Source organism: Kluyvera genomosp. 2 (genome assembly GCF_036759865.1).
GTDB lineage: Bacteria > Pseudomonadota > Gammaproteobacteria > Enterobacterales > Enterobacteriaceae > Kluyvera > Kluyvera ascorbata_B.
This window is the reverse complement of record NZ_JAPKIA010000006.1, coordinates 57,672-115,342: the sequence shown is the minus strand read 5'-3', so window position 1 is coordinate 115,342 and position 57,671 is coordinate 57,672. Positions and strand designations below refer to the sequence as shown.

Annotated in this window: 53 protein-coding genes and 1 pseudogene (2 of these 54 cut by a window edge); 23 read left to right on the top strand and 31 right to left on the bottom strand. The window is 56.1% G+C overall.

Annotation, left to right across the window (positions count from 1 at the left end; genetic code table 11):
• The 7 genes from V6942_RS08145 to V6942_RS08115 all read right to left on the bottom strand — a co-directional run.
• Positions 1-167, bottom strand: partial view of an ABC-F family ATP-binding cassette domain-containing protein gene (locus V6942_RS08145; protein ID WP_333501081.1) — the start only. Its footprint begins 1,453 nt before the window's first position; only the first 167 of its 1,620 coding nucleotides appear in the window; the start codon lies at positions 165-167; the stop codon falls past the left edge of the window.
• A gap of 290 nt (positions 168-457) precedes the next feature.
• Positions 458-886: a glutaredoxin-dependent arsenate reductase gene (arsC, locus tag V6942_RS08140; RefSeq protein ID WP_182929842.1), complete on the bottom strand. Its 429-nt coding sequence runs from the start codon at positions 884-886 to the stop codon at positions 458-460.
• A gap of 11 nt (positions 887-897) precedes the next feature.
• Positions 898-2,187, bottom strand: a complete 1,290-nt coding sequence (locus V6942_RS08135; RefSeq protein WP_333501080.1) for an arsenic transporter — start codon at positions 2,185-2,187, stop codon at positions 898-900.
• Positions 2,188-2,234: 47 nt separating this feature from the next.
• Positions 2,235-2,555: a metalloregulator ArsR/SmtB family transcription factor gene (locus V6942_RS08130; protein WP_182929840.1), complete on the bottom strand. Its 321-nt coding sequence runs from the start codon at positions 2,553-2,555 to the stop codon at positions 2,235-2,237.
• Positions 2,556-2,708: 153 nt separating this feature from the next.
• A complete protein-coding gene (gene glyS / locus V6942_RS08125; RefSeq protein ID WP_333501079.1) occupies positions 2,709-4,778 on the bottom strand; it encodes a glycine--tRNA ligase subunit beta in 2,070 nt (689 codons plus the stop codon).
• Between the two features lie 9 nt (positions 4,779-4,787).
• Entirely contained in the window at positions 4,788-5,699 is a 912-nt protein-coding gene (glyQ, locus tag V6942_RS08120; RefSeq protein ID WP_004126458.1) for a glycine--tRNA ligase subunit alpha, read from the bottom strand.
• A 138-nt stretch (positions 5,700-5,837) separates the two neighbouring features.
• Complete coding sequence (locus tag V6942_RS08115) at positions 5,838-6,143, bottom strand: YsaB family lipoprotein (RefSeq protein ID WP_106925185.1); 306 nt, start codon at positions 6,141-6,143, stop codon at positions 5,838-5,840.
• Between the two features lie 170 nt (positions 6,144-6,313).
• Here V6942_RS08115 and V6942_RS08110 point away from each other — a divergent pair, with 170 nt between their 5' ends.
• A complete protein-coding gene (locus V6942_RS08110) occupies positions 6,314-7,309 on the top strand; it encodes an acyltransferase (RefSeq protein ID WP_182929832.1) in 996 nt (331 codons plus the stop codon).
• Here V6942_RS08110 and V6942_RS08105 read toward each other — a convergent pair.
• The 3 genes from V6942_RS08105 to xylA all read right to left on the bottom strand — a co-directional run bounded on the left by V6942_RS08105 (position 7,302) and on the right by xylA (position 10,639).
• Positions 7,302-7,643, bottom strand: a complete 342-nt coding sequence (locus V6942_RS08105) for a hypothetical protein (RefSeq protein ID WP_333501078.1) — start codon at positions 7,641-7,643, stop codon at positions 7,302-7,304. The genes V6942_RS08110 and V6942_RS08105 overlap by 8 nt on opposite strands.
• A gap of 140 nt (positions 7,644-7,783) precedes the next feature.
• The gene (xylB, locus tag V6942_RS08100; protein ID WP_333501077.1) at positions 7,784-9,238 is read right to left on the bottom strand and encodes a xylulokinase; all 1,455 of its coding nucleotides are present in this window, start codon (positions 9,236-9,238) and stop codon (positions 7,784-7,786) included.
• Positions 9,239-9,316: 78 nt separating this feature from the next.
• On the bottom strand, positions 9,317-10,639 hold the full coding sequence (xylA, locus tag V6942_RS08095) for a xylose isomerase (protein WP_106924997.1): 1,323 nt from the start codon (positions 10,637-10,639) through the stop codon (positions 9,317-9,319).
• A 360-nt stretch (positions 10,640-10,999) separates the two neighbouring features.
• Between xylA and xylF the strand changes: the two genes are divergently transcribed.
• From xylF to xylR, 4 genes are all read left to right on the top strand, one after another.
• The gene (gene xylF, locus V6942_RS08090; RefSeq protein WP_106924996.1) at positions 11,000-11,992 is read left to right on the top strand and encodes a D-xylose ABC transporter substrate-binding protein; all 993 of its coding nucleotides are present in this window, start codon (positions 11,000-11,002) and stop codon (positions 11,990-11,992) included.
• Positions 11,993-12,075: 83 nt separating this feature from the next.
• Positions 12,076-13,617, top strand: a complete 1,542-nt coding sequence (locus V6942_RS08085) for a xylose ABC transporter ATP-binding protein (protein ID WP_182929835.1) — start codon at positions 12,076-12,078, stop codon at positions 13,615-13,617.
• On the top strand, positions 13,595-14,776 hold the full coding sequence (gene xylH / locus V6942_RS08080; protein ID WP_182929836.1) for a xylose ABC transporter permease XylH: 1,182 nt from the start codon (positions 13,595-13,597) through the stop codon (positions 14,774-14,776). Before V6942_RS08085 ends, xylH begins: the two co-directional genes overlap by 23 nt.
• Positions 14,777-14,847: 71 nt before the next feature.
• Positions 14,848-16,032, top strand: coding sequence for a D-xylose utilization transcriptional activator XylR (gene xylR / locus V6942_RS08075; RefSeq protein ID WP_106924993.1), 1,185 nt, complete (start codon positions 14,848-14,850; stop codon positions 16,030-16,032).
• Between the two features lie 59 nt (positions 16,033-16,091).
• Here xylR and V6942_RS08070 read toward each other — a convergent pair whose 3' ends face one another.
• The gene (locus V6942_RS08070; protein ID WP_106924992.1) at positions 16,092-16,913 is read right to left on the bottom strand and encodes a protein bax; all 822 of its coding nucleotides are present in this window, start codon (positions 16,911-16,913) and stop codon (positions 16,092-16,094) included.
• A 307-nt stretch (positions 16,914-17,220) separates the two neighbouring features.
• On the opposite strand from V6942_RS08070, the gene V6942_RS08065 reads away from it, so the two are divergent.
• The 4 genes from V6942_RS08065 to V6942_RS08050 all read left to right on the top strand — a co-directional run bounded on the left by V6942_RS08065 (position 17,221) and on the right by V6942_RS08050 (position 24,065).
• On the top strand, positions 17,221-19,260 hold the full coding sequence (locus V6942_RS08065; protein WP_333501076.1) for an alpha-amylase: 2,040 nt from the start codon (positions 17,221-17,223) through the stop codon (positions 19,258-19,260).
• A 173-nt stretch (positions 19,261-19,433) separates the two neighbouring features.
• Positions 19,434-20,687: a valine--pyruvate transaminase gene (gene avtA / locus V6942_RS08060; RefSeq protein ID WP_106924990.1), complete on the top strand. Its 1,254-nt coding sequence runs from the start codon at positions 19,434-19,436 to the stop codon at positions 20,685-20,687.
• Positions 20,688-21,048: 361 nt separating this feature from the next.
• Complete coding sequence (locus V6942_RS08055; protein ID WP_333501075.1) at positions 21,049-22,245, top strand: collagen-like triple helix repeat-containing protein; 1,197 nt, start codon at positions 21,049-21,051, stop codon at positions 22,243-22,245.
• A gap of 104 nt (positions 22,246-22,349) precedes the next feature.
• Entirely contained in the window at positions 22,350-24,065 is a 1,716-nt protein-coding gene (locus V6942_RS08050; RefSeq protein WP_333501074.1) for a ShlB/FhaC/HecB family hemolysin secretion/activation protein, read from the top strand.
• Here the strand turns inward: V6942_RS08050 and V6942_RS08045 are convergent.
• Positions 24,057-24,518 carry a 4Fe-4S dicluster domain-containing protein gene (locus V6942_RS08045; RefSeq protein ID WP_106924987.1) on the bottom strand — a complete coding sequence of 154 codons (462 nt, stop codon included), beginning with the start codon at positions 24,516-24,518 and terminating at the stop codon, positions 24,057-24,059. The genes V6942_RS08050 and V6942_RS08045 overlap by 9 nt on opposite strands.
• Positions 24,519-24,639: 121 nt before the next feature.
• Positions 24,640-24,819: pseudogene (locus V6942_RS08040) on the bottom strand (helix-turn-helix domain-containing protein); the annotation flags it as partial.
• A 122-nt stretch (positions 24,820-24,941) separates the two neighbouring features.
• On the opposite strand from V6942_RS08040, the gene V6942_RS08035 reads away from it, so the two are divergent.
• A complete protein-coding gene (locus V6942_RS08035) occupies positions 24,942-25,274 on the top strand; it encodes a hypothetical protein (RefSeq protein ID WP_182929839.1) in 333 nt (110 codons plus the stop codon).
• Between the two features lie 168 nt (positions 25,275-25,442).
• Here V6942_RS08035 and yiaY read toward each other — a convergent pair whose 3' ends face one another.
• From yiaY to V6942_RS08010, 5 genes are all read right to left on the bottom strand, one after another.
• Entirely contained in the window at positions 25,443-26,594 is a 1,152-nt protein-coding gene (gene yiaY, locus V6942_RS08030; RefSeq protein WP_106924985.1) for an L-threonine dehydrogenase, read from the bottom strand.
• Positions 26,595-26,778: 184 nt separating this feature from the next.
• A complete protein-coding gene (gene selB, locus V6942_RS08025; RefSeq protein ID WP_333501073.1) occupies positions 26,779-28,629 on the bottom strand; it encodes a selenocysteine-specific translation elongation factor in 1,851 nt (616 codons plus the stop codon).
• Positions 28,626-30,017 (bottom strand): L-seryl-tRNA(Sec) selenium transferase, encoded by a 1,392-nt coding sequence (gene selA / locus V6942_RS08020; protein ID WP_182966770.1) that lies wholly within the window; start codon positions 30,015-30,017, stop codon positions 28,626-28,628. The genes selB and selA overlap by 4 nt, the downstream gene beginning before the upstream one ends.
• Positions 30,018-30,115: 98 nt before the next feature.
• Positions 30,116-30,724: a glutathione S-transferase gene (locus V6942_RS08015; protein ID WP_106924982.1), complete on the bottom strand. Its 609-nt coding sequence runs from the start codon at positions 30,722-30,724 to the stop codon at positions 30,116-30,118.
• 107 nt (positions 30,725-30,831) lie between these two features.
• A complete protein-coding gene (locus tag V6942_RS08010; protein WP_106924981.1) occupies positions 30,832-31,041 on the bottom strand; it encodes a hypothetical protein in 210 nt (69 codons plus the stop codon).
• Positions 31,042-31,315: 274 nt separating this feature from the next.
• Between V6942_RS08010 and V6942_RS08005 the strand changes: the two genes are divergently transcribed.
• From V6942_RS08005 to trmL, 5 genes are all read left to right on the top strand, one after another.
• Positions 31,316-31,678 (top strand): YibL family ribosome-associated protein, encoded by a 363-nt coding sequence (locus V6942_RS08005; RefSeq protein ID WP_182966768.1) that lies wholly within the window; start codon positions 31,316-31,318, stop codon positions 31,676-31,678.
• Positions 31,679-31,964: 286 nt separating this feature from the next.
• Positions 31,965-33,620, top strand: coding sequence for an L-lactate permease (lldP, locus tag V6942_RS08000; RefSeq protein ID WP_106924979.1), 1,656 nt, complete (start codon positions 31,965-31,967; stop codon positions 33,618-33,620).
• Positions 33,617-34,393, top strand: coding sequence for a transcriptional regulator LldR (gene lldR / locus V6942_RS07995; protein WP_106924978.1), 777 nt, complete (start codon positions 33,617-33,619; stop codon positions 34,391-34,393). Before lldP ends, lldR begins: the two co-directional genes overlap by 4 nt.
• The gene (lldD, locus tag V6942_RS07990; protein ID WP_333501072.1) at positions 34,390-35,574 is read left to right on the top strand and encodes an FMN-dependent L-lactate dehydrogenase LldD; all 1,185 of its coding nucleotides are present in this window, start codon (positions 34,390-34,392) and stop codon (positions 35,572-35,574) included. Before lldR ends, lldD begins: the two co-directional genes overlap by 4 nt.
• A gap of 158 nt (positions 35,575-35,732) precedes the next feature.
• Entirely contained in the window at positions 35,733-36,206 is a 474-nt protein-coding gene (trmL, locus tag V6942_RS07985) for a tRNA (uridine(34)/cytosine(34)/5-carboxymethylaminomethyluridine(34)-2'-O)-methyltransferase TrmL (protein WP_106924976.1), read from the top strand.
• A 58-nt stretch (positions 36,207-36,264) separates the two neighbouring features.
• Here trmL and cysE read toward each other — a convergent pair whose 3' ends face one another.
• The 5 genes from cysE to V6942_RS07960 form a co-directional block, all read right to left on the bottom strand.
• Positions 36,265-37,086, bottom strand: coding sequence for a serine O-acetyltransferase (gene cysE / locus V6942_RS07980; protein ID WP_035894708.1), 822 nt, complete (start codon positions 37,084-37,086; stop codon positions 36,265-36,267).
• A gap of 77 nt (positions 37,087-37,163) precedes the next feature.
• Positions 37,164-38,183 (bottom strand): NAD(P)H-dependent glycerol-3-phosphate dehydrogenase, encoded by a 1,020-nt coding sequence (gpsA, locus tag V6942_RS07975; protein ID WP_106924975.1) that lies wholly within the window; start codon positions 38,181-38,183, stop codon positions 37,164-37,166.
• A complete protein-coding gene (secB, locus tag V6942_RS07970; RefSeq protein ID WP_106924974.1) occupies positions 38,183-38,650 on the bottom strand; it encodes a protein-export chaperone SecB in 468 nt (155 codons plus the stop codon). Before secB ends, gpsA begins: the two co-directional genes overlap by 1 nt.
• 84 nt (positions 38,651-38,734) lie before the next feature.
• Complete coding sequence (gene grxC / locus V6942_RS07965) at positions 38,735-38,986, bottom strand: glutaredoxin 3 (RefSeq protein WP_106924973.1); 252 nt, start codon at positions 38,984-38,986, stop codon at positions 38,735-38,737.
• A gap of 30 nt (positions 38,987-39,016) precedes the next feature.
• Complete coding sequence (locus tag V6942_RS07960; protein WP_106924972.1) at positions 39,017-39,448, bottom strand: rhodanese-like domain-containing protein; 432 nt, start codon at positions 39,446-39,448, stop codon at positions 39,017-39,019.
• 248 nt (positions 39,449-39,696) lie between these two features.
• On the opposite strand from V6942_RS07960, the gene gpmM reads away from it, so the two are divergent.
• Genes gpmM through V6942_RS07945 form a run of 3 tightly spaced genes read left to right on the top strand, consistent with a single transcriptional unit; the run spans position 39,697 to position 43,461 of the window.
• Entirely contained in the window at positions 39,697-41,244 is a 1,548-nt protein-coding gene (gpmM, locus tag V6942_RS07955; protein WP_333501071.1) for a 2,3-bisphosphoglycerate-independent phosphoglycerate mutase, read from the top strand.
• A 9-nt stretch (positions 41,245-41,253) separates the two neighbouring features.
• A complete protein-coding gene (envC, locus tag V6942_RS07950) occupies positions 41,254-42,525 on the top strand; it encodes a murein hydrolase activator EnvC (RefSeq protein WP_106924970.1) in 1,272 nt (423 codons plus the stop codon).
• 3 nt (positions 42,526-42,528) lie between these two features.
• Complete coding sequence (locus V6942_RS07945; RefSeq protein ID WP_333501070.1) at positions 42,529-43,461, top strand: divergent polysaccharide deacetylase family protein; 933 nt, start codon at positions 42,529-42,531, stop codon at positions 43,459-43,461.
• On the opposite strand, the gene V6942_RS07940 is transcribed toward V6942_RS07945, so the two are convergent.
• The 3 genes from V6942_RS07940 to kbl all read right to left on the bottom strand — a co-directional run bounded on the left by V6942_RS07940 (position 43,458) and on the right by kbl (position 46,885).
• Positions 43,458-44,495, bottom strand: coding sequence for a glycosyltransferase (locus V6942_RS07940; protein ID WP_106924968.1), 1,038 nt, complete (start codon positions 44,493-44,495; stop codon positions 43,458-43,460). The two genes, V6942_RS07945 and V6942_RS07940, sit on opposite strands and share 4 nt — an antisense overlap.
• Positions 44,496-44,653: 158 nt before the next feature.
• A complete protein-coding gene (gene tdh, locus V6942_RS07935) occupies positions 44,654-45,679 on the bottom strand; it encodes an L-threonine 3-dehydrogenase (RefSeq protein WP_106924967.1) in 1,026 nt (341 codons plus the stop codon).
• Between the two features lie 9 nt (positions 45,680-45,688).
• The gene (gene kbl / locus V6942_RS07930; protein ID WP_333501069.1) at positions 45,689-46,885 is read right to left on the bottom strand and encodes a glycine C-acetyltransferase; all 1,197 of its coding nucleotides are present in this window, start codon (positions 46,883-46,885) and stop codon (positions 45,689-45,691) included.
• A gap of 216 nt (positions 46,886-47,101) precedes the next feature.
• Here kbl and rfaD point away from each other — a divergent pair, with 216 nt between their 5' ends.
• The 4 genes from rfaD to rfaL are packed head-to-tail and all read left to right on the top strand — an operon-like array spanning position 47,102 to position 51,301.
• Complete coding sequence (rfaD, locus tag V6942_RS07925) at positions 47,102-48,034, top strand: ADP-glyceromanno-heptose 6-epimerase (protein ID WP_064541014.1); 933 nt, start codon at positions 47,102-47,104, stop codon at positions 48,032-48,034.
• 9 nt (positions 48,035-48,043) lie between these two features.
• Positions 48,044-49,090, top strand: a complete 1,047-nt coding sequence (gene rfaF, locus V6942_RS07920; protein WP_182929824.1) for an ADP-heptose--LPS heptosyltransferase RfaF — start codon at positions 48,044-48,046, stop codon at positions 49,088-49,090.
• A 3-nt stretch (positions 49,091-49,093) separates the two neighbouring features.
• A complete protein-coding gene (gene rfaC, locus V6942_RS07915) occupies positions 49,094-50,062 on the top strand; it encodes a lipopolysaccharide heptosyltransferase RfaC (RefSeq protein ID WP_333501068.1) in 969 nt (322 codons plus the stop codon).
• A gap of 18 nt (positions 50,063-50,080) precedes the next feature.
• Positions 50,081-51,301 carry an O-antigen ligase RfaL gene (rfaL, locus tag V6942_RS07910; protein ID WP_333501067.1) on the top strand — a complete coding sequence of 407 codons (1,221 nt, stop codon included), beginning with the start codon at positions 50,081-50,083 and terminating at the stop codon, positions 51,299-51,301.
• A 45-nt stretch (positions 51,302-51,346) separates the two neighbouring features.
• Here the strand turns inward: rfaL and waaZ are convergent, their stop codons facing one another.
• From waaZ to rfaQ, 5 genes are all read right to left on the bottom strand, one after another.
• Positions 51,347-52,129, bottom strand: coding sequence for a 3-deoxy-D-manno-oct-2-ulosonate III transferase WaaZ (waaZ, locus tag V6942_RS07905; RefSeq protein ID WP_106924961.1), 783 nt, complete (start codon positions 52,127-52,129; stop codon positions 51,347-51,349).
• 77 nt (positions 52,130-52,206) lie between these two features.
• The gene (gene waaO, locus V6942_RS07900; protein ID WP_333501066.1) at positions 52,207-53,229 is read right to left on the bottom strand and encodes a lipopolysaccharide 3-alpha-galactosyltransferase; all 1,023 of its coding nucleotides are present in this window, start codon (positions 53,227-53,229) and stop codon (positions 52,207-52,209) included.
• A 15-nt stretch (positions 53,230-53,244) separates the two neighbouring features.
• Complete coding sequence (gene rfaP / locus V6942_RS07895; RefSeq protein ID WP_333501065.1) at positions 53,245-54,042, bottom strand: lipopolysaccharide core heptose(I) kinase RfaP; 798 nt, start codon at positions 54,040-54,042, stop codon at positions 53,245-53,247.
• Positions 54,035-55,159, bottom strand: coding sequence for a glycosyltransferase family 4 protein (locus V6942_RS07890; RefSeq protein WP_106924958.1), 1,125 nt, complete (start codon positions 55,157-55,159; stop codon positions 54,035-54,037). The genes rfaP and V6942_RS07890 overlap by 8 nt, the downstream gene beginning before the upstream one ends.
• Complete coding sequence (gene rfaQ / locus V6942_RS07885) at positions 55,156-56,226, bottom strand: lipopolysaccharide core heptosyltransferase RfaQ (protein WP_333501064.1); 1,071 nt, start codon at positions 56,224-56,226, stop codon at positions 55,156-55,158. Before rfaQ ends, V6942_RS07890 begins: the two co-directional genes overlap by 4 nt.
• A 387-nt stretch (positions 56,227-56,613) precedes the next feature.
• Here rfaQ and waaA point away from each other — a divergent pair, with 387 nt between their 5' ends.
• On the top strand, positions 56,614-57,671 hold the 5' portion of the coding sequence (gene waaA / locus V6942_RS07880) for a lipid IV(A) 3-deoxy-D-manno-octulosonic acid transferase (protein ID WP_106924956.1). Its footprint extends 220 nt past the window's final position; 1,058 of the gene's 1,278 nt are visible here — the first part of the coding sequence; its start codon is at positions 56,614-56,616; its stop codon lies beyond the right edge, outside the window.

The window sequence follows — 57,671 nt, the reverse complement described above, 5'->3', positions numbered from 1 at the left end:
GCCAGCAGGCGTAGCAGGCGGGTTTTACCCACGCCGTTACGTCCGACAAGACCGCACTGCGAGGGGGCCAGCGAGACGTTCAGTGGGCCAAAAAGGGTATCGCCCGTCGCAAACTGACAGGTGACCTGATGCAAAATAAAAGCGGGGGATAGCGCACAATGGGCCATAAGCACTCCTGAATGAAATCAATAGTTCCCCTGCGTGCGGCAAGCGCCCAGCAAGGATTCGAATTCAGCAGGTGTGTTTGTCCATTTTCAGTGTGCCTCAGTAAGACGAGGGGTTCGTCGCGGCAAAGCATAAACGCATTGTTGGGCGTATTTCAAGGCTATTTTTTACGCATTTTATGCCTGGCGCAACGCCAGGCCTCAAAGCGACAAGGCCTGACAAGCGCGGGCTTGATGAAGCAACCCGTTGATAGCAGGTTCTTTTTAGCAAGATGCTGCCCGGGTAAAGCGAATCAGGGTTTCACTCTTTTTCCCGATTCATCGACCACCTGTTCACCATCTTCTTTGGTGAACGCGCCCTGCTGCGGCTCAGGTAAGATCTCCAGCACAACCTCAGAAGGGCGGCACAGTCGGGTGCCCAGCGGCGTCACGACAATCGGGCGGTTGATCAGGATCGGATGTTCAAGCATATAACCGATCAATTGTTCATCGGTAAACCGATCTTCAGCCAGGCCGAGTTGTTCATAGGGTTCCACATTCTGGCGCAGCAGCGCGCGTACCGTTATCCCCATATCGGCAATCAGCTTAACCAACTCATCGCGGGAGGGCGGCGTGTCGAGATAATAAACAATCTTCGGCTCATTGCCGCTGTTGCGGATCATCTCCAGCGTATTCCGCGACGTGCCGCAGGCGGGGTTATGATAGACAGTAATCATGCTCATACAGTATCTCATTACAAAGTGACGGAGAGCCGCAGCGCCAGTGCGACCAGGGTGACAAAGAGCACCGGCAGCGTCATGATGATGCCCGTACGGAAGTAATATCCCCAGGTAATCTTCATGTTTTTCTGCGCCAGTACGTGCAGCCACAGCAGCGTAGCCAGGCTGCCAATCGGGGTAATCTTCGGCCCCAGATCGCAGCCAATAACGTTGGCATAGACCATGGCTTCTTTGATGACGCCGGTCGCGGCGCTGCCATCAATCGACAGCGCACCAATCAACACCGTCGGCATATTGTTCATCATTGACGACAGAAATGCCGTAATAAAGCCGGTTCCCAGCGTGGCGGCCCATAGGCCATGCTCGGCCAGTACGTTCAGCACCCCAGACAGCCACTCCGTAAGCCCCGCATTACGCAGCCCATAAACCACCAGATACATGCCGAGCGAGAAAATGACAATCTGCCACGGCGCCCCACGCAATACCTTTCCGGTATTAATCGCGTGGCCGCGCTTCGCGACGATAAACAACGCCGCGGCGCCTACGGCGGCAATTGCGCTGATGGGAATCCCCATCGGTTCCAGAATAAAGAACCCAGCGAGCAGACACAGCAGCACCACCCAGCCCATCTTAAACGTCGCGGGATCTTTAATCGCGCTGGCCGGCGTCTTCAGCAAAGCAACGTCGTAGGTCCTGGGGATGTCCCGGCGGAAGAACCAATGCAGCATCCCCAGCGTGGCAACAATCGCCGCGATATCCACGGGCACCATCACGGAAGCGTACCGGGTGAAACCCAGGCCAAAGAAATCAGCCGAGACGATATTCACCAGGTTAGAGACGATCAGCGGCAGGCTGGCCGTATCCGCAATGAACCCCGCGGCCATCACAAAAGCCAGCGTCGTACCCTGGCTGAAGCCTAGTGCAAGCAGCATGGCAATCACGATAGGCGTCAGAATCAGCGCCGCGCCGTCGTTCGCAAACAGCGCCGCGACGGCCGCGCCGAGTAAGACTATCCAGGTAAACAACAAACGCCCGCGCCCCTTACCCCAGCGCGAGACGTGCAGCGCGGCCCATTCAAAGAAACCGCACTCATCGAGCAACAGGCTGATCATGATGACGGCAATAAATGTCGCCGTAGCGTTCCACACAATGTTCCAGACAACGGGAATATCATCGATATGAATCACGCCCGTCGCCAGCGCGAGGACCGCCCCAATGCTTGCGCTCCAGCCAATACTCAGCCCTTTTGGCTGCCAGATGACCAGCACCAGCGTCAGTAGAAACAGACTCCCTGCCAACAACATTTCACACCCCATTCACATATGGTTATATATATATGTACTATTCAGCCTTAGCAGGAAGAACAATCCGACGTCACCCGTCGTTTACGTACGTCTTCACGCAGGCACTGCCAGGCGGTTGAGATGACGTCTGCCGCCCAGGCAGGCATATGCGGAGACAATCGGTAATAAACCCATTTTCCGTCCCGACGGTCCATAACTAACCCAGCCCCGCGTAAAATCGCCATATGCCGGGAAATTTTCGGCTGTGATTCCGAGGTGGCACCGCAGATATCACAAACGCACAGCTCGCCCGACTCTCTCAGTTGCATAAGGATCGCAAGACGGGTTTCATCCGCCAGGATTTTGAAAAGTTGAACCGGTTGTAGCATAGCTGACTCCGTTATCGTCACCACATATATATGTTAATACAGATATGTTAATTACAAAAGTGTCTATTTGCGAACACAAAAAAGGACCGGGTATACCTCTGCACCATAAAAAAAACCTGCCCGAGGGCAGGTCTTTTATTTACCGCGTTTCGCTTACTGCAGCAGGGAAATATCTGCTACCTGCAGGAACAGCTCGCGCAGTTTCGACAGCAGAGTCAGACGGTTGATACGCACGTCTTTATCTTCTGCGTTCACCATGACGTTCTCGAAGAACTCATCCACCGGCTCGCGCAGCGAGGCCAGTTCGATCAGCGCATCCTGATAGCGACCTTCGGCGAAGTACGGCTGCAGCTTATCGCGCAGAACGACGAGGTTGCCCGCCAGCTTAATTTCTGCCGCTTCTTTCAGCACGGAAGCATGAACAATATCGTTCAGCGTTTCGTCAGATTTCGCCAGGATGTTAGACACGCGCTTGTTAGCCGCTGCCAGCGCAGACGCTTCTTCCAGGGTACGGAAGTGGGACACCGCTTTCATACGGGCATCGAAGTCTGCCGGACGCGTCGGACGGCGCGCCAGCACCGCCTGGATGGTATCGACGGTGTAACCTTCATCCTGATACCACGCGCGGAAACGGCCGAGCATGAAGTCGATAACGTCATCCACCACTTTCGCGTTGGTCAGCTTGTCGCCGTACAGACGCACCGCTTCTTCGGTCAGCGTTTGCAGATCCAGGTTCAGGTTCTTCTCAACGATGATACGCAGCACGCCCAGCGCGGCACGACGCAGCGCGAACGGGTCTTTATCGCCTTTCGGATGTTGGCCGATACCAAAGATACCCGCCAGGGTGTCCATCTTATCGGCAATCGCCAGCGCGCACGCTACCGGGTTAGACGGCAGATCGTCACCGGCAAAGCGCGGCTGATACTGCTCGTTCAGCGCGACCGCAACATCTTCCGCTTCGCCATCATGGCGCGCGTAGTGCATCCCCATCACGCCCTGAGTGTCGGTGAACTCGAAGACCATGTTGGTCATCAGGTCGCACTTAGACAGCAGGCCAGCGCGGGTTGCGTGGTTCACATCAGCGCCAATCTGACCGGCAATCCAGCCCGCCAGCGCCTGAATACGGTCAGTTTTGTCGCGCAGCGTGCCCAGCTGTTGCTGGAACAGCACGGTTTGCAGACGTGGCAGGTGATCTTCCAGACGTTTTTTACGGTCGGTATTGAAGAAGAACTCGGCGTCGGCCAGACGTGGGCGAACCACTTTCTCGTTACCGGAGATGATCTGGGTCGGATCTTTCGATTCGATGTTGGCCACGAAGATAAAGTTCGGCAGCAGCTTGCCCGCGTTGTCGTAAACCGGGAAGTACTTCTGGTCGCCCTTCATGGTGTACACCAGCGCTTCCGCCGGCACCGCAAGGAATTTCTCTTCAAACTTCGCAGTCAGTACCACCGGCCATTCAACCAGCGAGGTGACTTCTTCCAGCAGGCTTTCGCTCAGATCGGCAATGCCGCCAATCTTACGCGCTGCTTCTTCCGCATCGGCTTTAATTTTGGCCTTACGCGCTTCGTAGTCAGCCACCACCATGCCGCGTTCCAGCAGAATCTGCGGGTACTGATCGGCATTGTCGATAGTGAACTCCGGCTCGCCCATAAAGCGATGGCCGCGAATCACGCGGTCAGACTGAATGCCAAGGATGGTCGCAGGAACGACTTTCTCACCCAGCAGCAGGGTTACGGTGTGAACCGGACGCACAAAGTGCACGTCGTTCGCGCCCCAGCGCATCAGTTTCGGGATCGGCAGCTTAGAAAGCGAGTTGGCAATCATGTTCGGCAGCAGCGCTTCGGTGCTTTCGCCCTTCACGTGTGCGCGATACAGCAGCCATTCGCCTTTGTCAGTGGTCAGACGTTCGGCCTGATCGACGGTGATACCGCAGCCGCGCGCCCAACCCTCAGCCGCTTTGCTCGGTTTGCCTTCGGCGTCGAACGCCTGGGCAATCGCCGGGCCGCGTTTTTCAACTTCACGATCCGCCTGCGCGGCCGCGAGATTTGCCACTTTCAGCGCCAGACGGCGCGGGGCAGCAAACCATTCAACTTTACCGTGCGCGAGGCCCGCGTTATCGAGCTCTGCGGTCACGTTTGCCGCGAAAAATTCCGCCAGGTTGCGCAGCGCTTTTGGTGGCAGCTCTTCAGTGCCGATTTCCACCAGAAAAGTATTCTCAGACATGGCCGCCTCTTATTTATTCTTGTTGCACATCGGGAAGCCAAGGGCTTCACGGGAAGCGTAGTAAGCTTCTGCCACTGCTTTGGTCAGGGTGCGAATGCGCAGGATGTAGCGCTGACGCTCGGTGACGGAGATGGCTTTACGCGCATCCAGCAGGTTAAAGCTATGGGCAGCCTTAAGAATACGCTCGTAGGCAGGCAGCGGCAGCGGGTTTTCCAGCGCCAGCAGCTGCTGGGCTTCTTTCTCATACTGCTCGAAGCAGGAGAACAGGAAGTCGACGTCTGCGTATTCGAAGTTGTAGGTGGATTGCTCCACTTCATTCTGATGGAACACGTCGCCGTAGGTGGTTTTACCCAGCGGGCCGTCGCTCCAGACCAGGTCGTAAACGCTGTCTACGCCCTGAATGTACATGGCCAGACGTTCCAGACCATAGGTGATTTCACCGGTGACCGGCTTGCACTCAAGGCCGCCGACCTGCTGGAAGTAGGTGAACTGCGTCACTTCCATACCGTTCAGCCACACTTCCCAACCCAGACCCCAGGCACCCAGCGTCGGGTTCTCCCAGTTGTCTTCCACGAAGCGAATGTCGTGGATGGTCGGATCCATACCCAGCTCTTTCAGAGACCCGAGGTACAGCTCCTGGATGTTATCCGGAGACGGTTTAATCACGACCTGGAACTGATAGTAGTGCTGTAAACGGTTCGGGTTTTCGCCATAGCGACCGTCGGTTGGACGGCGGGACGGCTGCACGTAGGCGGTCGCCATCGGCTCCGGCCCCAACGCACGCAGGCAGGTCATTGGGTGAGAGGTGCCCGCGCCAACTTCCATGTCCAGTGGTTGAACAATGGTGCAGCCCTGACGAGCCCAGTAATCCTGTAAGGTCAGGATCAGGCCCTGGAAGGTCCTGGTATCAAACTTTTGCATATGATTTCGTGCTGGATACGTGTGGATTTAAAGGAAGGAGTCAGTATACCCGCTGGCTGCGAGATATACAGTATGAAACGGGGTTGTTTAGGGAAAATTGGGAAAAACAGGCCGGATTTTGCCGATCCGGGGCCTGTTTTAGCGCATTGACAGGTGTAAAAAGCCGCCGTCTGCATCAAAGGAGCAGACAAAGCTTTCATTGCGCGCCGTGTAGCCACGCAGCTCATAGCTGCCCTGAAAACGTTCAAACCCGGTCACGTCAATTTTCTGCGCCGCCGTATTATAGCGCGCCGCGGCGTTGTCCTTGCAGAGTTGCTCCATAGTGAGCGAACGCGCAGGATTGATTTTTGCACTCTGTGTTTTTTGGGCCACCGGCGGCTCGACCGACGAACACCCTGCCAGCAGAATAAACGCCAGCACAAGAGGGAGAGACTTCATCATCATCATTATTTATCTTACCGGGCTGTTATTTTGGCTGTACCCTTTCACACCACCGCATTGTGCGAATCTCTCCGCAGCGCCACAAGTGCAGGGTGCAAAACTCAGAATTATCCAGTGAAATAGCGCCAGAAGCGGCGGGTCTGATTTATATATAGCGGAAAATAGGGCATCTGATGCAAGAAAAAATTAGCTGGATTGATAACTTACGCGGCATTGCCTGCCTGATGGTGGTGATGATCCACACCACCACCTGGTTTATTACCCATCCGCACGACATCAGCCCGCTCAGTTGGGATTTCGCTAACGTCCTGAACTCCGCCTCTCGCGTCAGCGTTCCGCTCTTTTTTATGATATCCGGCTACCTTTTTTTTGGCCCACGCAGCGCGCAGCCGCGCCATTTTCTGCGTATTGCGCTGTGCCTGCTGTTTTACAGCGCTATCGCCCTGTTATTTATTACCGCCTTTACCCCTATCAACGTCGAAGCTTCGCTGAGGAACCTGCTGCAAAAACCGGCGTTCTATCATCTGTGGTTCTTCTTCGCCATCATCGTCATTTATCTGGTGTCACCGCTGATTGGTGTGAAAGCCGTTAGCGGCAAAATGCTGCTGGCGCTGATGGTCGTTCTGGGGATTGTCGCAAACCCGAATATGCCGCCGCTGAAGGCTGACGGCGCAACCTGGCTACCGGTGAATCTGTATATCAACGGCGACACGTTCTATTACGTGCTTTACGGCCTGCTGGGCCGGGCGCTGGGTATGATGGAAACGAACCGAAAAAGCCTGACGTGGATCTGTGGGCTGCTGTTTGCCGCGGGCGCATGGATAATTTCTCGCGGTACGCTGCACGAGCTACAGTGGCGCGGCAACTTTGGTGACACCTGGTACGTGTACTGTGGCCCAATGGTCTTTATCTGCGCGACGGCGCTGTTCGTGGTGGTTAAAAACACGCTGAATCATCGCGTATTGCCGGGTCTGGCGCTTATTTCCCGCCATTCTTTAGGTATTTACGGTTTTCACGCCTTTATCATTTACCTGCTGCGCGCCTGGAATCTCGATCTCAAAAGCTGGCCAGCGCTGGATATTCTATGGGTATTTACGCTCACGCTGGTCACAAGCCTGCTGCTCTCGATGGCGCTACAGCGCGCTGATAGACGCAGACTGGTCAGCTAGGTGACGGCAGATTCGGCTGCGGCCACATCGCCGCGCCGTACATACAGGCAAACCATGCCGTCACGATCGGCGCTTTGTGTATCAGCGCCAGCGGCATATTCCAGACGCCGACCAGCAGCAGCCCACAGGCGAGCAGCAGCAGCATCCGGCACAACGCAGCAAAGCGCGCTTGCGCGGCTTGCCGGTGGGCCACAACGGCAAAAACCCCGAGGATCAGCATCGCCAGGAAATAGGCCCGATCGTCCAGCTGCGGGCAGCCGCGCCAGAGACAAGCCAGATATAACAGAATGCCACCGTTCAGGGCCAGGCGAGGCGATGTAAAGATAGTTCGCATGATGCATCTCCTTATATCAACACCGCCATTATCCCCTGCCGCCAGTTTTTAACATCAAGGCAACACGGCAAAAGCGGCAGTTTCGGAATACATCAAGGTGGGCCGCATCCACACCTGGCCGGCGCGGATGCGGGATAACGTCAGGACATGAGCGGCAGTAAGTGCTGATAAATCTGGCGGAATGTCTCGCGCTGCGGCGCATATTGCGTGAAACGTTCGGCATTCGGGCGATGCTCCTGCTCCAACGCCAGCTGCGGCAGCAGATCGGCATAGGGGCGATCGCGGTGAACGGCCAGCTGTGCCAGACGCGCGGCGCCCAGCGCCGGGCCAACGTCACCGCCGGTTCGATAATCAAGCGGCTTACCGCAGATATCCGCCAGCATTTGTCGCCAGTAGGCGCTGCGCGCGCCGCCACCGATAAGCGTAATGCGGTCAGGCTCAACGCCGCAGGCATGCACGACGTCCATACCGTCAGCCAGCGCAAAACCAACGCCTTCCAGTACCGCGCGCGCCAGCTCGGCCGGGCCATGCTGATGGGTCAGGCCAAAGAACACGCCCTTCGCCTGCGGGTTATTGTGCGGCGTGCGTTCACCAGAAAGATAAGGCAGGAACCAGACCGGTTCGGCGCTGGCGTTGGCGCTTTCCGCCGCCGCGATCAATGCAGGCACCGTTCCCAGCCCGGTGAGTTTCGCCGCCCAGTCCAGGCAGGATGCCGCGCTGAGCATCACCGACATCAGGTGCCAACGCCCCGGTAACGCGTGACAGAAGCTATGCACCGCGCTCTCCGGCTTGCTGAGAAACCCTTCGCTGACGGCAAAATAGACGCCGGAGGTGCCCAGCGACAGCATTGCCTGGCCTGCATCCGCCATCCCAACGCCTACCGCGCCAGCTGCATTATCGCCGCCGCCGGCCACCACCGGCACCGTCGGCATATTCCAGGCGCTGGCGACCGACGCCAGCAGTTGTCCGGTCACCTCGCAGCCCTCAAACAAGGCGGGCATGTTATCGCGCGTCAGCTGACAGGCGGCGAGCATCTCGTCGCTCCAGTCGCGCTTCGCCACGTCCATCCACATCGTACCCGCCGCGTCTGACATATCGCTGGCGAAATCGCCGGTCATCCGCAGACGCAGATAATCTTTTGGCAGCAGGACTTTATCGACCTGACGGAATGTCTCCGCTTCATGGCGCTGCACCCACAGCAGTTTCGGCGCGGTAAAGCCCGGCATCATCAGGTTGCCGGTAATCTGACGCGAAGTGGGCACCTGCGCCTCCAGCCGTTGGCACTCTTCAGCACAGCGGCCATCGTTCCACAAAATTGCCGGGCGCAGCACACGCTGCTGCTTGTCCAACAGCGTGGCGCCGTGCATCTGCCCGGCAATGCCCAGGGCCTTCACGCCCTGCAAGCTATGCTGCTGGCCGAGCCCTTTCATGGCGCGATCCGTCGCCTGCCACCAGTGCTCTGGATCTTGTTCCGACCACAGCGGGTGCGGACGAGAAACCGTCAGTTTTTCCGTTTGCGAGGCCAGCACGCGGCCCTGCTCATCAAGCAAAATTGCCTTTACGCCAGACGTTCCGAGATCTATGCCGATATACATCGCAACTGCTCCTTTAGGGGGTACGATGCCCGGCAAGCTTACGCTTCCGGGCATTGTTTATACTGCGAGACGCCAGGCTTACTTGTCGAACAGGTAGTGATTTACCAGCCCTTCCAGCAGCTCCTGATGAGCGCTCTGATGCTGCGGCGCCAGCTGATTCTGCTCAGCATACTTCGCCAGATCCTGCAGCGACATCTGACCTTTCAGAATCTGCTGGCCCAGCTCGCCGTTCCAGCCTGCATAACGTTTTGCCACGCGTTTATCCAGCTCACCGCCTTCAATCATGCGCGCCGCCACTTTCAGCGACAGTGCCATCGTGTCCATTGCACCAATGTGACCATAGAACAGGTCATATTTATCCGTGCTCTGACGACGGACTTTTGCATCAAAGTTCAGGCCGCCGGTGGTGAAACCACCCGCTTTGAGGATTTCATACATCACCAGCGCATTTTCCTCGACGCTGTTAGGGAACTGGTCGGTATCCCAGCCCAGCTGCGGGTCGCCGCGGTTGGCATCCACGGAGCCAAACAGACCCAGCGCAATCGCGGTGGCAATTTCATGATGGAACGAGTGGCCCGCCAGCGTCGCGTGGTTAGCCTCAATATTCAGTTTGATCTCTTTTTCCAGACCGAACTGTTTCAGGAAGCCGTACACCGTTGAGGCATCGTAGTCATACTGATGTTTGGTCGGTTCCTGCGGTTTCGGTTCGATCAGCAGCGTGCCCTGGAAGCCAATTTTATGTTTGTGCTCAACCACCATCTGCATGAAGCGGCCAATCTGCTCGCGCTCCTGGCGTAGGTCGGTATTCAGCAGGGTTTCATAGCCTTCACGACCGCCCCACAGCACGTAGTTTTCACCGCCCAGTTTATGGGTCGCATTCATGGCGGTGAATACCTGCGTGGCCGCCATGGTAAACACTTCCGGGTCAGGGTTAGTTGCCGCGCCCGCACCGTAACGTGGGTGAGTAAAGCAGTTGGCGGTGCCCCACAGCAGCTTCACGCCGCTCTGCTGCTGTTTTTCCGCCAGCACATCAACCATCTGCGCAAAGTTGTTCAGGTACTCTTTCAGGTTGGTGCCTTCCGGAGAAACATCGATGTCATGGAAACAGTAGTAAGGCACGTTCAGCTTGTGGAAAAATTCAAATGCGACATCAGCTTTACGTTTCGCACGCTCAATCGCTTCGCCTGGCTGCTGCCACGGGCGGTCGAATGAACCAATACCAAACATGTCCGCGCCGTTCCAGCAGAACGTATGCCAGTAGCAGGCGGCAAAGCGCAGATGGTCTTCCATGCGTTTCCCCAGCACCAGTTCGTCCGGGTTGTAGTGGCGGAAAGCCAGCGGGTTTTCAGTTTTCGGGCCTTCGAAACGAACGCGATCCAGTTGGTCGAAATAAGCTTGCATAATGGACTCCATAATCTGACAGGCGGCGAGGGATTAATTCGTCTGGTCATACTGAATTCTGAATCACCGCGACTCAATTACGTTATTTCACACTGCTATTAAGAGAATCCACAAATGTGCGCTGGCTCGCAAAATAAAATGCGATGCGTCCCGTTTTATGTCGGTAATTTTTTCACGCCATAAATTTAAAATCAGATCGCGGTCAAAAATTAGCAATTAAACCAAATATCGTAATAGGAAGATAAAAATCTGTAATTGCCAGCCGCCGTTTACATGTTAAAAATTTGCTGCGTGTTTAGTCATTGCTGTTTCTTTTATCGCCAATCTCATTACCCTATCCCTACAGAAGGCACTACGATTATGAAGATAAAGAACCTTTGCCTCACGCTCTGCGCCTCGCTGCTTCTGACCAGCATGGCGAGCAGCGCTAAAGAAGTTAAGATCGGTATGGCTATTGACGACCTGCGCCTTGAGCGCTGGCAGAAAGACCGCGACATCTTTGTTAAAAAAGCCGAACAGCTCGGTGCACAGGTTTTCGTGCAGTCAGCCAACGGCAACGAAGAAACGCAAATGTCGCAGATTGAAAATATGATCAACCGCGGTGTAGATGTTCTTGTTATTATTCCCTATAACGGCCAGGTGCTGAGTAACGTTATTAAAGAAGCCAAACAAGAAGGTATTAAAGTTCTGGCCTATGACCGTATGATTAATAATGCCGATATCGATTTTTATATTTCTTTCGATAACGAAAAAGTCGGCGAAATGCAGGCCCAAAGTCTGGTCAATCAGGTCCCTCAGGGTAACTATTTCTTGATGGGCGGCTCGCCGGTAGATAATAACGCCAAGCTGTTCCGCGCCGGCCAGATGAAAGTATTAAAACCGTATATTGATGAAGGCAAAATTAAAGTTGTAGGCGATCAATGGGTTGACGGCTGGCTGCCGGAAAACGCGCTGAAGATTATGGAAAATGCCCTCACCGCCAACAATAACAAAATTGACGCCGTGGTCGCCTCGAACGACGCCACCGCAGGCGGCGCGATTCAAGCCTTAAGCGCCCAGGGTTTACAGGGCAAAGTGGCCATTTCCGGCCAGGATGCTGACCTGGCGGGCGTGAAGCGCATCATCAACGGCACGCAGACCATGACCGTGTACAAACCGATTACCCTGCTGGCGAACAGCGCCGCAGAGATCGCCGTCGAGCTGGGCAACGGCCAGCAGCCCAAAGCTGACGCCACCCTGAATAACGGCCTGAAGGACGTGCCGTCACGCCTGTTAACCCCTATCGAAGTCAATAAAACCAACATTGATGACACCGTCGTGAAGGACGGTTTCCATAAGAAAAGTGAACTCTGAATAGTATGCCCCGGCCACATCGCCGGGGCAGCGTAGCCGCCGGAAATCTCCGGTAGCCAGGCTTACGTGGAGCACAAGTACCTATGCCGTATTTACTCGAAATGAAGAGCATTACCAAAGCATTCGGGGTCGTTAAGGCTATCGATAATGTCAGCCTGAGATTAAACCCAGGCGAAGTTGTTTCCCTGTGTGGGGAAAACGGCTCCGGTAAATCGACGTTGATGAAAGTTCTTTGCGGTATTTACCCGCACGGTAGCTATGACGGCGAAATTATTTTCGCCGGTGAGACGCTGCAGCCTACGCATATTCGCGATACCGAGCGCAAGGGTATTGCGATTATTCACCAGGAGCTGGCTCTGGTTAAGCATCTGACCGTGCTGGAAAACATCTTTCTTGGTGCGGAAATCAGCCGCCGCGGCGTGCTGGATTACGACACCATGACCCTGCGCTGTGAAAAGCTGCTGGCCCAGGTCAACCTGGCCATTTCCCCCGACACTCGCGTCGGTGATTTAGGTCTCGGGCAACAGCAGCTGGTCGAAATCGCCAAGGCGCTGAACAAGCAGGTCCGCCTGCTCATCCTTGATGAGCCCACCGCCTCGCTGACCGAGCAAGAGACCGCCATACTGCTGGATATCATCCGCGACCTGCAGCACCACGGCATTGCCTGCATTTATATCTCGCACAAGCTCAATGAAGTGAAGGCCATATCCGACACCATTTGCGTCATCCGCGACGGCCAGCATATTGGCACCCGCGATGCGACCAACATGACCGAAGACGACATCATTACCATGATGGTAGGCCGCGAGCTGACGGCACTGTACCCCAGCGAACCACACGCCGCAGGCGATGAGATCCTCCGCGTTGAGCACCTGACCGCATGGCACCCAGTCAACCGCCACATTAAGCGCGTTAACGACGTCTCTTTCAGCCTGAAGCGCGGCGAAATTCTCGGCATCGCCGGGCTGGTCGGCGCCGGGCGCACCGAGGCGGTCCAGTGTCTATTCGGCGTCTGGCGCGGGCGCTGGGAAGGGCGCATTTTTATTGACGGCAAACAGGTCGATATCCGCACCTGCCAGCAGGCCATTGGCCACGGCATTGCCATGGTGCCGGAAGACCGGAAAAAGGACGGGATCGTGCCGGTCATGGCGGTTGGCAAGAACATCACGCTGGCCGCACTCGATGATTTCAGCGGCGCGCTCAGCAACCTTGACGATGCCAAAGAGCAGCAGTGCATCCTGCAATCGATTGAGCGTCTGAAGGTCAAAACGTCATCGCCAGAGCTGGCTATCGGGCGGCTAAGCGGCGGTAACCAGCAGAAGGCCATTCTGGCACGCTGCCTGCTGCTGAATCCGCGCATTCTGATTCTTGATGAACCCACGCGCGGTATCGACATCGGTGCAAAATACGAAATCTATAAGCTTATCAATCAGCTGGTACAACAGGGCATCGCGGTGATCGTCATCTCGTCGGAACTTCCGGAAGTACTGGGGCTCAGCGACAGAGTGCTGGTCATGCATGAAGGGAAACTCAAAGCCAACCTGGTGAACCATAACCTGACTCAGGAAAACGTGATGGAAGCCGCCTTAAGGAGCGAACGCCATGTCGAAACACAATCCGTCTGAAATGAAACTGGCCGCCCCGGCAACGGCCCCGGCACTGCGGCTAACATCGTTGAATTTACAGGTTTTCGTGATGATCGCGGCAATTGTCGCGATCATGCTGTTTTTTACCTGGACCACCGACGGCGCCTACCTGAGCGCGCGTAACGTCTCCAACCTGCTGCGTCAAACCGCGATTACCGGCATTCTCGCCGTCGGGATGGTGTTCGTCATTATCTCGGCCGAAATTGACCTTTCCGTTGGCTCAATGATGGGCCTGCTGGGCGGCGCGGCGGCAATTTTTGACGTCTGGCTCGGATGGCCGCTGCCGCTGACTATCATCGTCACGCTGGCCATGGGGCTGGTGCTGGGTGCCTGGAACGGTTGGTGGGTGGCCTATCGCAAAGTGCCGTCGTTTATCGTGACCCTTGCGGGCATGCTGGCATTCCGTGGGATCCTGATTGGCATCACCAACGGCACCACCGTGTCACCGACCAGCGCGGCAATGTCGCAAATTGGTCAAAGCTATCTGCCGGATGGCATCGGCTTTACCTTCGGCGCCGTCGGGCTGATGGCGTTTATTGCCTGGCAGTGGCGCGGGCGCACGCGTCGCCAGGCGCTGGGGCTAGCGACGCCTGCCTCTGGCGGCGTGGTAGGACGTCAGGCGCTGACCGCCGTGATCGTACTGGGCGCTATCTGGTTGCTCAACGACTATCGTGGCGTCCCAACGCCGGTACTGCTGTTAACGCTGCTGCTGCTGGGCGGTATGTTTATGGCCACCCGTACCGCATTCGGCCGCCGTATTTACGCCATCGGCGGCAATATTGAGGCGGCGCGCCTTTCCGGGATTAACGTCGAACGTAACAAGCTGGCGGTCTTTGCCATTAACGGCCTGATGGTGGCGATTGCCGGGCTGATTCTTAGCTCGCGCCTCGGTGCCGGATCGCCATCGGCGGGAAACATTGCCGAGCTGGATGCGATTGCCGCCTGCGTGATTGGCGGCACCAGCCTGGCGGGCGGCGTCGGCAGCGTCGCCGGGGCGGTAATGGGGGCATTTATTATGGCGTCGCTGGATAACGGAATGAGTATGATGGACGTGCCCACTTTCTGGCAATATATCGTCAAAGGTGCGATTTTATTGCTTGCCGTCTGGATGGATTCCGCCACCAAGCGGCGCGCGTAATGGCCTGGCCGTGGTGTCGCCGATTCAGTGGCCGGCGGCACCCTCTCATGATTCACGAGGAACCCTGAACCATGTTTGGAAAACGTCACCGCGTGACGCTGTTATTTAACGCCAACAAAGCCTTTGACCGCCAGGTGGTTGAAGGCGTCGGCGAATATTTACAGGCGTCACAGTCAGAGTGGGACATCTTCATAGAGGAAGATTTTCGCGCGCGTATCGAAAATATCAAAGAGTGGCTGGGCGACGGCGTGATCGCCGACTACGACGACCCCACTATTGAAGCGCTGCTGACCGACGTTAAGGTGCCTATCGTCGGCGTTGGCGGCTCCTATCACCGTCAGGAACAGTACCCACCCGTTCACTACATTGCGACCGATAACTCTGCGCTGGTTGAAAGCGCTTTTTTGCATCTTAAAGAGAAAGGCGTTCACCGCTTCGCTTTCTACGGCCTGCCGGCGGCCAGCGGCAAACGCTGGGCCGAAGAGCGGGAATACGCCTTCAGTCAGATTGTTGCCAAAGAGAAGTACCGCGGCGTGATCTACCAGGGTCAGGAAACCGCGCCGGAGAACTGGCAGCACGCGCAGAATCGTCTGGCCGACTGGCTGCAAACGCTGCCGCCGCAAACCGGGATTATTGCGGTTACCGATTCCCGCGCCCGGCATATCCTACAAGCCTGTGAACACCTGCATATTCCCGTGCCGGAGAAGCTGTGCGTCATCGGTATTGATAACGAAGAGCTGACCCGCTACCTGTCGCGCGTGGCGCTGTCTTCGGTGGCGCAGGGCGCGCGGCAAATGGGTTATCAGGCCGCCAAGCTGATGCAGCGTTTGCTCGATAACGAGGTGCTGCCTTTGCAGCGGGTGCTGGTGCCGCCGATGCGGGTCATGGCGCGACGTTCAACCGACTACCGTTCGCTGAACGACCCGGCCGTGATTCAGGCCATGCACTACATCCGTAACAACGCTTGTAAAGGCATTAAGGTCGAACAGGTGCTGGATGCTGTGGGGATCTCCCGGTCAAACCTGGAGAAACGTTTTAAAGAAGAAGTGGGCGAAACCATCCACGCGGTCATTCATAGCGAGAAGCTGGAAAAGGCGCGTAGCCTGCTGGTTTCTACCTCGTTGTCGATCAATGAAATCTCGCAGATGTGCGGTTACCCGTCGTTGCAGTATTTCTATTCGGTATTCAAAAAAGAGTATGACACCACGCCAAAAGAGTATCGCGAGCAGCATAGCGAAACGCTGATTCCGGCATAATCACCGCCCACAAAGCAAAAAGGCCTTCCAATGGAAGGCCTTTTTATCTTCAGCGCTAATTACATGTGTGCCGCAATCAGACGCTGGTTGTCCTGATACATAGCGAACAGATAGTCGTTATAGCTCGAACCTTTGGTCGAATAGCCCTTCAGCTTGTGAATCATCGCCGTCGCGGTCACTTCCTGATCCGTCTTACGCAGCTGGGCGCGAGACTTACGGAACGAGGCATAGGCCGGGTGCGTATTCAGGTTCGTGGCATAGGCCTGAACGGACTCTTTCACGGAGTCGAACTTGGTATAACCATTCACCGAGCCCGTGCCGTTTTTACAGCCCTTACCGCACTTCATGCCGAACAGGTTGTTATTCGCGCGAGCCAGCTTGGACGTACCCCAGCCGCTCTCTGCAGCCGCCATGGTGGCGACCATGCTGCCTGGAATAATATCGACACGTTCAAGCAGCGCGTTCCACGGCACCTTACGGGTATTGCCGTTCCAGCTGACTTTGTAACGTGCGGCGATATCTTTCAGACGCGCGCGTTCAGACGGCGACCAGCGGCCTTCGTACTGTTTTGATACCAGCCAGTTACGATCCGCCGTGATAGCAGCATTTTGACTCGTGATATAAGGCATTACCGTCCGGAGAAACGCTCTTTTCCTTGGGGTTCCGGAAGGGTATTTTCGCAAATCAGGAAGTGAACTGCTCTTTACACTATTGCGAGAATACTCTTGTTTACTGCTGGCCTTACTATGACTTGTCTTTGTTACCGAGGCTTTTTGATGCTTTGTTACCGTGTGTGTTTTTGCGAACACCCCACCTGAAAAAGTACAGATGAGTAACATAAGTATCGCTGCCCCATATCGTCGAATGGGAGTCGATATCATTAGGTCTCCTGGTCGGATGTCATCATTCCAACGCCTTCTTATTTCATAAAATTGAGAGCTTAATCTCAAATTATAGCAAAAATAGCCCGCCAACGCACGTCTGAGAAATAGTCCGATTCCTAAACGCACAAACGGACGCGATTCAGCATAAGACAAACTACGCCGACAAAATGCCGGACGCATCTCATTTTAGTTCATATTTTGACCGCCATCACTCAGCCCTTGCCCTCCTCCTTCCTCCAGGAGGAGCACAGTGTGATAAGCCGCTGGCACACTAGGAAAAAACGTTCTGACATAGGATAACGCTATGAAGCACGCCGCCCTGATACCGCTACTCATGCTCCCCGCCTTTGCCAGCACCGCCGGCTGGACGACGCAGGATTTCCCCGCTTTTGCCGCCGATGGCACGGGAAAATTCAGCAGTCAGAAAATGCTCACAAAGGGTACTCGCCCGTTAAGGTTGAATCTTGACCAACAGTGCTGGCAACCGGCCACGGCGATTCGTCTGAATCAGATGCTGTCGCTTGAACCCTGCCAGGGCGATGCGCCACAGTGGCGCTTATTCCGCGACGGCAACTACACGCTCGAGATTGATACCCGTTCGGGCACGCCGACGCTGACGATTGCCGTCGAAAGCGCGCTGGATAACGCCAGCGTAAAGGTCAGCGCGCGCCAATGCCCGCGCTGGGATGGCAAGCCGCTGACGCTTGATGTCGGCAGTACCTTCGCCGAAGGCAGCCGCGTGCGTGACTTTTACAGCGGACAGACCGCTGTCGTGACGCAGGGAAAAATAACCCTACAGCCAGCGGATAACAGCAATGGCCTGCTGCTGCTGGAGAGCGCCGACGTCACCGCCAGCGCACCGTTTAGCTGGCACAACGCCACCGTTTACTTCGTCCTGACCGACCGCTACGTCAACGGCGATCCGAGCAACGACAACAGCTACGGTCGCCATAAAGATGGGATGCAGGAAATTGGCACCTTCCACGGCGGCGACCTGAAAGGCCTCACCAGCAAGCTCGACTACCTGCAACAGCTGGGCGTGAACGCGCTGTGGATAAGCTCGCCGCTGGAACAGATTCACGGCTGGGTCGGCGGCGGTACTAAGGGCGATTTCCCGCACTATGCGTACCACGGTTACTACACCCAGGACTGGACCCGCCTGGATGCCAATATGGGAAACGAAGACGATCTGCGCGCGCTGGTTGACGGAGCTCATCAACGCGGCATCCGCATTCTGTTCGACGTTGTGATGAACCACACCGGCTACGCCACCCTCGCCGACATACAGACGTATCAGTTCGGCGCGCTGTATCTGAAAGGCGATGAACTGACGAAAACGCTGGGATCGCGCTGGACCGATTGGCGACCCGGTCCGGGGCAGAGCTGGCACAGTTTTAATGATTACATCAACTTCAGCGATAAAGCCGCATGGGAGAAATGGTGGGGTAAAGCGTGGATCCGCACCGATATTGGCGACTATGACAACCCCGGTTTCGATGACTTAACCCTGTCGCTGGCCTTTTTACCTGACCTGAAAACGGAATCCACCGTGCCCAGTGGGCTACCGAACTTCTATCACCATAAGCCGGATACCGCGGCTCGCGCCATCGACGGCTTTACGCCGCATGACTACCTCACCCACTGGCTCAGCCAATGGGTACGCGACTACGGCATTGACGGTTTCCGCGTTGATACCGCCAAACACGTTGAGCTTGCCGCCTGGCAGCAGCTTAAATCGCAGTCGGTGGACGCGCTGGCAGCGTGGAAAAAGGCCAACCCGCAGAAAGCCATGGACGACGCGCCGTTCTGGATGACCGGCGAAGCGTGGGGCCACGGCGTGATGCAAAGCGACTACTATCGCCACGGCTTCGACGCCATGATCAACTTTGATTACCAGGAGCAGGCCGCGAAAGCCAGCGCCTGCCTGGCGAATATCGACCAGACCTGGCAGCAAATGGCCGACAAGCTGCAGCAGTTTAACGTCCTGAGCTACCTCTCATCGCACGATACCCGTCTGTTCCGGGAGAAAGGCGGTAACGCCGCCGAGCTGCTGCTGCTCGCACCGGGCGCGGTGCAAATCTTCTACGGCGATGAGTCCGAGCGCCCGTTTGGCCCCACCGGCTCCGACCCGCTCCAGGGTACGCGTTCGTCAATGAACTGGCAGGACGTCGCAGGAAAATCTGCCGATACGGTCGCACACTGGCAGAAACTGGGACAGTTCCGCGCACGTCATTCGGCCATTGGCGAAGGTCAGCAAACAACGCTCAGCCTGACTGACGGGTACGGTTTTGTTCGCGTACACGGTGAAGACAAGGTCATGGTGATCTGGGCTGGTAACCGCTAATTTATATGCTTCCAGGCCCGCGGCTTGAGCGCGGGCCTTTGCAGAATAAAAAACCAGAAATCTGCTACTTTCTCAATTTTTCGACTGAGCCCACCCTCAAAAGCCCATTTGCACCCCATCGTGAGTGGCGTTATCGTTACCTACTTCACAGAATGAGCAATAGAAAATCGGCTATGACATTTTCACTTTTCGGCGACAAATTCACCCGCCATTCAGGCATTACACGCCTGATGGAGGACCTCAACGACGGTTTACGCACCCCAGGCGCAATCATGCTAGGCGGCGGCAACCCGGCACAGATTCCAGAGATGAACGCCTACTTCAATAATCTGCTGGCGGATATGCTGGAAAACGGCAAAGCGGCTGAAGCGCTATGCAATTACGATGGTCCGCAGGGGAAAAATGAGCTACTCGTTGTACTCGCCGAGATGCTGCGCGAAGAATTAGGTTGGGATATTGGCCCACAGAATATTGCACTGACAAATGGCAGCCAAAGCGCATTTTTCTACTTGTTCAATCTGTTCGCCGGCCGCTGCGCCGACGGTACGACTCGAAAGGTCCTTTTCCCCCTCACTCCGGAGTATATCGGTTACGCCGACGCGGGCCTCGAAGATGATCTTTTCGTTTCCACCCGCCCGCAAATTGAGCGCCTGCCAGAGGGCCAGTTTAAGTACCACGTCGATTTCGAAAATCTGCCAATCGGCGAAGATACCGGCATGATCTGCGTCTCACGCCCCACCAACCCGACGGGTAACGTCATCACCGATGACGAGCTGAAGCAGTTAGACACGCTGGCTCAACAGCACGGCGTGCCGCTTATCATCGACAACGCCTACGGCGTGCCTTTCCCGGGGATTATCTTCAGCCAGGCAACGCCGCTGTGGAATTCGAACATCGTACTGTGCATGAGCTTGTCGAAATTAGGCCTGCCGGGCAGCCGCTGCGGCATCATTATTGCCGATGAGAAAATCATCACTGCCATCAGCAATATGAACGGCATCATCAGCCTCGCCCCAGGCGGGATTGGGCCAGCCATCATGTGTGAAATGATTAAACGCCGCGATCTGCTGCGCCTGTCAGAAACGGTCATTAAGCCTTTCTACTACCAGCGCGTGCAGGAAACGATCGCCACGATCCGCCGCTATTTGCCGGAGGAGCGCTGCCTTATTCACAAACCGGAAGGCGCTATTTTCCTGTGGCTGTGGTTTAAAGATCTGCCCATTACGACGGAAACGCTCTATCAGCGCCTGAAAAAGCGCGGCGTGCTGATGGTCCCTGGTGATGTATTCTTCCCTGGATTGGATAAGCCCTGGGAACATACGCACCAGTGCATGCGCATGAACTATGTGCCGGAGCCGGACAAAATTGAAGCCGGGGTAAAAATCCTCGCCGAGGAAATTGAAATAGCCTGGCGGGAACATCAGTAATATATGATATATTAGCCTCTGATTTCAGGGGCTAATATAGCCAACAGCCTCTCTATGTTATTTAAAATAACAAAGCATTCACCCCACCTTATTCAACCGATCGGATTAGTCCCAATTTATCCCCTCATTTCATTACCGCTACATATCTCAATTGATTATTTAATGCTGCTTAACATGTTAAAAACAAAGTAACGATATGTTTCCTAAGAACATATTATTTTACATAGCAGACTTTGTTTATCCTTAAATTAAATCAGATTAATTCATCCTTTCGTATGAAAAGAAACGCCACATGCAAGGCGTAATTTTGAACTTACACTGACTAATACGCACTCGGCGTTTTAACTGGTGGAGTATGATCATGGACTCTAAAAACGTTAGCCACTTAAGCGTTATTGCTGTGGCGGTTCTTATTGCATTCTCTCTCTCTGCCTGTAGCGGAAGCGGCGGGGGCTCTCATTCAACGGCCAAAAATGGCACGACCCAAGGCAGCGGTTCGGGCGGCGACGGTAGTGGCAGTGACGGCAGTGGCTCTGGCGGCGGCACAGGTGGTGGTACCGGCGGCGGAACGGGCGGCGGCACAGGTGGTGGTACCGGTGGCGGAACGGGCGGCGGAACGGGCGGCGGCACAGGCGGTGGAACCGGTGGCGGCACCACCGCGCAGAATTCAGTTAACAGCATCATCGGTGACACAGGTAGCGCGGTTTCCGGAGTGGGCGACACGCTGAGCGGTCTGGGCAGCCAGTTGGCGACCACCACCGGCAACAACCCGGTCACCTCGACGATTTCAACAACGGTTAGCGGCGTGGGTAACGCCGTCGATACGCTGGGAACCGGCGTCACTAACGGCCTTGGCAATGCCTCCAATACCAATGGTCTGGGAACGACGCTGCAGGGAACCACCAGCACCGTAACCGTACTGGGCAACACGGTGTCTAGCGTCGGTAGCGGTCTGGCCACCAGCACCTCGGGCACTCCCGTTGCTGGGGTGACTGGCGTTGTCGGCAACGTCGTTAACAGCGCAGGACAACTCGTTAGCGGCACCGGAACCGGATTGACCAGCACCCTGCAAAGCCCGGGCGTCACCGCCGCAACAACCGGCGTGACCTCCGTGGTGAATAACACGCTGTCCGGCGTACAGGGCGTTACCCAGGGCGTGGGCACCGCGACCGGATTAGGCACGCCGGTTAACGGTCTGCTGGCTCAGGTCGGCGGTGCCGTCAGCGGCGTCGGAACCCAGGTTGGCACCACAACGCCAGCGCTGAGCGGCGTAGGCCAGGTGGTCTCGAGCGTCGGTAACATCGTCACCGATGCGGGCGGTCTGGTGAAACCGGCCACCGCGACTACCGGCAGCGGCAGCAGTACCGGCAGCAGCGGCGGTGGACTGCTGGCCAATGCCTCGCTGGGGGCGACGGTCAGTTCGCTGACGGGCAGCCTGAACGTCAGCTCCTCCACGACGGCCACCGCCAGCGGAAGCACCAGCAGCGGGACAACGACGACGAGTAACCCGCTGGGTGGTATCACCGGGCTGCTTACCGGGTTAACGACAAAAAAATAAGCTATATATTGATTAATGCCTTCCGTGCCCCCGCAATGGGGGCACGATTTTCAGCAGAATAACAATAATCATCCTTGCACAATAAAATACACAAGGAACGCGTCATGAAAACTACCCTATTTTATGCGCTGTCGGGGGTTGTTCTGCTTAATATTGCACGAGCAGACACATTACCCGCATTGATCGACCCAAATAACCCAGCAAAAGCAGAGCATAGCAGTACGACGCAAACCCCTGTAAATGCCGCACCCAGTTTAAGCGTAAGTGTCCCCAAAAATAAATTAACGCCCGAAACGTTAATTAAAGTTGATCATATTCAGTTTATTGGTGGCACCGTTTATCCCTTAAAAGACCTGCTGCGTCCTTTTGTACCCTACGCACACAAGCAGGTGCCATTAAAAACGCTAACCGGCCTGGTTAATGATATTACGTTACGCTATCGTGCGGACGGTTACCCCTTGTCTTATGCCTGGCTACCGGATAATAACTTCCAGGACGGGACGCTCAAGATTGTTCTGGTGGAGGGCTATGTCGCCCACAGTGATATCCAGAGCAATAATCCGAATATTGCCGAACGGTTAAAACGGCTGGCGGCAAAAATTATGGCGGAAAAGCCACTGTCGCAGGCCACCTTCGATCGCTACACCCAGCTGATGACGCGCACCCCGGGCGTCACCGTCGATGCCAACGCCCAGCTGCCGCAGAATATCTACGGTGCGGCGGCAATGCAGGCGAAAAGCTTCCAGCCGCATATCTGGGATATTTCATCTACGATCGACACCCGTCGTAGCCAGAATATGGCGTTTGTCACCGGTTCACTCAGCAACCTGACCAGCTACGGCGATCAGTTTGGCGTCGCAACCCTGGTGCCTCTCGACAGCTCGACGCGCAAATCCTATCTGGGGCTGAACTATCAGCAGTTCCTGACGGATGAAGGGCTGATGATGCAGTTGAAGGGCAGCTTTTATCGCGATAATCCACGCGACTACACGCGCCTGCTGAATTTCCCTGGCGGGTATTTTGACTCACGCCAGGAGACCACGCAGTACAACGGCGGCGCAATGTTCAGCTATCCGGTGCTCCTGACCGGAAAACAGCAGTTCAATATTAACGGTGGCATGGACTATACCGACCGGCGTAACGATAACCACATTCGCGCTATCGTCGGCGATCAAACGGTATACAGCGTGACGCAAAAGTCGCATGTGCGTTATCCGGCGCTTGAGTTCGGGATGAACGGCTTTCAGGCCTTCGATCGGGCCAGCATCAACGGCAAGCTGACCCTGCGTCAGGGTATTAACGCCTCCTCGATGTCCGATGCGGCGCCCGTCTATGGTAATGACCTGTCGTTTACCCTCTGGAAAAGCAATATTGATGCAGCATGGATGATCACCGATACATGGCGACTTTCGACGTCAATGGAAGGCGATTGGTCGGACAATGATTTACCGGAGCCAGAGCGCGTCAGTTTCGGCGCCCAACGTTTTGGTCGTGGTTATCAGGATGGCGAAGCCAGCGGCGACTACGGCTACGGCGGGCAGGTTGAGCTGCGTTATTTGCATCAGCGTAAAGAGAGCATCTGGCTTGCCACCGTGCAGCCTTACGTCCTTGCCGATACCGCGCAAACCTGGTTCAACGCGCCGGGCTACCCCCACCAGCGGCTGGCATCCGTGGCGACCGGGGTCATGGTCGGTGATAACAAGCACTACAGCGTGACGGTCGAAGCCGCGCGTCCGGTCGGAGATAAACCCACCGACACGCACAACCGGGAATGGCGCTACAGCCTGACCTTCAGCTGGAACTTCAATAATCTACATTAATTTCGCCGCGGTACGCTGGCCGACATCGACACAGGCCAGCGCCGCCGTAGGGCAGGCGGCCACGCAGGCAGGCCCTTCTTCGCGGTGACGACACAAGTCACACTTAATCGCCCGCGGCCTGGCCTGCTGCATCGTGACGTTCATCGCCCCGAACGGACATGCCAGCATACAGCTTTTGCAGCCAATACAGCGCGACTGATCGACGGCGATCGTCTCGCCTTCTCGCACGATCGCCCCCGTCGGGCAAACGTTGCTGCACGGCGCATCTTCGCACTGATGGCAGGCTACCGCCGTTGAAAACGAATCCCCCTTCACCACTCGAATGCGCGGCAAAAAGGCTTCACGCGAGACGGTATGACACGCCTGCTGATCTTGATGTGCCACCACGCAGGCAACTTCACAGGTACGGCAGCCGATGCATTTTAAAGAATCGGCGACAATAAACGGGTTCATTTCCCACTCCGTGATAGTTGATAAACGCTAAGAGTGCCAGAGTGGGGGGCGTTCATGCTTTGATCAAACAGCTGAGATGCGCCATTTTTGTCATCGACCTAACATGCTTTGTCTCTTTGCCTCAGGCAGAATGAATATGCTGTTTGCAATAGCGCCGTTTCCACGCTGCGGGCGTCAAGCCGGTGTGTTTGCGAAAAACCTGGCGGAAATACCCGACATCAGCAAACCCGCACTGTTCGGCCACTTCCTTAAGCGAACGCGTAAGGTTACTCAGCAGCTTCTCTGCCGCCTGATGGCGCTGCGCTTACCAGGCAGACCGGCAAAAAATCAATCGGCTGGTCTGATTCCAGACCAGCCCCAGCTATCGCTTCACCGCCAGATAAACTATATTCGCCCTTACGATAAAACCATCAAGATGACCCCATGGACGAATTTCAAAATCTGACGCTGCATAAAATCAGCGCAGGCAGTGTTTTTAAAATTCACCTTCTGGGCCTGCTTTGTTCGCTGGTCCCCCTCGGTGTACTCAATGGTATTCTGAGCGCCATTGGTATTACGGTGTTCACCCTGCGCTGGAACGGGGAAATCGTTCACGGCTTCTCCGCACTGATACTCAGCCCGCTGCTATTTTTGCTTCTGGCGCTGGTAGTTACCGGTATTATCGGCAGCCTGACCTGGCTCGGGTTATGGATTTACGGGCAGTTTCGCAAGCTCACGCTGCGCATTGTGCCAGCCGGTGATAACCGCGAAGAATAATTGTCATGCCATGTGCGGTGCCTGATGGCGCTGCGCTTATCAGGCCTACCGGGCACACACTGTAGGCCTGATAAGGCGAAGCCGCCATCCGGCTCTCTGCACAACGGCATTCCCGGAAACAAAAAAGCAGAACGCACGCGTTCTGCTTTTTTTCGTGCAGAGGATGAATTACATCGCGGCGCGGAAAATCGCCATGATTTCGTCGTGCGTCGCCTGGACAGGGTTAGTGAATCCGCACGCATCTTTCAGCGCGTTGGTCGCCAGCACCGGAATATCTTCTTCTTTCACGTTCAGGTCGCGCAGGCCAGCCGGAATGTTTACCTGACGCGCCAGTTTGCGGATCGCATCGATACACGCCTGTGCGCCCTGCTCGTTGCTCATCGCGCTGACGTCGATATGCATCGCCTGAGCGCAGTCACGCAGGCGCGCCGCAGCCACCTTGCTGTTGAACACCTGTACGTGCGGCAGCAGAACCGCGTTGCATACGCCGTGCGGTAGATCGTAGAAGCCGCCGAGCTGGTGCGCCATCGCGTGAACATAGCCCAGCGACGCATTGTTAAACGCCATGCCGGCCAGGAACTGTGCGTAGGCCATCGCTTCACGCGCTTCGCCGTTGCTACCGTGTTCTACCGCCGTCGGCAGATTATCGACAATCATGGTAATGGCTTTCAGCGCACAGGCATCGGTAATCGGCGTCGCGGCAATAGACACGTAGGCTTCAATGGCGTGGGTCAGCGCATCCATCCCGGTAGCAGCAGTCAACCCTTTCGGCATACCTTCCATCAGGGAAGAATCGTTAACGGACAGGATCGGCGTAACGTGCTTGTCGACGATGGCCATTTTAATGTGACGAGTGACGTCGGTAATAATGCAGAATCGGGTCATTTCAGACGCCGTACCTGCCGTGGTGTTGATAGCGATCATCGGCAGCTGCGGTTTGGCAGAGCGGTCAACGCCCTCGTAGTCGCGGATATCACCGCCGTTGGCAGCCACCAGGGCAATCCCTTTTGCGCAGTCGTGCGGGGAACCGCCGCCCAGCGAAACGACGCAATCGCAGTCATTCGCGCGCAGCATTTCCAGGCCGTCTTCGACGTTAACGGTGGTCGGGTTTGGGTGCGTACCGTCAAATACCACGCTATGGATGTCATATTCCTGCAAACGCTTCTGGATATCGCCAGCGACACCCAGCTTATTCAGGACTGCATCAGTGACAATCAGAGCACGGCGAAAGCCATATTCCTTCATGGTATTCATTGCGTCATTTAACGCGCCATTACCGATAACATTCACTGATGGAATGAAGAAAGTAGATGCAGCCATGATAGTTCCTTTATTTAATAAGCAGGCCCCAGAGGCTATAGTAATAACCTCTGCAAAAACACGATCAAGTTAGCATTTCAGACCTTAAATAAAATAAAAATCGCGGCATCTCATTGTTTATGCCGCGATTTGTGGTGATTAATATATTTTTGTATTTTATTTAATATTTTTTCTAAATAAATTGTTAGTTTTTATTATCCGGGAACAGCAACGCATCACGTAATAAATGATCGTTACCGCGACGGCGCGTAAAACCAATTCGGTTGAAATATTCCAGAATCTGAATCGCCAGCTTGCGGCCAACGTTCAATTTATCGCGGAAGTCCGCCGCGCAGGTGGAGCCTTTTTCCAGATGGAGATCGCGAATCATGTTAGCAAACGCCACAATGCGATCGTTACGATAGTAGCGATCTTTCACAATGGCGGTAATCATCCCCTGCTGCGCAGCCTGACGTAAAACGCTGCGCATGGTGTTTTCATCCGTACCGGTCTGCGTCGCCAAATCGCGCACCCACCAGGGCTCGTCGCCAAACAGCGGCGCGGCTTTCAGCCAGATAACCTGCTGCTCGTCGGTAAAACCGGCCTTATGTTCCGGCAGGTGCAGCCAGCCGTGGTGGCTGGCGATGGTTCCGCTGGCACGCATCTGCTCAATTAACGTGAGGACCAGCGCTTCATCTTCCATCGGCAGCGCGATACGGCGCAGACGTTCACGACCCGGGCCAGGTTCATCTTTGTGCTGCTCGTGGTACTGCGCCAGCGCGTCCAGCAGCTTACGCTGCCAGCGCGCGGCCAGCGGGGCATCCAACAGGCTGTCACCGGCCAGGATGAAACCTGGCTGAGCAATCAGCGCTTCCAGCCCCTGGGCACTAAGCTGGCGCGCCCAGCCAAATTCACGCAGCTTTACCGCATCACGCGCGAGGTGCACCGCCAGCGCCTGCGCGTCGTTTTCTGCCAGCGCAAGCGCCGCAATCCATGCCAGGTACTCCGGCTTGCGCTTGCCACGGCGCGGTGAATTGAGCGTCACCACCCGCGCTCCGGCCAGCGTAACCTTCGCCGAAATATCGCGTAGCACCAGACGATCGTTATCCGCCAGCCACAGCGGTGTATCGAGCACCAGTTCAGCGAGGTTATTTTCCAGCAACGATACACGCCCGGTAATATGGCTGGCCGCATGGTGAATATGCAGCGGCTGCCATTGGCTCAGCGGCACATGGCTTTGTAGCTCAACAATCACCCGCTCAACGGCCTCCGGCGGCGCTTCTGTCAGCAGCCAATCGCCGCGGCTGATATCGCCCTTTTCCGCTGCACCGACAATATTCAGGGCAATACGCTGCCCGCCATGCGCGTGCTCAACCGGCTGATTCTGGGCGTGCAGACCGCGTACGCGCATCGGCGTACCCATTCCGGTCAACCATAGGGTATCGCCCACGCACACATCGCCCGACAGCGCCGTCCCGGTAACCACCAGGCCCGCCCCTTTTACGGTAAACGCGCGGTCGATGGCCAGACGAAAACGCTGGTGCTCAGGATGCTCGCGGGCGGCGAGCTGGCGCAGGTGTTCGCGCAGGGCCTCAATGCCCTTGCCCTCGGTGGCCGCCGTTTCAAATAACGTCGCCGGCTCAAAAGCATATTCACGAAGAACATCGGTAATTTGGCGGCGAACTTCAGCAATACGCACGGCATCGACGCGATCGACTTTAGTTAATGCCACCGTCAGCGTGGGCTTGCCCGTCAGTTGAAGAATCGCCAGATGTTCACGGGTTTGCGCCATCACGCCATCGTCACATGCCACCACCAGCAGGGCGTGATCGATCCCCCCCACGCCCGCCAGCATATTCGAAAGAAATTTTTCATGCCCAGGCACATCGATAAAGCCCAGCACGCGGCCGTCCGGCTGCGGCCAGTAGGCGTAGCCGAGATCGATAGTCATGCCGCGTGATTTCTCTTCCGGCAGGCGGTCGGCGTTAATGCCGGTAATCGCCTGTAGCAGCGTGGTTTTGCCGTGGTCAACGTGACCGGCGGTGGCAATAATCATTTCAGCAACATCTCCAGGAAACGGGGTTCATCTTCAAGGCAGCGTAAATCCAGCCACAGGCGTCCGTCATAAATCCGGCCAATGACCGGCACCGGCAGGCTGCGCCAGCGGTTTGCCAGCGCCTCAAGGCGACTGCCGCGCCCATCGAGCGGCGTAAAAGCAATGGCCGCGCTGGGCAGGCTTTCGGCGGGCAGCGAGCCGCTGCCAATCTGCGACATACACGGCATGACCTGAACGGCGAATTCCGCGTCGTAGCGCTCGGCCAGCGGGGTACGCAGACGCTGCGCCTGTTGGTTGATCTCTTCAACGTGGCGGCTAAGCAAGCGCAGCGTAGGTAGCTCTGCCGCCAGTTTTTCCGGGTGCAAATACAGACGCAGAGTGGCTTCAAGCGCCGCCAGCGTCATTTTATCCGCGCGCAGCGCACGCTTGAGCGGGTGCTGCTGCAGCTGGGCTATCAGCGTTTTTTTGCCGACGATGATTCCCGCCTGCGGGCCCCCCAGCAGCTTATCGCCGGAGAAGCTCACGAGGCTGACGCCGGCGGCAATCATCTCCTGCGGCATCGGTTCTTTTGGCAGCCCGTAGCGGCTCAGATCGACCAGCGAACCGCTGCCCAAATCTGCCACCACCGGCACGCCCAGCTCGTGGCCCATTTCCGCCAGCTCGGCTTCTTCTACCGATTTGGTAAACCCTTCAATGCTGTAGTTGCTGGTGTGCACCTTCATTAACAGCGCGGTATTGTCATTTACCGCCTGGCGGTAGTCTTTGGCATGGGTGCGGTTGGTGGTGCCCACTTCGTGCAGCACGCAGCCGGCCTGGCGCATCACGTCAGGGATACGGAACGCGCCGCCAATTTCCACCAGCTCGCCACGCGACACCACCACTTCTTTTCCGGCCGCCGTCGCCGCCAGCATCAGCAGCACCGCGGCGGCGTTATTATTGACGATACAGGCATCTTCCGCGCCGGTTAAACGGCACAGCAGGTCGGCTAACGCCCGATCGCGGTGGCCGCGCCCGGCGCCGTCCAGGTCGTACTCCAGCGTCACCGGATCGCGCATAACCTGGGCGACGGCATTCACAGCCGACGTTGCCTGCTGTGCACGGCCCAGGTTGGTGTGCAGCACGGTGCCCGTCAGGTTGATGACCGGGCGCAGCGCGCTTTGCGCATCGCGCGCCAGCCGCTGTGCCGTCTCCTGCGCCCAGTCCTCGCTCCAGGCCGGCAGCGCCTGCTGCTCACGGATGCTAAGCCGCGCATCGTCCAGCATCTGGCGGAGCTGTTCTACCACCTGAGTGTGGCCATGGGCATCAAGTAAACGCGCAAACGCAGGCTCGCGAAGCAAGCGGTCGGTTGCGGGAAGCTGGCTGTAAAGCGAACGGGTATCGGTAGTCATGAATAGGCCTGACGGTTAAATGTTACCCCTCCCGACGGGAGAGGGAGTCATGGGAAGGGATTGTACAACGGACTGCGGTTAGGCGTTATAGCGTTCAATCAAGCCTTTGGCGGTTCGGTGCGCGCAAAGCTCTCGCGCAGGAACAGCGTTTCGGCCAGCTTCACCAGACGTGGGCGATCGACACACCAACCTGGCGCAATGCGGCGAAAGTTCAGGTAGCCAATCGCGCAGGCAATGGCGATGGTCGCCAGATTGAGGGTGTCAGCCTTCAGCGTGCCGTCGGCTAAATAGCCTTCCAGCGCGTCAAGGCTGCGGGCAATTTTTTCGCGCTGGCGCAGGACTTCCGCTTCCGACTGCTGCGCTGCCGGACGGGCGAGCTCACGCACCGAGGCCAGGCCGGCGTCCATAATGCCGTCGGCCAGCGCTTCCATCTGGCGTACCTTTAACGCTTCATGGGGATCGTTCGGCACCATTTCCGGTGCAATATTCAGTTGCTCAATGTACTGAGCAATAATCGGCGAATCGAACCAGCATTCTCCGCTATCGGTGACTAGCGCAGGCACTTTCCCTAACGGGTTAAATTGCGCCACACCGTTTTCAGCGTTATAGGGCTGCTCGTTGATAAATTCGAAGGCGATCCCCTTTTCCAGTAAGAGGATCGAGATTTTTCGGACAAATGGACTCGTGTAGCTGCCAACCAGTTTCATGTTCAACTCCTTTGCGCCAACAAAGCTATCAGTATGGCTCAGGCAGCCGCATTCGCCCTCTGGTTTTTATCCATTGAGCGATCGGGATAAAATAAAGAGCAGACAGACTACTTATGCAAAGTCTCCACGGGCCTGTACAGCTGACGGTAGTACGCCAGTCTTTCGAGAAACATCTCCGCTTTTTCTTCGGGGATATCGGTAGGAACCCGATCCGAACGCGACCGTTTGTTCAGATACTCCATGAACGCCTGGCTTGAAGCCATAAAGTCCACTGCTTTATCAATAAGTTGTGGAACATTTTCTCCGATCTTTCTCATCGTGCGCTCCTTCTCTTAAAAACCCTCTTATAAGAATGGATACTTAATCAAAAGCCCGTTGAGGAAAACGTGCGCATTTTGCGTAGAAATTTTAGAAAATGTGGCCTGGAGGAGAAATTACAAAAATAATCATAATAATCAGATTATTATGAAAATAATAAACGAATTGTCACGCAAAGAAACTACCGCATTTTGTATAATTAACTACCAGAAATGAGCGACAACGCGCATACTAGAAGCTATTACGCCTATTTTGTTATCAGATATCAGCAAGATGAAAGAAATCGAAAAAAATGAAATTAAGCGCCTGAGCGACCTGCTCGACGCTATTCGCCACCAGCAGGCAGCCCTGTCCCTGGTTGAAAGCGCAGAAAAATATGCCGAGCTGGAAGCAGAAAAAGCTAAGCTCGAAACTGAAATCGCGCGCCTGCGCGAAGTCCATACCCAGAAGCTGAGCAAAGAAGCGCAGAAGCTGGTCAAAATGGGTTTCAGCCGCCCTATCACGAAAAAAGAACAGGCCGACATGGGCAAGCTGAAGAAAAGCGTGCGCGGTCTGGTTGTTGTTCACCCAATGACGGCGCTAGGCCGTGAAATGGGTCTGCAGGTCATGACCGGGTTCGCAAAGAGCGAATTCTGATGCGACCCCCCTGAACCTTCTCCCGCCCGGGGGAAGGTTTTGTTCTACGCCTTCCATTGCTACCCCTCTGAATTGGCCCAACCAATTTCACAACCAAATTGCTATTGGTTCACAATTCCATCATTAAACATCACATTCTCATTGCTAACGCATAACATTTAGTTAACCATTCATTGTCATTAACCCTACACCACCCTATTGGCAGGGCCAATTTTACACAAACTGTGACGCAGAGATGAGCACAGACTCACCGCCGAGCAGCGCGTATGGCCCCCTGGAGACCTGCATGAGCCTCTGGCAACAAAACTACGATCCGGCCGGGAATATCTGGCTATCGAGCCTGATCGCATCGCTCCCGATCCTGTTCTTCTTCTTCGCGCTGATTAAGCTCAAGCTGAAAGGCTATGTGGCGGCTAGCTGGACAGTCGCTATCGCCCTGGGCGTCGCGCTGCTGTTCTATAAGATGCCCGTCGATCGCGCGCTGGCGTCGGTGGTTTACGGCTTCTTCTACGGCCTGTGGCCGATTGCCTGGATTATTATCGCTGCCGTTTTCGTCTACAAAATTTCGGTGAAAACCGGGCAGTTCGATATTATTCGTGCGTCGATTCTTTCGATCACCCCGGACCAGCGTTTGCAGATGCTGATTGTCGGTTTCTCCTTCGGGGCCTTCCTCGAAGGGGCGGCGGGCTTCGGCGCACCGGTGGCGATTACCGCAGCGCTGTTGGTCGGCCTGGGCTTTAACCCACTGTATGCCGCAGGGCTATGTCTGATTGTCAACACCGCGCCGGTCGCCTTTGGCGCGATGGGTATTCCGATTCTGGTTGCCGGTCAGGTTACCGGGCTGGACAGCTTCCACATTGGCCAGATGGTCGGCCGCCAGCTACCGTTCCTGACCATTATCGTGCTGTTCTGGATCATGGCGATTATGGACGGCTGGCGCGGTATCAAAGAGACCTGGCCTGCGGTTATGGTGGCGGGAGGATCGTTCGCTATCGCCCAGTACCTCAGCTCCAACTTCCTCGGCCCAGAGCTGCCGGACATCATCTCCTCGCTGGTGTCGCTGGTGTGCCTGACGCTGTTCCTCAAGCGCTGGCAGCCGGTACGCATTTTCCGCTTTGCCGACATGGGCGCGTCACAGGTCGATATGAATCTGGCACGCACCGGTTATACCGCCGGCCAGGTTATCCGCGCCTGGTCACCGTTCCTGTTCCTGACCGCGACCGTTACGCTGTGGAGCATTCCGCCGTTTAAAGCGCTATTCGCCCCGGGCGGCGCAATGTACGATCTGGTGATCAACATCTCGGTACCGTTCCTCGACAAAATGGTTGCGCGCATGCCACCGGTTGTTAGCCAGGCGACCGCCTACGCGGCGGTGTATAAGTTCGACTGGCTATCTGCCACCGGCACCGCAATTCTGTTTGCCGCCCTGCTGTCTATTGTCTGGCTGCGCATGAAGCCAAAAGATGCCATCAGCACCTTCGGCTCCACGCTGAAAGAGCTGGCGTTACCGATTTACTCCATCGGTATGGTGTTGGCGTTCGCTTTTATCTCGAACTATTCCGGCCTGTCATCGACGCTGGCACTGGCGCTGGCGCATACCGGCCATGCCTTTACCTTCTTCTCACCGTTCCTGGGTTGGCTTGGCGTGTTCCTGACCGGTTCAGACACCTCTTCCAACGCCCTGTTCGCCGCGCTTCAGGCCACCGCCGCGCAGCAGATTGGGGTATCGGACGTGCTGCTGGTTGCCGCGAATACGACCGGCGGCGTCACCGGCAAGATGATTTCACCACAGTCCATCGCAATTGCCTGTGCGGCGGTGGGCCTGGTGGGTAAAGAGTCCGATCTGTTCCGCTTTACGGTCAAACACAGCCTGATTTTCACCTGTATGGTGGGCGTCATCACCACGCTGCAGGCTTATGTCTTAACCTGGATGATTCCGTGATAACACTGCCCAAACGTCTGTCAGACGATGTCGCCTGCCGCGTGCGGGCGCTGATTGAAGAACAACAGCTGGAGGCGGGCATGCGATTGCCCGCTGAACGCAAGCTGGCAAGCCAGCTCGGCGTGTCGCGCAACTCACTGCGCGAAGCGCTGGCGAAATTGGTTAGCGAAGGTTTGCTCCTGAGCCGCCGCGGCGGCGGCACCTTCGTGCGCTGGCAGCATGAGGGCTGGTCCGAACAAAATATTGTCCAGCCGCTGAGAACGCTGCTGGCCGATGATCCGGGCTACAGCTTCGATATTCTGGAAGCTCGCCACGCCATCGAAGCCAGCACCGCGTGGTACGCCGCGATGCGCGCCACCGATGCCGACAAAGAAAAAATCCGCCTCTGCTTTGAAGCCACCCAGAGCGACGACCCGGACCTTGCCTCACAGGCCGACGTGCGTTTCCACCTGGCCATTGCCGAGGCATCCCACAACGTGGTGCTGCTGCAAACCATGCGCGGATTTTTCGATCTGCTGCAATCTTCGGTTATCCAGAGCCGCGAACGCATGTATCTGGTGCCGCCGGTGTTTGCGAAATTGACCGAACAGCATCTGGCCATCCTCAACGCCATTACCCACGGTGACGCTGAAGGCGCTCGTCAGGCGATGATGGCGCATCTCGGGTTTGTCCACACCACGATTAAACGTTTTGACGAAGACCTGGCCCGCCAGGCGCGGATCACCCGCCTGCCCGACGACCACACTGATATTTCCAGGGAGAAAAAAGCATGATTATTTCCGCCGCGAGTGACTATCGCGCTGCTGCCCAGCGCATTCTGCCGCCGTTTCTGTTCCACTACATCGACGGCGGCGCCTACGCCGAGCACACCCTGCGCCGTAACGTAGAAGACCTGTCCGACGTGGCCCTGCGCCAGCGCGTGCTGAAGAATATGTCTGACCTGAGCCTGGAAACCACGTTGTTTAAAGAGCAGCTGTCGATGCCGGTGGCGCTGGCACCGGTTGGGCTGTGCGGCATGTACGCCCGTCGCGGTGAGGTGCAGGCCGCCGCCGCCGCCGATGCTAAAGGTATTCCGTTTACCCTTTCCACCGTGTCAGTCTGCCCGATTGAAGAGGTCGCACCGACCATTAAGCGCCCGATGTGGTTCCAGCTGTACGTCCTGCGCGATCGCGGCTTTATGCGCAACGCGCTGGAGCGCGCCAAAGCGGCGGGCTGCTCAACGCTGGTCTTTACCGTTGATATGCCGACGCCGGGCGCGCGCTACCGCGATGCCCACTCCGGTATGAGCGGCCCGAACGCTGCGATGCGCCGCTACTGGCAGGCCGCCACCCATCCGCAGTGGGCGTGGGATGTGGGCCTGAATGGTCGCCCACACGACTTAGGCAATATTTCCACCTACCTCGGCAAACCAACCGGGCTGGAAGATTACATCGGCTGGCTGGCGAATAACTTCGATCCGTCCATTTCGTGGAAAGACCTGGAATGGATCCGCGAATTCTGGGATGGCCCGATGGTGATCAAAGGGATCCTCGATCCGGAAGATGCCCGCGACGCGGTGCGCTTCGGCGCCGACGGGATTGTGGTTTCGAACCACGGTGGCCGTCAGCTTGACGGCGTACTCTCCTCCGCCCGCGCGCTGCCGGCAATTGCTGACGCAGTAAAAGGCGATATTACGATCCTTGCCGATAGCGGCATCCGTAACGGTCTGGACGTGGTGCGCATGATTGCGCTGGGCGCCGACAGCGTGCTGCTGGGGCGCGCGTATCTGTATGCACTGGCGACACACGGCCAGGCGGGTGTGGCTAACCTGCTGAATCTGGTTGAGAAAGAGATGAAGGTGGCGATGACGCTGACCGGAGCGAAAACCATTAAGGATATTAGCGGTAATTCGCTGGTGCAGCAGGCGGACGTGGCGCAGACGTTCCGTGCGATTCAGCGCGGCGACGCGGCGTAGCACGCTCTGGCTGTTCAGCAATGTAGGCCGGATAAGGCGTTTACGCCGCCATCCGGCAACGTGCTCAATATTGCCTGATGGCGCTACGCTTATCAGTCCTACAGGATGAGGGTGACTGCGTTTTCTGCTATCCTGCCCCCGCAATCCAAGGGGGCAGCATGCTTAACATCGTTTTATTCGAACCAGAAATCCCACCCAATACCGGCAATATCATCCGCCTGTGCGCCAATACCGGTTTCAATCTCCATATCATCGAACCAATGGGCTTTGCCTGGGACGATAAGCGCCTGCGTCGCGCCGGGCTGGATTACCATGAGTTTACCGCCGTTCAGCGCCATGCCGACTATGCGGCGTTTCTCGAAAGCGCCAAACCGCAGCGGCTGTTTGCCCTCACGACCAAAGGCACGCCTGCGCACAGCGCGGTGAGCTATCAGGACGGTGATTTTCTGATGTTTGGCCCAGAAACGCGCGGGCTGCCCGCGACCATTCTGGACGCGCTGCCGCCCGAGCAAAAAATTCGTATTCCTATGATGCCGGACAGCCGCAGCATGAACCTGTCGAACGCGGTGTCGGTGGTGGTGTATGAAGCATGGCGCCAGTTGGGGTATCCGGGCGCGGTATTACGGAGCTGATAGATTGCCGGATGGCGGCTCCGCCTTATCCGGCCTACGTCTGGCAACGTGAATGCCGTTAAATCCCGTCGCCGTACTCAAATCCGTGATTGATACCGTTAAAGTGTTGGTCCATATCCATCGCCGGTTTATCTGACTCCGGCTTGCCGACGATGCGCGCCGGAACACCTGCAGCCGTGGTATGCGGCGGAACGGGTTGTAAAACCACGGAGCCCGCGCCAATCTTCGCGCCGCGCCCCACTTCGATGTTGCCGAGAATTTTAGCACCCGCGCCAATCATGACGCCTTCGCGAATTTTCGGGTGACGGTCGCCGCTGGTTTTCCCGGTCCCCCCCAGGGTAACGGATTGCAGGATGGAGACATCGTTTTCAATGACCGCCGTTTCGCCCACCACGATGCCGGTCGCGTGGTCAAGCATGATGCCGCGGCCAATCTTCGCCGCCGGGTGGATGTCCACCTGGAACGATACCGACACCTGGTTTTGCAGGAAAATCGCCAGCGCGCGACGCCCTTGCCCCCACAGCCAATGGCCGATGCGATAGGCTTGTAACGCGTGGAAGCCTTTCAGGTACAGCAGCGGCGTTGAATATTTGTCGACCGCCGGGTCGCGGGTGCGAACGGCCTGAATATCACAGGCGGCGGAGGCGATCATTTCCGGATCGGCGGCGTAGGCTTCTTCCACCACTTCGCGAATAGCGATAGCAGGCATAATGGGTGAAGCCAGTTTATTCGCCAGCATATAGCTTAATGCGCTGCCAAGATTTTCATGTTTGAGTAGCGTGGCGTGATAGAAACTGGCGAGCATTGGCTCACAGTCGGCCAGAGCCCTGGCTTCCGCTTTAATGTTGTTCCAGACAATTTCCAGTTCTTCACACGACATTGCATACTCCAGACGTATTGGAACGATCGGCCAGTCTCTGCTAGCCGGATCGTCGGGATGACAAAGGTTTCCTGCGATTAGTTGCCGCTATGCTCATCCTTGCGTGCACGACCTAACAAGGTCAATGCTGCCTCGCGCGCACTTTTTCCGCAATATAATACCTGATAAATTTCCTCGGTTATTGGCATTTCGACACCTACACGGTGCGCCAACTCGCGGACTTCTTTGGTATTACGGTAACCCTCGACCACCTGGCCAATAGCGTCCTGCGCTTCCTGCACCTGCGCCCCTTTCCCCAGCGCCATACCGAAACGACGGTTACGCGACTGGTTGTCGGTACAGGTCAGCACTAAGTCTCCCAGCCCCGCCATGCCCATAAAGGTCACCGGGTCAGCGCCCAGCGCCACGCCCAGGCGTGACATTTCGGTCAACCCACGGGTAATCAGCGCCGTACGCGCGTTCGCGCCAAAGCCGATGCCGTCGGAGATACCCGCGCCAATCGCAATCACGTTTTTCACCGCACCGCCCAGCTGGACGCCGATGAAGTCAGGATTACTGTAAACGCGGAAACTTTTGCCACAGTGCAGCAACTGCTGTAAATCGTCGGCAAAGGTCGGGTCGGTGGCCGCCAGTGAAATCGCCGTTGGCAGACCTGCCGCCAGTTCTTTAGCGAACGTCGGGCCAGAGATCACCGCCAGCGGGATTTCATCACCCAGCGCTTCGCGCGCCACATCCTGCAGCAGACGACCGGTTTCTGCTTCCAGCCCTTTTGTCGCCCAGACCAGGCGCGCATCAGGACGAAGCAACGGTTTCATCTGACGAAGTACGTCGCCGAACACGTGGCTTGGCACCACCACCAGAATATCGCGGCTGGCAGCCAGCGCGGTCGCAAGGTCGCTTTCCAGGTGCAGCGTATCGGGGAACGGAACGTCGGGAAGGAATGCCGCGTTGCAGCGATCGTGCTGCAAGGTTGCGACATGCTTGGGATCGTGGCCCCACAGTACAACCGGGTGGCCGTTTCTTGCCACGGTGATGGCAAGAGCGGTGCCGTACGAGCCGGCACCGATCACAGTCATTGAAGCATTAAGTGCGTTCATCAGGCATCCTGATGTTGTTCTGCACCTTCGCCAGACTGCTGTTGCAGATAGTTCATGAACAGCGCATCAAAGTTAACCGGCGCAAGGTTCAGCTGTGGGAAGGTCCCACGGGAAACCAGGCTGGTGATGCATTCACGCGCATACGGGAACAGGATGTTCGGGCAGTAGGCACCCAGGCAATGAGCCATCTGGGTTCCTTCGATACCTTCGATAGAGAAGATACCCGCCTGCTGAGTTTCGCACAGGAACGCAGTTTCTTCGCCCAGCGTCGCCGTTACGGTGACACGCAGCACCACTTCATACACGCCTTCAGCCAGCTGGTTGGAAGCGGTATCAAGATCAAGTTTAACCTCTGGCTGCCAATCTTTCTGGAAAACATGCGGTGCATTCGGCGCTTCGAAGGAAACGTCTTTGGTGTAGATGCGCTGAATCTGGAAAGCCATTTCTGCGTTGTTTTGTTCTGACATGTGTAAAAACCCTTTCGTGTTGTCCTTAAAAAAAGCGGTACGCTTCACGCCCGCCGAAGTCAGGCGTGAACGCTTCGCAAAGCATTAGCGCAGCAGGGGATCAAGTCCACCACGCGCATCAAGCGCATACAAGTCGTCGCAGCCGCCAATGTGCTGTGCATCAATAAAAATCTGCGGCACCGTGGTGCGGCCGCTGCGCTGAATCATCTCTTCACGCTTTTCCGCGTTGCCGTCGATAGGCAGTTCCTGGAAGGTGACGCCTTTTTCAGACAGCAGCGCTTTTGCACGGTGGCAATAAGGGCACGTCGCTTTGGTGTAAATCTCAATCTTCGCCATGACAGCTCTCCTGACTTTACCCGAGAAATCTTATTTGCCGCGAACCAGCGGCAGGTTTTCACCACTCCAGCCAGCAATACCTTCTTTCAGTACGAAAACTTTTTCAAAACCCGCTTTCAGCAGCGCGTTGGCAGACTCGCTCGCCTGCATACCGGAGCCATCGGCAACGATAATCGGTTTGTCTTTGTGCTTTTCCAGCTCGCCGACGTTGTTGGCTTTGATTTCGCTCGCCAGCAGATTCACAGAACCGGCAATGTGGCCTTTACGGAAATCGTCGCGCTGGCGCAGGTCAACGACCACGGCGTCTTCTTTGTTAATCAGGCGCGTCGCTTCGCCACGGTTGATGACCTTAACTTTAGACATCAGCCCTTTAAAGGTGGTGAACAGCACGGCCGCCAGCAGCGCGATCCACGCGATGCTCAGGACAGGGTGACGACCAACAAATTGCATAATCTCTTGCATGGGGGGTAACAGCTCCCGACGTGTAATGTTTAAAAACCAGGGAAGGAGTATACCTGCGGCGTGGCGCAAATACAGCCAGCGCGCGCGATGTAATGCGTTTTCTGCGGAGTGCCACGGAAAAAAGGGCGAAAATGTGCGTATTTCCTCGTGCATCTCCCCGCTTTCTTTGATCTCTCATTGTTATTTTATCGATTCAGCTGTAGTAAAATTACGCAAATTTTCTGTCTTTAGAGCATGAGGTTGTCGCAATGTCGGTTTCTAAAAAACCTATGGTACTGGTGATCCTGGATGGCTACGGCTACCGCGAAGAGCAGCAGGATAACGCTATTTTCAGTGCAAAAACCCCGGTAATGGATGCGCTGTGGGCAAAACGTCCGCACACCCTGATTCACGCATCTGGCCTCGAAGTGGGCCTGCCGGACGGTCAGATGGGTAACTCCGAAGTGGGTCACGTTAACCTGGGCGCAGGTCGTATCGTGTATCAGGACCTGACCCGTCTTGACGTGGAAATCAAAGATCGCCAGTTCTTCGCTAACCCGGTGCTGTCCGGCGCGGTAGACAAAGCGGTTGCCGCCGGTAAAGCGGTACACATCATGGGCCTGCTGTCCGCCGGTGGCGTTCACAGCCACGAAGATCACATCATGGCAATGGTAGAGCTGGCCGCTGAACGCGGTGCAGAAAAAATCTACCTGCACGCGTTCCTCGACGGTCGCGACACCCCACCGCGCAGCGCCAACGGCTCCCTGCAGAAGTTTGAAGAGAAATTTGCCGCGCTGGGCAAAGGCCGCGTCGCCTCCATCATTGGTCGTTACTATGCGATGGACCGTGACAACCGTTGGGATCGCGTTGAACAAGCTTACAACCTGCTGGTTGAAGCCAAAGGCGAGTTCCAGGCTGACACCGCGGTTGCCGCATTGGAAGCAGCCTACGCTCGCGATGAAAACGATGAATTCGTCAAAGCCACCGTTATCCGTGCAGCCGGCCAGGCCGATGCCGCAATGGAAGACGGCGATGCGCTGATCTTCATGAACTTCCGTGCTGACCGTGCGCGTGAAATCACCCGTGCATTCGTGAACGCTGACTTCGACGGCTTCAAACGCCACAAAGAAGTCAAACTGGGTGACTTCATCATGCTGACCGAATACGCAGCAGACATCAAAGCACCGTGCGCTTATCCACCAGCCTCCCTGGAAAATACTTTCGGTGAGTGGATGGCGAAGCATGACAAAACGCAGCTGCGCATCTCCGAAACTGAAAAATATGCACACGTGACCTTCTTCTTTAACGGCGGCGTAGAAGAGCCGTTCAAAGGTGAAGATCGCATTCTGATCAACTCCCCGAAAGTGGCGACCTACGACCTGCAGCCGGAAATGAGCTCCGCCGAGCTGACCGAAAAACTGGTTGCCGCCATCGAAAGCGGTAAGTACGACACCATCATCTGTAACTACCCGAACGGCGATATGGTTGGCCATACTGGCGTGATGGAAGCCGCGGTGAAAGCCGTTGAAGCCCTGGACCACTGCCTGGATGAAGTGGCCCGTGCGGTTGAAAAAGTGGGCGGCCAGATGCTGGTCACCGCTGACCACGGCAACGCCGAGCAGATGCGCGATCCGGCTACCGGCCAGGCACACACCGCACACACCAGCCTGCCGGTTCCGCTGATCTACGTTGGCGACAAAACCGTCAAAGCGGTGGAAGGCGGCAAGCTTTCCGACCTCGCGCCGACCATGCTGTCGCTGATGGGCATGGAAATCCCGCAACAGATGACTGGTAAGCCGCTGTTCATCGTGGAATAATCCTTCCCCATGAGGGGAAAGGCGATTTATTCCATTAAATGGGCCGGGGCAACGCTTCGGTCCACGTTGTACGCCAGCGCACTCAGCGCTGGCGTATTGCTGTGCGCGGCATCCGCCCATGCGGACGACCGCTCGCAGCTGCAATCTATTCAGGCCGATATCGCCGCCAAAGAGCGCGCGGTACGTCAGCAGCAGCAGCAGCGCGCTACCCTTCTCGCCCAGCTCAAAGCGCAGGAACAGGCCATTGCCGCCGCCGCGCGCCAGCTGCGCGAAACGCAGAACTCGCTGGCGCAGCTTAACGCGCAAATCGCCGAGATGAACGCCAATATTGCGAAGCTGGAAAAACAGCGCGCCATGCAGGAGCGTAACCTCGCAGCCCAGCTCGATGCCGCGTTTCGTCAGGGCGAACATACCGGTATTCAGCTCATTCTCAGCGGCGAAGAGAGCCAGCGCGGCCAGCGCCTTCAGGCCTATTTTGGCTACCTGAACCAGGCGCGCCAGGAAACTATCGCCGAACTCAAACAAACGCGCGAAGACGTCGCAGCGCAAAAATCCGAGCTGGAAGAGAAGCAGAGCCAACAGCAAACGCTGCTTTATGAGCAAAAGGCGCAGCAGGCTAAGCTCGAAGCGGCGCGCAATGAACGTCAGAAAACAATCTCCGGGCTGGAATCTTCGATTCAGCAGGGCCAGCAGCAGCTCAGCGAACTGCGGGCCAACGAATCCCGCCTGCGCAACAGCATTGCCCGTGCCGAAGCCGCTGCGAAAGCCCGCGCCGAACGCGAAGCCAAAGAGGCTGACGCGGTGCGCAACCGCCAGCAGGAGGCCACCCGTAAAGGCACCACCTATAAACCTTCCGAAAGCGAACGCTCGCTGATGGCGCGCACCGGCGGCCTGGGCGCACCGCGCGGCCAGGCGTACTGGCCGGTTCGCGGGACGACGCTGCATCGCTATGGCGAACAGCTGCAAGGTGAGCTACGTTGGAAGGGGATGGTCATCAGCGCATCGGAAGGGACCGAAGTCAAAGCCATTGCCGATGGGCGCGTCATCCTGGCCGACTGGCTACAGGGCTATGGTCTCGTGGTGGTCGTCGAGCACGGTAAAGGTGATATGAGCCTTTACGGTTATAACCAGAGCGCGCTGGTCAGCGTCGGCACTCAGGTCCGCGCCGGGCAGCCCATCGCCCTGGTGGGCAACAGCGGCGGTCAGGGCCGACCATCGCTCTATTTCGAAATTCGCCGCCAGGGTCAGGCGGTCAATCCACTGCCGTGGTTGGGAAGATAAGTTTTGCTTCAATTTCGTCAGGTTGTACTACTTGGTGCGCTGGCATTAACCGCACCAGGCTATGCCGGTAAGCTCTCTATTGTTATCGATGACTTCGGTTATCGCCCACAGCAGGAAAATCAAGTGCTGGCGATGCCGTCCACGATTTCCGTTGCGGTGCTCCCTAACGCGCCTCACGCCCGTGAAATGGCCACCAAGGCCCATAACGCAGGGCACGAGGTGCTGATTCACCTGCCGATGGCCCCCATCAGCAAGCAGCCGCTGGAAAAAGACACGCTGCGCCCGGATATGAGCAGCGATGAGATCGAGCGCATTATCCGTGAAGCGGTAGAGAAAGTGCCGTACGCCGTAGGCCTGAACAACCATATGGGCAGCGCCATGACCTCCAGCCTGTTCGGCATGCAGAAAGTGATGCAGGCGCTCAGCCGCTACAACCTTTACTTCCTCGACAGCATGACCATCGGCAACAGCCAGGCCATGCGCGCCGCCAACGGCACCGGCGTGAAGGTGATTAAACGCAGAGTGTTCCTCGACGATACCCAGAACGAAGCGGATATTCGCCGCCAGTTTAACCGGGCTATCGATCTGGCGCGCCGCAACGGTTCGGCCATTGCTATCGGCCACCCGCATCCCACCACCGTGCGCGTGCTGCAGCAAATGGTTTATAGCCTGCCGCCGGACATTACGCTGGTCCGCCCGAGCAGCCTGCTCAATGAACCGCAGACTGATACCTCTACGCCAAACCGGGGAATGCCGTCCTCCGTTGAGCCGACGTCACCGCGCAATCCGTTCCGCGGCGTGAAGCTCTGCAAGCCGAAGAAACCGCTGGAGCCGGTCTACGCCAGCCGCTTCTTCAACGTGTTAAGCGAGAGCATCACCCACAGCACGCTGGTGCAGTATATGCAGCTGCAGTGGCAGGGGTGGCAGAACGGTTAGTCTTTCAGATCTAACGTCAGATGGGCCAGACGGCGTGGCGTCAGCGATTTATCGCGCCACTTATTGAAGCGAATGGCCCACAGCATGACCTGATACGCCAGCTTCACGCTGCAAATATTGCTTACCATCCGTTTAAACATGCCGGAGACTTCCGCTTCGGCAATCATCCGCTCGCGAATCTTTTGGTCCGGTTCTTTACGAATGCAGTGGCAGACGCGCAGCGCTTCGTAAATCACCTGCTGCTTAAACTCAGGATAAATCGGAATACGCCCGGCGTAGTCGCGGTTCATCTTGTCGAGCAGACGGGTAATTTTGATGTAATGGCGCTGGTAGATAAGGTTCTTCAGCCCGGTGCGCGGCAGGCGGCTGACGGACGCGCCGTGCAGGAAGTATTTATACAACGGCACTTCCGTATAACGCGCGCGTTTGGCGTTAAACATAAACTCGGTCGACCAGATGATATCCTGGTGATGCAGGCCGGGGATAAAGCTCAGCCCCGCATCACGGATGGTCTGATGGCGGTAAACGCCCATCCACACGACATGGCGCCAGCGGCGGCTGGCGAGCCCTTTACGTAGCCATTCCGGCCCGGTCATGACCTCCGTAGAACGAATCCGGTCGACGGGGATTGAAGCCCAGGTCTTGCCCGTCTCGGCAATACACCAGTCGGCGTTGCACTGCGCCACGTCCAGGTTATCCTTCAGCGCCATCGTCATCAGCGTTTCGTACATTTCCGGGTAGGCAATATCGTCGCCGTCAACGTAGGCAATGTATTCGCCTTTCGCCACCTTCATGCCGGTATTGCGCGCCGCCGAGACGCCCCCGTTACGCTGATGCAGCAGGTGAACATGCGGGTAGCGATCGACGTAAGACTGCGCCAACTCCGCTGAGTTATCCGTCGACCCATCGTTAACAATGATAATCTCGATGTTCTTCCAGGTTTGCGCGATCAGCGAATCCATACAGGCGATGAACGGTTCGCCCGTGTTGTAAAGCGGCATAATGACGCTCAGGAGACCGGGGGTATAGGTCATATAAAATCCTGCCAGACTGTGTAATTAACGGCAATTTTTAACATAGATAGCCATAAAAGGTCAGCGAAAGTTATTGCTGACTGCGCTGCGTAAGGGCAAAAAAAATCCCCGGGTATTTAACGCTAATAAATACCCGGGGACAACTTACGTGAAGCCGATTAATCCCAGCTCAATACGACTTTACCGGACTGGCCGGAACGCATCGCATCAAAGCCTTTCTGGAAGTCATCAATGCCAAAGCGGTGGGTGATAATCGGGGACAGATCCAGCCCGGACTGAATCAGCGCGGCCATCTTGTACCAGGTTTCGAACATTTCACGACCATAGATACCTTTAATAAACAGCCCCTTAAAGATAACTTTGGTCCAATCGATGGACATATCCGACGGAGGGATCCCCAGCATGGCAATGCGCCCACCGTGGTTCATGGTGTCGAGCATTGAGCGGAAGGCTGGCGGCGCGCCGGACATTTCCAGCCCCACGTCGAAGCCTTCGGTCATGCCCAACTCTGCCATGACGTCGTTGAGATTTTCTTTCGCGACGTTAACCGCGCGGGTAACGCCCATTTTGCGCGCCAGCTCCAGACGGTATTCATTCACATCAGTAATAACCACGTTACGCGCGCCGACGTGTTTTGCCACCGCTGCGGCCATGACGCCGATCGGGCCCGCACCGGACACCAGCACATCCTCGCCAACCAGGTCGAAGGACAGCGCGGTGTGTACCGCGTTGCCGAACGGATCGAAGATGGAGGCCAGATCGTCGGAAATATTATCCGGAATTTTGAAGGCGTTGAACGCCGGGATCACCAGCTGTTCCGCAAAGCAGCCCTGACGGTTCACGCCGACGCCAATCGTGTTACGGCACAGGTGCGTACGACCTGCGCGACAGTTACGGCAGTGCCCGCAGGTGATGTGGCCTTCACCGGAGACGCGGTCACCGATCTTAAAGCCACGCACTTCCTGACCGATGCCGATAACTTCGCCAACGTATTCGTGCCCAACGACCATCGGTACCGGAATGGTCTTCTGCGACCATTCATCCCAGTTATAAATATGCACGTCGGTGCCGCAAATCGCGGTTTTGCGAATCTTAATCAGCAGGTCGTTATGGCCGAGCTCCGGTTCTGGAACGTCGGTCATCCAGATCCCTTCTTCCGCTTTCAGTTTGGATAACGCTTTCATCTCACACCCTTAGGCAATGACGCCCAGTTGTTTACCGATGCGGGTAAAGGCTTCCACCGCACGTTCAATTTGTTCCGTCGTATGCGCCGCCGACATCTGGGTACGAATACGCGCCTGGCCTTTTGGTACCACCGGGAAGAAGAACCCGGTCACGTAGATGCCTTCTTTTTGCAGTTCACGTGCGAAGTTTTGCGCCACCACCGCGTCGCCCAGCATGACCGGGATAATCGCGTGATCGGCACCCGCCAGCGTAAAGCCTGCGGCGGTCATTTTTTCACGGAACAGGCGAGCGTTGGCCCACAGTTGGTCGCGCAACGCCGCGCCAGACTCGACCATCTCCAGCACTTTGATGGACGCCGCCACAATTGCGGGTGCCAGCGAGTTGGAGAACAGGTAAGGGCGCGAGCGCTGACGCAGCCACTCCACCACTTCTTTACGCGCGGCGGTATAGCCGCCGGACGCCCCGCCGAGCGCTTTGCCCAGGGTACCGGTAATGATATCCACGCGGCCCATCACATCGCAGTATTCATGGGAGCCACGGCCGTTTTCGCCGACTAAACCGACGGCATGGGAGTCATCGACCATCACCAGCGCATCGTATTTATCCGCCAGATCGCACACGCCTTTCAGGTTGGCAATCACGCCGTCCATGGAGAACACGCCGTCGGTGGCGATCAGGACATGACGAGCACCGGCCGCGCGCGCTTCTTTCAAGCGTTCTTCCAGTTCAGCCATATCGTTGTTGGCATAGCGGAAACGCTTCGCTTTGCACAGGCGCACACCGTCAATGATGGAGGCATGGTTCAGCGCATCGGAAATAATCGCATCTTCAGCGCCCAGCAGCGTTTCAAACAGGCCGCCGTTGGCATCGAAACAGGAGGAGTACAGAATGGCATCTTCCATACCGAGGAAGCTCGCCAGCTTTTTCTCCAGCGCTTTGTGGCTGTCCTGAGTCCCGCAGATGAAACGCACCGACGCCATACCAAAACCGTGGCTGTCCATACCCGCTTTCGCGGCGTTAATCAGCGCTGGATGGTTTGCCAGACCCAGATAGTTGTTGGCGCAGAAGTTGATAACGTGGCTGCCATCGCCCACGGTGATATCCGCCTGCTGAGCGGAGGTGATGATACGTTCTTCTTTAAACAACCCTTCCGCACGAGCGGTGTCCAGGTCGCTGGTTAACTGTTTGTAGAAATCACCACGCATTGCAACTCTCCAGATTCGGTAAAATTTGGCACATATTACCCAAAGCTATACGCTGATACGAGATGATGCATGTCTGAATGAATTATTTGCAGCATAAATCACGCGCCCCCGTCTCGCTACGCGGTGAAAGGCTGAAGGCTGGCAAATGTGATGGTATGATAAGAGGTATTCGTGCCCGGGATACTCCAGGGCCCACCTATCTCAAAGGTTACAGTTATGATTATCGTTACCGGCGGCGCTGGCTTTATCGGCAGCAACATCGTGAAAGCGCTTAATGACAAAGGCATTACCGACATTCTGGTAGTGGACAACCTGAAAGACGGCACCAAGTTCGTGAACCTGGTTGACCTTGATATCACCGACTATATGGATAAAGAAGATTTTCTGATCCAGATTATGGCCGGTGAAGAGTTCGGTGATATTGAAGCCGTGTTCCATGAAGGCGCCTGCTCCTCCACCACCGAGTGGGACGGCAAGTACGTGATGGACAACAACTATCAGTACTCCAAAGAGCTGCTGCACTACTGCCTGGAGCGTGAAATTCCGTTCCTGTACGCCTCTTCCGCCGCCACCTACGGCGGCCGTACCAGCGACTTCATCGAGTCCCGCGAGTTTGAAAAACCGCTGAACGTCTACGGCTACTCTAAATTCCTGTTTGACGAGTACGTGCGCCGCATCATGCCGGAAGCCAACTCGCCGATCGTCGGTTTTCGCTACTTCAACGTCTACGGCCCGCGCGAAGGGCATAAAGGCAGCATGGCGAGCGTCGCGTTCCACCTGAACACTCAGTTGAACAACGGCGAAAGCCCGAAACTGTTTGAAGGCAGCGACGGCTTTAAGCGCGACTTCGTCTACGTCGGCGACGTGGCAGCGGTAAACCTGTGGTTCTGGGAAAACGGTAAATCCGGCATCTTCAACCTCGGTACCGGCCGTGCGGAATCCTTCCAGGCGGTGGCAGATGCCACGCTGGCGTTCCACAAAAAAGGCAGCATTGAGTACATTCCGTTCCCGGATAAACTGAAAGGCCGCTACCAGGCGTTTACTCAGGCCGACCTGACGAATCTGCGCGCCGCTGGCTACGATAAGCCGTTCAAGACCGTCGCCGAAGGCGTAACGGAATATATGGCCTGGTTGAACCGCGACGCGTAAGAAGTCAGCATGAAAATTCTGGTGGTCGGCCCGTCATGGGTGGGCGACATGATGATGTCGCAAAGTCTCTATCGCACGCTCAAGGCGCGCTATCCCCAGGCGATAATCGACGTGATGGCACCCGCGTGGTGCCGTCCGCTGTTATCGCGGATGCCGGAAGTCAATGAAGCGATCGCCATGCCGCTCGGGCACGGCGCGCTGGAAATTGGCGAACGGCGCAAGCTCGGTCATAGCCTGCGCGAACGGCGCTATGACCGCGCTTATGTTCTGCCTAACTCCTTTAAATCGGCACTGGTGCCGTTCTTTGCCGGCATCCCGTTGCGCACCGGCTGGCGCGGCGAGATGCGCTATGGCCTGCTGAACGATGCACGGGTACTGGACAAAGCGGCCTGGCCGCTGATGGTCGAGCGCTACGTGGCGCTGGCCTATGACAAAGGCGTAATGCGCTGCGCGAAAGATCTGCCACAGCCGCTGCTGTGGCCACAATTACAGGTGAATGAGGGCGAGAAATCGCTGGCCTGTAACGCATTTTCGCTCTCCGGCGATCGCCCGATGATCGGTTTTTGCCCCGGCGCCGAGTTTGGCCCGGCTAAACGCTGGCCGCACTATCACTACGCCTCGCTGGCAAAACAGCTGATTGACGAAGGCAATCAGATTGTCCTGTTCGGCTCGGCGAAAGATCACGACGCGGGTAATGAGATTATCGCCGCGCTAAGCGACGAACAAAAAGGCTGGTGCCGCAATCTGGCCGGGGAAACCCAGCTGGAGCAGGCCGTGGTGCTGATTGCCGCCTGTAAGGCGATCGTGACCAACGACTCAGGCCTGATGCACGTGGCCGCAGCGCTTAACCGCCCGCTGGTCGCGCTGTACGGCCCCAGCAGCCCGGACTTTACGCCGCCGTTGTCTAACAAAGCGCGCGTCATCCGACTCATTACCGGCTACCACAAGGTGCGTAAAGGCGACTCTGCGCAGGGTTATCATCAGAGCCTGATCGATATCACCCCGGCGCGCGTTCGCGAAGAGCTCAACGCGCTGCTGTCGAGTGAGGAAGCCTGACGCATGCGGGTGTTGATTGTCAAAACCTCTTCGATGGGCGACGTCCTGCACACGCTACCGGCGTTAACCGACGCGCAGCACGCCATTCCCGGCATCCGCTTTGACTGGGTCGTGGAAGAAGGCTTCGCCCAAATCCCTTCCTGGCACGATGCCGTCGACCGCGTGATTCCGGTCGCCATTCGCCGCTGGCGTAAAGCGTGGTTCTCTGCCCCCATCAAGGCCGAGCGCAAAGCCTTTCGCGACGCCGTTCAGGCGGTGAATTATGACGCCATCATCGATGCCCAAGGGCTGGTAAAAAGCGCCGCGCTGGTCACCCGGCTGGCGCACGGCGTGAAGCACGGCATGGACTGGAGCAGCGCCCGCGAACCGCTGGCCAGCCTGTTCTATAACCGTCGTCACCCTATTGCCAAACAGCAGCACGCCGTAGAGCGCACCCGCGAGCTGTTTGCCAAAAGCCTCGGTTATGCCAAGCCCGATACGCAGGGTGACTACGCGATCGCCCAGCATTTTCTGGCAACGCTTGCGCCAGCAGAAGCGCCTTACTGCGTCTTCCTGCACGCCACCACTCGCGACGATAAACACTGGCCGGAGAGCCACTGGCGCGAACTGATTGGCCTGTTAAAAGAGAGCGGGCTGCGCATCAAGCTCCCCTGGGGCGCGCCGCACGAGGAAGCTCGCGCAAAACGCCTGGCAGAGGGATTTGATTATGTAGAAGTCCTGCCGCGCCTGAGCCTGGAGAAAGTGGCACACGAGCTGGCAGGGGCAGTATTTGTTGTCTCAGTGGATACCGGATTAAGCCACTTAACCGCGGCGCTGGATCGCCCAAATATCACGCTGTATGGGCCAACCGACCCTGGATTAATTGGGGGATACGGTAAGAACCAGGTGGCGTGCTGTTCAGCATCACAAGATTTAACAACGCTTGACGCGCTCGCGGTACTTCACGAGCTGCGGAAAATACAGTCCTGGTGATCTTTTTAGGGTATTTTGATGAATTTTTTAGCATCCGTTAAGCATAAGGAAGCATGCTGGCAATCCATATGGAATCGTGGGTTAGTTTCATTATTTATTATAATGAACTTTTTTGACCATATTACCCGTTATAAGCATGCAGTCACCGGGTTAATGCTGATTACTGCACTATATTATGTAGCTAAGAAAAAAACACAGCTGCTAAGTATTTTTAAAAATAACCTGACCTATGCCCTTCTGTGCTTTGTGGCCGTGTGTGTCTATGCCGTGGCAATTTCCGTCGATCCGGCCTACAGCTTGAGTAAATTTGCCAATACCGTGCTGGAAAAACTGCTGCTGATGACGCTGCTTATCCCCATCCTGCTGCATGAGGAAAGTAAAGAGAATGTCGCCAGGACCCTGATTTATTCGCTGATCGTCGGCATTCTGCCGCTGGCGATAGCCGACGGCTGGCAGTACTACCGCGAATATCAGCAAGGGATTATGCCGTTAACCGACTTTGCGCATAAGTACCGCTCAGATATTTTAATCTTTATGGCTCCCGCATTTTTATTCCTCTGGAATTTCAAAACGACCAAAGCCAGAGTACTGTTCTTTGCGATCGCCTGCGTGATGGGCTTTATGATTGTGGGTACGCTGCAGCGTGGTACCTGGTTAGCCATCCTAATCCCAGCATTTATCTGGTGCGTCATTAAGCGAGAATGGAAACTACCGCTGCTTGCCGCCGTGCTGCTCGGTGGCGTGCTGCTCACCGGCTATCTGAAAGATCGGGACGCCTTTAAGTTGTTGTTCCATAAGATGCAGCAAACCTCCAGCTCCTACCGCTACGGCGGCGGTACGCAGGGTTCGGCGCTGGATCTGATTATGGAAAACCCAATAAAGGGCTACGGCTACGGTGAAGATATCTTCTACCGGGTATATAACAGCCGGGTCCACGACTATCCGCAGTGGTTCTTTAAACAGTCCATCGGGCCGCACAACCTGACGCTGTCGATGTGGTATGCCGGTGGTTTATTGGGCCTGTTTGCCGTTTGGTATTTGCTGATCTCACTGCTGACGGAAGCTGTCAAAGGCTACCGGGCAAGCCAGGGCATTATTAAAGAGGCGTGGCTCCTGATCGGGTTAATCCTGGTCGGCAACCTGTTCGTCCGCGGTGCCTTTGAGACCGTCAGCATAGAGAACCTGACGATGCTGTTGGGCATTGCGCTCACGCTGAAGGCGCGAAGCCAACAGCACTAAATAAAAAAGGCTGCGAATGCAGCCTTTTTTATTTTTCTGACCCGGCTACACCTCTTCCGGCGTAATAAAAGGCACCAGATCATAGCTGACGGCGGTGTTGTCAGAGAGGTTGTAGACGTTAATATCCGGCACCTTCTCCCGCATAAAGGCATAAAATGGCAGGATTTTACCTAAATCACGGCTCAACTCCGACGGCTGCGGGTTATGTTCTTCGTCATAAAAACGCGTGCAGGTATCCACTAAATCCAGCCCGGAGTGAACGATTTTCTTATAGCCCAGGCTGTAGGCAACCTGCAGCGCAGCAAACGCCACCGTATGGCACGAGCAATAGCCGTGAGAGATATCGCGGCTAAAGCCCACCAGACGTTTCTTTTTCGACATGGGGACCGAAATCAGGATGTTTTCATCCAGCTTCGCCATCAGCGTAAATTTCAGTTTCTTAAAGAAGCCGCCTTTCTCCCGCTGATATAAAGAGCGAATCACGAAACCGCGATCGTCAATGAAGCGCTTATCCTCCGCGGAGGCGTTATCGTAAACCTCGCCATTGACAATGGTGTATTTACTCTTTTGCACAAACTCGCGGAAATCATCGTTACGCTGCAGAGAAAAACGCGAATCCGTCAGCACATAAATAAACGGCTGAATATTGTTATCCAGCAGGTAGCGGGCCGAACCGTTGACCGAAATAACGTCTGATGCCGCCAGTAGGCTCAATGGCGTTTTCAGTGAGGAGGGACCAGAAAGGAAAATAATGCTGCTTTCAGCGGTCCTGTGACGTTTGATTTCGTTAATGTCTTCGGTTGTGATGCCGTGCAATTTGCCGCTCATAAGACTGCCACCAAAATAGGATTATGACCCAACTGCCAATGTTCTGATTTACCCCTGCCAGGCGTGCGCTATGTAGCCTAACGCGACTTCACCAGCCGCAGATAAAAATAGTAAATGTAGTTCATAACGCCAGCAACAGGCTGATTATTCTTGAAATTATGCTTAGCACAATAGCGCGCGTAGTTTGCGTTATTCGGCTTGAGCAACGGCGTAGATTGCCACGGCGAAGCCGCCTTTGCCTTGAGGAACGGCGTTGCGCTGGGGTAGTTAGCCCAGTTATGCCACGGCTTGGTGGGCCCAACGTAGTGGATCAACACGGTGCCATCGTTAATGGGGTTAACAAAGGCCGTCTTCAGCTCATAGTTAAGGCTGAACTGCGTGTTGTATTTCCCCTCGATAAAAGTCACTTTCCCGGCCAGAATGATGTTCAGAATATCCTGATCCATAAAGCTCAGCTTGCGCGTCACGTTTTTATCGGACAGCAGCGACATAGCCTTGCTGGATACTGACTCGCTGGCCCATGCCGGAATATTCAGCAGCAACACGCCCGAGTTAAAATAACCGTTCTCAATCGCCGGGCATTCCAGACTCTGGCTGCGTGACCGCCACCACTTTTTATCACGTTCCGGTACCACGCCCGCTACGCTATCGCCTAATAACAGCGTAACCAGCGGCTTAATGCTTCCTTGGCACACAATATCGGCATCCAGATACAGCACGCGCGGCTGCTGACCGATGAAATAGTCGCCGATGATAAAGCGGAAATACATCGCCACGGACCAGTTCTTGGTGGTCGGAAAAGCCTTCAGACGATCGCAGTTGACAATATGAATCTGAATGCAGGTTTTATAGTCCTTCGCCAACTGGGCAAAATGCTGCTTTTCGGCTTCCGGAACGGTGTCGATAAAGACATGGAAAATAAAATCGCTGTCGCGGTTATGCAGCAGAACGGAAGCAATCGAGACGCCGCAGCCAAAAAGAAAGTTCTTATCAATCCCGTAAGCAACCGGCAGCGGTGACGTGCCCTCTGCCGTTTCGCGCTCATCAAAGATGATGCTTTCTTTGATCATCTCCTGCGCATTTAAATACGTATTTGCCATGCTCTGCCTCAGCGTTTACAACGACTTTCTTATCGTTCTTTCTTTGATTTTATTTGCTTTTTCTTCGGTTTTAGCCAGAAGCGCCTGCTCTTCTCGCAGCGCCTCTCTCAGCGGCTTAGCAAAATACACCCGCATAAAGCGCAGAACATCGCGCTGGGTCAGCCCGATATTCATTGACGAAAAATAGAGCCCGATAAGATCTTTATCGCGCCAGCGGCGCGGCACACGATCGCGAATTTGCGCACGGTGCAGGTCAATCACCGAAATCTTTAACGTTTCTTCGGCGCAGCTAAACGGCAGGTGCAGCAGAAAATGGCAGATATAGCAGTCGCGATGGTTAATGCCGCTCAAATGCATTTTTCGCACCATCGTCGCCACACGCTTAATCAGCATGCGTTTCAGCGCGGGCGCGGGCGGATTCGCTAACCAGTCGGCGCAGTAATCCTCAAGGCTGATGGTGGGCGTCAGGTCTTCGGTAATGATAAATGAGGTGCGGGTCAGAGGATTCAGCCCTTTCTCCCCAAAACCAACGCCGTGCATGGTATCAACCCCCACGTCGTGCAGGCGATGAATCGCGTTCCACTCGCGATCGGCACCCAGCACCGGCATACGCAGCGAAATCAGGTTCTTCACGATCTCTTTAAGGGAGGTACCGCGGTGCCATTTCAGAAAATAGCTGCCGCCCGCCAGCTCGAAGCGCAGCGTACGGCGCGTTTCCAGCTCGCGGAAGACTTCACCCTGCAGGTGTTTCACTTCCTCAAAGGCATCTTTTCCGCGCCACAGCGTGGCCAGCGGTTCATTCAGCTCAACCATCCAAATCACCTATTATGATATCTGCCGCTTTGTCCGCCAGACTGTACAAATCTTGTGTATCGGCATAATTGCGCGCATTTTCCGCCCATGCTGCGCGCAGCGCCGGCTGGGTTAACGCCTTGAGGAGAACCTCATTTAAGGCTTCCTGGCGGAAAGGCTCATCCATTACCGCGCCGCAGTTGGCGTCCGCAATGTAGTGGGCATAGCCGCATACGCGGGTTGTTAATACCGGCAGGCCGGCCGTCACGGCCTCCAGCAGCACAATTCCCGCGGCTTCCTGATAGGCCGGATGCAACAGCAAATCAGCTGCCGCCATCAGCTCCGCCACGTCGTTGCGGCCGGAAAAGAAATGCACATTGCGCTGAATACCGTATTTTTCGGCCTGCGCGGCAAATTTCCCCGGTTTGTCCTGCCCGACAATAAACAGCTGCGTGTTATGGCGCACGCTTTCCGGCAGCGAGGCCATCGCGGCCAGCGTACGATCAACGCCTTTACGCGTGAAGTCCGAACCCACCTGTAACAGCACGTTTTGCGACTCGGTCAGACCATTCTTCTGCCGGTACACCTGACGGGCGTCCGGGATCTGCTGGCTGTATTTTCTGTCTGGATAGATGCCCGGCGGCAGAATATGAAAGCGTGCTGACTCGGTCTGATAGTGTTTCTGGAAATCGGCAATTTGCTTGTCCGTCAGCATCAACAGCTGCGTGTTTTTGCCGTGCTCGAACGTTGCCCGCTCAAAGGCCGCATAGTGACGATAGCGCGAAGTCAGGCGATAAAAGAACCCTTTTTCCTGCGCGACTTTTTCGGCATAGCACACGTCGGCGGCGTAATAGACGTCCAGACCGGGCATTTTATTGAAGCCCACGACTCTACTCACCGGATGTTCACGCAGATGGTTTTGCACCCACGTATAATATTGCGCGTTACGGCCGTGGTTAGTATGGGATTTGACCGGAACCTTGATGAGCTCAAACGCCTGCGGGCACTCTCCCTCCCAGGATTGCGTATATACGCGCACCTGATGACCGCGGGCCGCCACGGTCTGCGCAATGCGCATAAAATCGCGCTGCAGGCCGCCGAAGGGGAAATACTTATACAAACAGAAAGCAACGATCATAATTCCTCGCCGGTTACAGGCTCGCCGTGACCCGCGGGCAGTATTTTATCAATCGCGGCAATCACATCTTCTGCCGGGATAACCGAAAGGTACATTTCATTACGGTCACGCTGCTCACGCGGCGGCATAGGGCGATAGTCGCCGGCCCAGAACTGGATCATATTGTCCGACCACGGGCGCCAGAAGATATGATTAGTGGCACCAAATAGCGCAATCAACGGCGTTTTTACCGCCGCTGCAATATGGCCCGGCGCGGAATCAACGCCGATAAACAGCGCCGCATGGTCGATAAGCGCCCCCAGTTCGGGAAACGTCATTTTTCCGGCTAAAGCGGTGACCGGCGGCCGCTCGCAGCCCTGCGCGATCGCCTTGATACAGGCTAAATCCTCGACGCTCGGGCCCGACGTCAACACCACCTCAACGCCGCGCTGATGAAGTGCATCCACCACCTTTGCGAACTTCTCATTTTCCCAGCATTTAAAAATCTGCCGTGCCGTCGGTTGGATCACCACGTAGCGCTCGCCAACGCCGGCCTTATCCAGCTCGCCGCGCACGCGCGTCCAGCACGCCGGGTTGTAGCTCATGGTCGTTTCGGCAACAGACGAATCAAGCCCCAGCGGTGCCAGCACTGACAGATTCGCTTCCACGACATTCTCGCCCTTCTGCGGGGCCAGGTGAGTAAAACTGTTGCGCCAGAACGCCGACTGCCGATGCTGATAATTCTGCGAAATGCTCATCGGGACATTCAGCAAGCGCACCAGCACGGCCACCATCCATTGGTCGGCCATATTGACGACCAGATCGTATTTATTCGACCGCAGTACTCTGATTAAACTGACGAAGTTGGTAATTTTCTCTGTCGTTTTTGCTTTCTTGTTTTTAATACCATACAGCGCGTTAATTTCAGGGTTTTCAGACAAAATAGGGATCGTATCCTGATACAACAGGACGTCGATTTTCGCCTCAGGATAATGGCGCTTCAGCGTGCTAATAACGGGGGTCGTTAATAACATATCCCCGTGAAAACGCATTTTAATGACCAGTATTTTTCGAAATGGCTTATCCACACGCGACTCTTTGGTTGAGGTTTTCCGCTAAAAACAGGCACAAAGCGCGCTTACGGCCAATGACCGGAAATGCACGCTTTTTGCCGCGCTAGTGTACCACTTCTTGCGCCGCAATCCGAACCGGATGCATTTTGCCTTTATAAAGTCATTTTTCTTTATAAATCATGGCAGTAATACCTTATCCATCGCGATAACTTCCGCGACGTTCGTCCCCGCATATCCAGAGGCGTTAACCGCAATGAACAGCATAAAAAAGGGTGATAAGCAGTGATATCCACGGCAAGCCCCTGCACTGTGGATAATTTAGACCAAAAACAGCAAAAGTAATGGTAAAGCCTCAGTTAAATACTTAGAATCCACAGCACATTCATAACTCAGCTATTTATTATGCTTGAACTGCTTTACACCGCCCTTCTCTACCTTATTCAGCCCCTTATCTGGATACGGCTTTGGGTGCGCGGACGTAAGGCTCCGGCCTACCGAAAACGCTGGGGTGAACGTTACGGTTTTTATCGCCAGCCGCTTAAGCCCGGCGGGATTATGCTGCACTCCGTTTCCGTAGGTGAAACGCTGGCGGCCATTCCGCTCGTGCGCGCGCTACGCCACCGTTACCCCGATTTGCCGATTACTGTGACCACGATGACCCCCACCGGTTCCGAGCGCGTCCAGTCGGCATTTGGCAAAGACGTGCAGCACGTTTATCTGCCGTACGATTTACCCGATGCCCTTAACCGTTTCCTCGATAAAATCGACCCTAAGCTGGTGCTGATTATGGAAACGGAGCTGTGGCCAAACCTGATTGCCGCACTGCATCGCCGCCATATTCCGCTGGTGATCGCCAACGCGCGCCTTTCCGAGCGCTCGGCTGCCGGGTACGCCAAATTAGGGTCATTCGTGCGGACGCTGCTGCAGCGTATTACGCTGATTGCGGCGCAGAATGAAGAAGACGGCCAGCGTTTTGTGGCGCTGGGCGCGAAAAATAATCAGGTCACCATCACTGGCAGCCTGAAGTTTGATATTTCCGTCACGCCGCAGCTGGCTGCCAAAGCGGTAACGCTGCGCCGCCAGTGGGCACCGCGCCGGCCGGTGTGGATTGCCACCAGCACGCATGAAGGCGAAGAGAGTATCGTCATTGCCGCCCACAAAGCGCTGCTGAAGCACTACCCGGATCTGCTGCTGATTCTGGTGCCGCGCCATCCGGAACGTTTTCCGGACGCCATCAATCTCACCCGTCAGGCTGGCCTGAGCTACACAACCCGTTCCTCCGGCGAAGTCCCTTCCGCCGCGACGCAGGTGGTAATTGGCGATACCATGGGCGAGCTGATGCTGCTGTACGGAATTGCCGACCTGGCGTTCGTTGGCGGCTCGCTGGTCGAACGCGGCGGCCATAACCCGCTGGAAGCCGCAGCGCACGCCATTCCCGTGCTAATGGGGCCGCATACGTT

Excerpts from the sequence above, each read along its gene's own strand:
- arsC (WP_182929842.1), bottom strand. The coding sequence starts at position 886 with ATGAGCATGATTACTGTCTATCATAACCCCGCCTGCGGCACGTCGCGG.
- V6942_RS08135 (WP_333501080.1), bottom strand. The coding sequence starts at position 2,187 with ATGTTGTTGGCAGGGAGTCTGTTTCTACTGACGCTGGTGCTGGTCATC.
- V6942_RS08130 (WP_182929840.1), bottom strand. The coding sequence starts at position 2,555 with ATGCTACAACCGGTTCAACTTTTCAAAATCCTGGCGGATGAAACCCGT.
- glyS (WP_333501079.1), bottom strand. The coding sequence starts at position 4,778 with ATGTCTGAGAATACTTTTCTGGTGGAAATCGGCACTGAAGAGCTGCCA.
- glyQ (WP_004126458.1), bottom strand. The coding sequence starts at position 5,699 with ATGCAAAAGTTTGATACCAGGACCTTCCAGGGCCTGATCCTGACCTTA.
- V6942_RS08115 (WP_106925185.1), bottom strand. The coding sequence starts at position 6,143 with ATGATGATGAAGTCTCTCCCTCTTGTGCTGGCGTTTATTCTGCTGGCA.
- V6942_RS08110 (WP_182929832.1), top strand. The coding sequence starts at position 6,314 with ATGCAAGAAAAAATTAGCTGGATTGATAACTTACGCGGCATTGCCTGC.
- V6942_RS08105 (WP_333501078.1), bottom strand. The coding sequence starts at position 7,643 with ATGCGAACTATCTTTACATCGCCTCGCCTGGCCCTGAACGGTGGCATT.
- xylB (WP_333501077.1), bottom strand. The coding sequence starts at position 9,238 with ATGTATATCGGCATAGATCTCGGAACGTCTGGCGTAAAGGCAATTTTG.
- xylA (WP_106924997.1), bottom strand. The coding sequence starts at position 10,639 with ATGCAAGCTTATTTCGACCAACTGGATCGCGTTCGTTTCGAAGGCCCG.
- xylF (WP_106924996.1), top strand. The coding sequence starts at position 11,000 with ATGAAGATAAAGAACCTTTGCCTCACGCTCTGCGCCTCGCTGCTTCTG.
- V6942_RS08085 (WP_182929835.1), top strand. The coding sequence starts at position 12,076 with ATGCCGTATTTACTCGAAATGAAGAGCATTACCAAAGCATTCGGGGTC.
- xylH (WP_182929836.1), top strand. The coding sequence starts at position 13,595 with ATGTCGAAACACAATCCGTCTGAAATGAAACTGGCCGCCCCGGCAACG.
- xylR (WP_106924993.1), top strand. The coding sequence starts at position 14,848 with ATGTTTGGAAAACGTCACCGCGTGACGCTGTTATTTAACGCCAACAAA.
- V6942_RS08070 (WP_106924992.1), bottom strand. The coding sequence starts at position 16,913 with ATGATATCGACTCCCATTCGACGATATGGGGCAGCGATACTTATGTTA.
- V6942_RS08065 (WP_333501076.1), top strand. The coding sequence starts at position 17,221 with ATGAAGCACGCCGCCCTGATACCGCTACTCATGCTCCCCGCCTTTGCC.
- avtA (WP_106924990.1), top strand. The coding sequence starts at position 19,434 with ATGACATTTTCACTTTTCGGCGACAAATTCACCCGCCATTCAGGCATT.
- V6942_RS08055 (WP_333501075.1), top strand. The coding sequence starts at position 21,049 with ATGGACTCTAAAAACGTTAGCCACTTAAGCGTTATTGCTGTGGCGGTT.
- V6942_RS08050 (WP_333501074.1), top strand. The coding sequence starts at position 22,350 with ATGAAAACTACCCTATTTTATGCGCTGTCGGGGGTTGTTCTGCTTAAT.
- V6942_RS08045 (WP_106924987.1), bottom strand. The coding sequence starts at position 24,518 with ATGAACCCGTTTATTGTCGCCGATTCTTTAAAATGCATCGGCTGCCGT.
- V6942_RS08035 (WP_182929839.1), top strand. The coding sequence starts at position 24,942 with ATGGACGAATTTCAAAATCTGACGCTGCATAAAATCAGCGCAGGCAGT.
- yiaY (WP_106924985.1), bottom strand. The coding sequence starts at position 26,594 with ATGGCTGCATCTACTTTCTTCATTCCATCAGTGAATGTTATCGGTAAT.
- selB (WP_333501073.1), bottom strand. The coding sequence starts at position 28,629 with ATGATTATTGCCACCGCCGGTCACGTTGACCACGGCAAAACCACGCTG.
- selA (WP_182966770.1), bottom strand. The coding sequence starts at position 30,017 with ATGACTACCGATACCCGTTCGCTTTACAGCCAGCTTCCCGCAACCGAC.
- V6942_RS08015 (WP_106924982.1), bottom strand. The coding sequence starts at position 30,724 with ATGAAACTGGTTGGCAGCTACACGAGTCCATTTGTCCGAAAAATCTCG.
- V6942_RS08010 (WP_106924981.1), bottom strand. The coding sequence starts at position 31,041 with ATGAGAAAGATCGGAGAAAATGTTCCACAACTTATTGATAAAGCAGTG.
- V6942_RS08005 (WP_182966768.1), top strand. The coding sequence starts at position 31,316 with ATGAAAGAAATCGAAAAAAATGAAATTAAGCGCCTGAGCGACCTGCTC.
- lldP (WP_106924979.1), top strand. The coding sequence starts at position 31,965 with ATGAGCCTCTGGCAACAAAACTACGATCCGGCCGGGAATATCTGGCTA.
- lldD (WP_333501072.1), top strand. The coding sequence starts at position 34,390 with ATGATTATTTCCGCCGCGAGTGACTATCGCGCTGCTGCCCAGCGCATT.
- trmL (WP_106924976.1), top strand. The coding sequence starts at position 35,733 with ATGCTTAACATCGTTTTATTCGAACCAGAAATCCCACCCAATACCGGC.
- cysE (WP_035894708.1), bottom strand. The coding sequence starts at position 37,086 with ATGTCGTGTGAAGAACTGGAAATTGTCTGGAACAACATTAAAGCGGAA.
- gpsA (WP_106924975.1), bottom strand. The coding sequence starts at position 38,183 with ATGAACGCACTTAATGCTTCAATGACTGTGATCGGTGCCGGCTCGTAC.
- secB (WP_106924974.1), bottom strand. The coding sequence starts at position 38,650 with ATGTCAGAACAAAACAACGCAGAAATGGCTTTCCAGATTCAGCGCATC.
- grxC (WP_106924973.1), bottom strand. The coding sequence starts at position 38,986 with ATGGCGAAGATTGAGATTTACACCAAAGCGACGTGCCCTTATTGCCAC.
- V6942_RS07960 (WP_106924972.1), bottom strand. The coding sequence starts at position 39,448 with ATGCAAGAGATTATGCAATTTGTTGGTCGTCACCCTGTCCTGAGCATC.
- gpmM (WP_333501071.1), top strand. The coding sequence starts at position 39,697 with ATGTCGGTTTCTAAAAAACCTATGGTACTGGTGATCCTGGATGGCTAC.
- envC (WP_106924970.1), top strand. The coding sequence starts at position 41,254 with ATGAGGGGAAAGGCGATTTATTCCATTAAATGGGCCGGGGCAACGCTT.
- V6942_RS07940 (WP_106924968.1), bottom strand. The coding sequence starts at position 44,495 with ATGACCTATACCCCCGGTCTCCTGAGCGTCATTATGCCGCTTTACAAC.
- tdh (WP_106924967.1), bottom strand. The coding sequence starts at position 45,679 with ATGAAAGCGTTATCCAAACTGAAAGCGGAAGAAGGGATCTGGATGACC.
- kbl (WP_333501069.1), bottom strand. The coding sequence starts at position 46,885 with ATGCGTGGTGATTTCTACAAACAGTTAACCAGCGACCTGGACACCGCT.
- rfaD (WP_064541014.1), top strand. The coding sequence starts at position 47,102 with ATGATTATCGTTACCGGCGGCGCTGGCTTTATCGGCAGCAACATCGTG.
- rfaF (WP_182929824.1), top strand. The coding sequence starts at position 48,044 with ATGAAAATTCTGGTGGTCGGCCCGTCATGGGTGGGCGACATGATGATG.
- rfaC (WP_333501068.1), top strand. The coding sequence starts at position 49,094 with ATGCGGGTGTTGATTGTCAAAACCTCTTCGATGGGCGACGTCCTGCAC.
- rfaL (WP_333501067.1), top strand. The coding sequence starts at position 50,081 with ATGAATTTTTTAGCATCCGTTAAGCATAAGGAAGCATGCTGGCAATCC.
- waaZ (WP_106924961.1), bottom strand. The coding sequence starts at position 52,129 with ATGAGCGGCAAATTGCACGGCATCACAACCGAAGACATTAACGAAATC.
- waaO (WP_333501066.1), bottom strand. The coding sequence starts at position 53,229 with ATGGCAAATACGTATTTAAATGCGCAGGAGATGATCAAAGAAAGCATC.
- rfaP (WP_333501065.1), bottom strand. The coding sequence starts at position 54,042 with ATGGTTGAGCTGAATGAACCGCTGGCCACGCTGTGGCGCGGAAAAGAT.
- V6942_RS07890 (WP_106924958.1), bottom strand. The coding sequence starts at position 55,159 with ATGATCGTTGCTTTCTGTTTGTATAAGTATTTCCCCTTCGGCGGCCTG.